Genomic DNA, 56,274 nt, shown 5'->3' with positions numbered 1-56,274 from the left:
CACGCACCAGGCTTTGGCTTCTGCCAACGTGTCGTCGAAATAGTCGCCGACGAGCCGGATCTCGATGCTGTCTCCACCGAAAACCCGCGTTTTCTGGATCTTCTGCTGCGGGGTCGTGACCGGCATGAAGATCACGCCGCGCAAACCGAAATGTCGGCAAACGAATGCGACGCCCTGTGCATGATTGCCCGCCGAGGCGCAGACGAAGAGCGATTGATCGGGCCGCTTGGCCAACACCTTTCGCATTGCGTTGAAGGCGCCGCGCAGCTTGTAGGAGCGCACGGGTGCGAGGTCCTCGCGCTTGAGATATATCTCAGCACCGAACCGATCCGAAAGGTGGTCGTTGCGCTGGAGGGGAGTGGCGGGGAAGAGGCTGCGCATCTCTTCTGTCGCGGCGCGGGCTTTTTCGGCAAAACTGGTCATGATTCGGGCGTTAGCAAGAATGGCGGCCCCATGCCACGGGAATCCGCCTTGCCCGGACCGGTCTTCCCGTCTACACGGCAGCGTCGAACGCAAGATACGAGGAAGCGAGAGATGGCCCAGCCGAAGAAAGTGGTGCTTGCCTATTCCGGGGGTCTCGATACGTCGATCATCCTGAAGTGGTTGCAGGTGGAATATGGTTGCGAGGTCGTGACCTTTACCGCCGACCTGGGACAGGGTGAAGAGCTCGAGCCCGCGCGCAAGAAGGCGGAGATGCTTGGCATCAACGCGGATAACATCTTCATCGAGGATCTGCGCGAGGAATTCGTGCGAGATTTCGTCTTCCCGATGTTCCGAGCCAATGCGCAATATGAAGGGCTCTACCTGCTCGGCACCGCCATCGCGCGTCCGCTGATTTCCAAGCGCCTGGTCGAGATTGCCGCCGAAACTGGCGCCGATGCGGTCTCCCATGGCGCCACCGGCAAGGGCAATGACCAGGTGCGGTTTGAGCTGTCGGCCTATGCGCTCAATCCCGAGATCGTAACCATTGCGCCTTGGCGCGAATGGGACCTCGGCTCGCGGACCAAACTGCTGGAATTCGCCGAAGCCCACCAGATCCCGATTGCCAAGGACAAGCGTGGCGAGGCGCCCTTTTCGGTCGACGCGAACCTGCTGCACACCTCTTCGGAGGGCAAGGTGCTGGAGGATCCGGCTGAGGAAGCGCCCGACTACGTTTACCAGCGGACGGTCCATCCCGAGGATGCGCCGAACGAGCCGGAATATGTCGAGATCGAGTTCGAGCGTGGCGATGCGGTTGGTATCAACGGCGAGCGCCTAAGCCCGGCGACTGTGCTGACGCAGCTCAACGAGCTGGGTCGAAAGCACGGCATTGGCCGGCTGGACCTTGTCGAGGGACGGTTTGTGGGCATGAAGTCGCGCGGCATCTACGAGACGCCGGGCGGCACGATCCTGCTTGATGCGCACCGCGCGATCGAGTCGATCACGATGGACCGCGTGGCGATCCATCTCAAAGACGAGCTGATGCCGAAATATGCCGAGATGATCTATAATGGCTTCTGGTTCAGCCCCGAGCGCGAAATGCTGCAGGCGATGATCGATCATAGCCAGGAACATGTAACGGGCACGGTTCGGATGAAGCTCTACAAGGGTCTGGCGCGCACCGTTGCCCGCTGGTCCGAGCATTCGATCTATTCGGAAGAGCAGGTGACCTTCGAAGAGGATATGGGCGCATACGACCAGTCCGACGCGCAGGGCTTCATCCAGCTCCAGGGCCTGCGGCTGCGGCTGCTGGCAAACCGGGACAAGAAGTTCCGCTAAAAGGTTCAGATACTGATTGAAAGGGACCGTATGCCGACGCGCATGCGGTCCCTTTCTATTGGATGCGTCGGCAGGGCCAAAAGGAAAGGCCGGGCAGGATTGAACCTGCCCGGCCTTTTTCTTTCAATTGTCGTAGCGCCGGTTACTCGGCCGGGACCTTCCAGGCCTCACGGTCGATATCGAGATCGGCATAGGCATCCGGGTCGAGCACGGGGCGGTCGATCCCCGCCTTGAGCTGCGCCCGGAAGTCGTTCAACAGCCGCATGGCGACCGGGAAGAGCATCATGATCGCCAGCAGGTTGACCAGCGCCAGAACACCCATCAGCGGGTCGGAGAAGAAGAAGACCGAAGTCGCCGCCGGTGCCGTTGCGCCGAGGAAGACGATGCCGATGATTGCGATACGCAGCGCCGGGATCGCCATCTGGTTTTTCGTCAGGAAGCTCAGTGCGTTCTCACCAAGATAGTAGTTGTAGATGATCGAGGAGAAGGAGAAGAGCAGGATCGCCGCCGAGAGGAAATACTGCGTCCAGGAACCGAGATGGGAGACCATCGATTGCTGCGTTAGCACAACGCCATCAATTCCTTCCGCGCCCGGCACATAGACATCGCCCAGCAGGATCACGAAAGCCGTGCAGGAGCAGATGATGATCGTGTCGATGAAGACCGAGAAGGACTGGGTGATACCCTGGCTGATCGGGTGACGCACTTCGGCCGTCGCCGCGACGTTCGGGGCCGAGCCAAGGCCGGCTTCGTTGGAGAAGAGGCCGCGCCGCAGGCCCTGCGCAAGGGCCGCGCCCATGCCGCCACCGACAGCCTCCCGGAAGCCGAAGGCATTCGCGACGATGTCATAGATCACGCCGGGTAGAGAGGTGATGTTGAGCAGGATGACGATCAGCGCCATGGAGAGATAGCCGATGGCCATGATCGGCACGACGACATCTGCCACCTTGGCGATGCGGTGGATACCGCCGAAGATGATGAGACCGGAAATCGCCGCGAGGCCTGCGCCGGTATAGAGGCGGTCGATGCCCATGCTGTCCTTGACGGCGCCGGCCACGGTATTGCCCTGGAAGGCGTTGAAACCGAAGGCGAAGGCGGCAATCAGGCAGATCGCGTAGACAACGGCGAGCCAGCGATACTCGTTGCCGAGCCCGTGAATGATCGAGCGGGCCGGGCCGCCACGATACTCGTTCTCGCCGGTCTTGCGTTTGAAAAGCTGCGCGATGGAGCATTCGACGAGGCTCGTCGCCATGCCGACCAACGCGATGGCCCACATCCAGAAGACGGCACCCGGGCCGCCCAGGGTGATCGCAACCGCGACGCCGGCGATATTGCCGCCGCCCACACGCCCGCCGACCGAGACCAGCAGTGCCTCGCGGGCGGAGATCTTGTTGGGGTCCGCGTCATCATTGCTCCGAAGCACGCGGAACATGCGTTTGAAGAACTGGAACTGGACGAAGCCGGTCGTGATTGTGATGAAGACGCCGAAGACGACCAGAATGGGGATGAGTGACCATCCCCAGGTCAGGTCGCCGATCTTTCCGAAGATCAGCTCAAGAAATTCCATGTTTCAAGTCCCTCTGTTTTTATGCGGTGCACCCCGCAATTGGTTGCGGACCCTAGGGAGGCAAAGGCAGTGTTTCATTTCGCTAGCTTGCATCTTCCTGACGCGGGTTGCTACAGAAGCAGCGTCAGGTAGAGAAAGGAACGCATGTGTCACGCGACCTGCCGCAAAACCTCCGGGCCCTTTGCTCTTATCACAAATCCATCGCGGACGTCTGCCGTCAGCTTGGGGTCAACCGGTCCCAGTTCAATCGCTACCTGAACGGCGAAACGTTTCCCTCGCTGCGGTTGATGCGGCGAATGTGCGATTTCTTCGGGATCGAGGAATCGGAACTCCTGCTTCCGCACGGGCAATTCATGGAACTGATCCGGCTCAAGCCGCATGAAAGCTCGGCGCGGGCGGAGAAGAACGTGGTCTCGGCCATTGGCGAGGATATCCGGCTTGCCTCCCGCAGGGAGTTGGACAGCTATGTCGGATTCTATTTCGGCTATTACCACTCCATGTCTCATCCGGGCATGGTGCTGCGCTCGCTGACCCGGCTTTACCGGACGCCGTTCGGGGTCAACGTCAAGAGCATCGAGATGGTCGGATCGCCCGGCGCGCGGCAGTTCACCTGCAAATACGAAGGCGCCTGTTTTGTCCTTGGTGACCGGATTTTCATGACCGTGATGGAGATGCTGACCCGCAATGAGGTCATGCAGATCATCCTGTATCCTTGCTACACGAGCCGTATCCGGTTCCTGACCGGAGTCATTTCTGGTGTTGCCGCCCGGGCGCCGCGCCCGCCCACGGCGACACAGATCGTCTTCCAGTATCTCGGAGACGGGCTCGACATTCGTAAAAGCCTCCGGTTGTCAGGGCTTTATGCGCCGGATGATCCGGAAATTCCGCAGGAGGTCCGCCGGATGCTGTCTGGCCCGAGCGCCTTTCTTGAAGCGCCGTTGCCCTGAGTTCCTATCCGTCCATCTCTCCGCATTGGCTTTTGGCGAGGTAGCGGCGGCGCGCCTCGAAATCGTCGAACTGACTGAGGCAAAGCTGCATCTTGGCGAAGGCCATTTCCGGCCCCATGACCCGTCCATCGATCACGCCGGTGTCGCGCATCACCTTGCCGGCCGCGTAGGTGCCCAGCCGCATCCCGCCTTCCGGACATTGACTGACCGCGACCACCGGCACCTTGCGCGCAAAGGCCCGGTCCAGCGCCGCGCGCAGCTCGGGTGTGTCCGGCGCTGTGCCGGAACCGAAGCAGCGCAGGACCAGCCCGTCGCAGATTTCAGCGGCATGGGCGACAAGCTCGGCGCAAGGGCCGGGCGTGACCGAGAGCATGCCAACTTTATGCTCCGCGACCTCGATCAGACCCGGCGCGGGCGCCATCAGCCGGGGCGGGGCTTGCGTTGGAACCGCCTCAAAGGCGTCAAAAGCCTGGGAATGCGACTTACGCACACGGGCGCCATGCATCAGTCTTCCGGCGAATTGCACCTGCACGCCGGGGGCAGCGCCCGCTGCCGCCCAGAGCGCATCGAAGAGATTGGCATCGCCATCATTGCCGGGGACGGTCAGCGGCAACATCGAACCGGTCACGATCACGGACCGGTCGAGCCCGGGCAGGGAAAGGCAGAGCGCGGCTGCGGTATAGGCCAGCGTGTCGGTGCCATGGGTGACGACGAATCCGTCGTATTCGTCATGCGCCGCGTGGATCGTGCGGGCGACGCGGGACCAGTCATGTGGGGTCGCCTGGGCGCTGTCGATCAGCGGGTCCAGCCGGCGGATATCGACCGGCCCGGCTGTCCGCCCAGCCGCAACCAGCGCCGCGACCGCGTCCTCGACCACGCCCGCGCGCGGAGCGAAGCCGTCTTTTGTCCGCTCCATGCCGATTGTGCCGCCAGTATGGATCAACAGGATCGCCATCTCTCGCCCTCGATTGTGCCGCGCCGACCGGCGACCTGCGCTGAAATCGCGACATGTGCCAGATGATGGAGGAGATATGTCGGTCGTGGATCGAGATCAACGTTGCGTCAGAAGCGGAGATCGGTCTGCGAAACGGCGGTGGCGATGCGCTGTGCGTTGGCGAGGTCGTTGCCACGCGCCCGGGCCTCGGCGTCTTCCGGGCTATGATCGAAACGAATCCAGCGTTGGACCAGCCGTTCCAACAGAACATCTTCCGGAACGTCCAGATAACAGGAGAAATCCCAAAGCCCGGCAAGTTGGTCCCAGGGCGCTTCGCTGAAACAGACGTAATTCCCTTCGACAACGGCGATCCGGTCCTCCGGTCCGATGACGACGGAACCGGCGACGGACTTGTCGATCTCGCGGTCGAAACTCGGCAGGATCACTTCCGCTTCCTGCTTCAATCGCGCCATCGCGTGGATGAAGCCGGCCGCGTCGAACGTCTCCGGAGAGCCTTTTCGGGCCCGAAGGCCACGCGCGTCGAGCACTTCATTGTCGAGGTGAAACCCGTCCATCGGCACGGCGACGGCCGCGAGCCCGCGGCTGTGGAGTTCGTCGACAAGCTCCCTGGCGGCACGGGATTTCCCGGAGGCGGGTGGCCCGGCCAGTGCGATCAATGCGCGAGCACCGGAAATGGGCAGGGCAGCGATGCGGTCCGCCAGTTCGATCAGGTTTTCGCGTTCCAATTTCCGTCCTCCGTCAGGCAGCAAGGTCTGGCGGCGGTTGCATCGCGCCGGTCATCATGGCGACAGCGTCGGACATGGAATGGTCTCCCGGCCGGACGACGCAGAGCCGCTTGCCGAGCCGATGGATGTGGATCCGGTCCGCCACTTCGAAAACATGTGGCATATTGTGCGAGATCAGCACAATTGGGATGCCACGGGCGCGCACGTCCTGGATCAGCTCCAGCACGCGGCGGCTTTCCTTCACGCCGAGTGCAGCCGTTGGCTCGTCGAGGATGATCACCCTGGAGCCAAAGGCGGCGGCGCGGGCCACTGCAATGCCCTGCCGCTGACCGCCCGAGAGCGTCTCCACGGCCTGGCGGATGTTCTGGATTGTCATCAGTCCGAGCTCGGTGAGCTTCTCCCGAGAGAATTTCTCCATCGCTGGCTTGTCGAGCTGCCGCAGGATTTTTCCCCGCCAGCCGGGTTTGCGCAGCTCGCGCCCCATGAACATATTGTCCGCAATGGAGAGTGCGGGCGACATGGCAAGCGTCTGGTAGACGGTCGCGATACCGGCCTCCTGTGCTTCCAGAGGCGTATTGAAATGCACCTGGTCGCCGTCCAGAAAAACCTCGCCATGATCGGGCTGGAGTGCGCCGGAGAGCGTCTTGATCATCACCGACTTTCCGGCGCCGTTGTCGCCGATCACGGCGAGCACTTCTCCGGGATAGAGTTCGAAGTCGCAGCCATCGAGCGCGGTGACCTTGCCGAATTTCTTGACCAGACCGCGGCCTTGCAAAACAGGTTGCTGGGTCATGCCGTTCCCTTTCTGATCCACTGGTCTATGGAGACGGCGAAGATGATGAGCGCGCCGATGAGCAGGTAGGTCCATTGCGGATCGGTGCCGATCATGCGCAAGCCAAGAGAGAAGACGCCGACGATCAGGCCACCGGCCAGCGCGCCGAGTATCGAGCCGCGCCCGCCGAACAGCGAGATGCCCCCGATGGCGACGGCGGTGATGGATTCGATATTTGCGTTCTGTCCGGAGGTGGGCGAGACCGAACCGATGCGGCCGATCAGTGCCCAGCCGGCAAAGGCGCAGATCAGGCCGGCGAGGCAGTAGACCTGGATCAGGACCGTCTTGACCTTGACGCCGGACAGTTCGGCGGCTTCCGGGTCGTCGCCCACGGCATAGACATGACGGCCCCAGGCGGTGGAGCGCAGCACATAGGCGAGCAGGAAGACGATGAGGAGCATCGCCACGGCGCCATAGGTGAAGACGGCGCCGCCGACCTTGAATTTCTCGCCGAAGAACTGGAGCGCGGGCGCCTGTTCGGCGATCTCCTGCGAGCGGATGGTTTCATTGGCCGAGTAGAGGAAATTCGCGGCGAGGAAGATCTGCCACGTTCCGAGCGTCACGATGAAGGGCGGCAGACGGAGATAGGCGACGAGCACGCCGTTGATGAAGCCCATGCCGGCGCCAGCGGCGAGACCGATGGCAATTGCCACCTCCGCCGGAAGCCCGTAGCGGAAGGTGAACTGGCCCATGATCACCGAAGAAAACACCATGATCGCGCCGACTGAGAGGTCGATACCAGCGGTCAGGATGACCAGCGTCTGGGCCGATGCGGTGATGCCGACGATCATCACCTGTTGCAGGATCAGTGTCAGAGCGAAGGGCGAGAAGAACTTGCCGCCGAGGATGATCCCAAAGACGATTACGGCCATGACCAACACGAAAATCGGCACGGCGGCGGGCGTCGAATGCAGCCAGCTCTGGATCTTGTTGGAAAAGGTATCGTCCTCGTCGAACTCGGCGACGGCCGTTTCGGCATCCTTCAGGACGTCTTCATAGGATTGCGGTGTAGGGGTGCGGGGGGTGGAATCTACGTCCGACATCGGGTCTCCCTCCAGATTTGCGCGTTTGGCCCGAGGCGGGCGCGTGGACGGGACAGGGCGGTGTGAAGGGCGGTGCTCCGCGCCGCCCTTCACATGTCAGGTCAGTCATGCCGGAGGGAGATCAGCCCCAGCAGAGGTCCATGCCCATCTTGGAGTCGATGCTTTCAACGCCGTCGACGGGTTCATCGGTGATCAGCTTGACGCCGGTGTCGAAGAAGGCTTTGCCTTCGGTCGGCTTCGGCGCTTCACCTGTCTCGGCCCAGGCCTTGATCGCCTCGATACCGAATTTCGCCATGTCGAGCGGGTATTGCTGGGCGGTGGCGCCGAGCGTGCCGTCGGCGATGTTCTTGACGCCCGGGCAGCCGCCGTCGACGGAGACGATCAGCACGTCGCTCTCGCGGCCGATGGCCTTGAGCGCTTCATAGGCGCCGGCAGCGGCAGGCTCGTTGATCGTGTAGACAACGTTGATGAAGGGCTCCTTGGCGAGCAGGTTTTCCATCGCCTTGCGGCCGCCTTCCTCGTTGCCCTGGGTTACGTCATGGCCGGCAATGCGCGGGTCGTCTTCGTCGCCCCATTTGTTCGGATCCTTGATGTCGATTCCGAAGCCCTGCATGAAGCCCTGGTCACGCTGCACGCCGACGGTCGGCTGGCTGACGGCGAGGTCGAGGAAGCCGATCTTGGCATCCTTGGCGGCATCACCCAATTTGCCTGCAGCCCACTGGCCAATCAGTTCACCGGCGAGGAAATTGTCGGTCGCAAAGGTCGCGTCAGCGGAGTCTGAGGGGTTCAGTTCGGTGTCGAGCGCAATCACGACGAGGCCGGCGTCGCGGGCTTGCTGAACCGAGGACACGATGGACGAGGTGTCGGACGCGGTGATCAGGATACCCTTGGCGCCATCAGCGATGCAGGTCTCGATAGCGGCAACTTGGCTCTCATGGTCGCCGTCGATCTTGCCGGCGTAGGACTTCAGCTTGATACCAAGCTCCTCGGCCCGGGCGGTCGCGCCTTCCTTCATCTTTACGAAGAACGGGTTGGTGTCGGTCTTGGTGATCAGGCAGGCGCTGATTCCTTCAGCCGATGCGGCGCCGGACAGGCCGACAAGGCCCAGAGCAGTTGCACCAAGCAGAGTTGCAGCAATGGATTTACGAGCTTTCACGGTTTTCCCTCCCGATTGAAATACGGGGCCTTCCCAGGCCACGAAGAAGCGGCACCGGCCTCCCACCGGAACCGCTCATGGCAGCTAAGGAACAGGGAATCGCCCCGGGCTGTCAAGATAAATAAATCAGACTTACTTATTATTGACAGGTGGCCCTGGTTTCTCCAATCTTCGGGCTGTTGGGAGGAAGGTTTTGTCGACATCCGAGCAGGAAAATAGGGGTCGTGCGGTGTCCTGGCCGGTGCGCGGCTCCAACCAGAGCGGCATGCGGGCGCATAATGAGCGGCTGGTCCTGTCGATGTTGCGTCAGCGTGGACCGATGCCGAAGGCGGAGATTGCGCGCGCGACCGGACTCTCGGCGCAAACGATCTCCGTCATCATGCGCGGACTGGAACGGGATGGGCTACTCCGGCGCGGAGATCCCATTCGCGGGCGGGTCGGACAGCCGTCGATTCCGATGGATCTTGCGCCCGATGGTGCGTTTTTCTTCGGCCTGAAGGTCGGACGACGGTCGGCCGATCTCATTCTGATCAATTTCGTCGGTGAGGTGCTTGGCCGGGTTCACAAGACGCATCCCTACCCGATGCCCGATGCAATCCTCGAATTCGCGGAAGGGGCGGTGTCCGATCTTCTGACCAAGCTTTCGGAGGAACAGGCCGCCCGGGTCGCCGGGCTCGGGATCGCGATTCCCTTCAGCCTCTGGGACTGGGGGGCGACTGTTGGCGCGCCTGCGGGCGAGATGGACCGGTGGAAAGACCGCGATATCAAGCGTGAGCTTGGGGAGCGGCTGTCCTTCCCTGTCTATCTGGAGAATGACGCCACGGCGGCCTGCGCTTCCGAACTGGTGCTCGGCACATCCGACCTTCCCGGCAGTTTCCTGCATTTCTATATTGGGTATTTCATTGGCGGCGGCCTTGTTCTCAACAACCAACTCTTCACCGGCGCGTCCGGAAATGCCGGTGCCATCGGACCCCTGCCGGTGCCGAGCGGCGAGAGCGGGACCCGACCGTTGATGGAGATCGCTTCGCTTTCCGTCCTTGAGCAGGCGCTTCAGTCGCGCGGCTTGCCGGCGCAGTCACTCTGGGCCGGATCGGAGGAATGGCAGGTCGATGAGACGGTCGCGACGGATTGGATTCTGTCGGCGGCCGTCGGGATCGCCTTTGCGTCAGCCGCAGCTTGCTCGCTCGTGGATATCGAGTCGGTGCTGATCGACGGCTGGATGCCAGCCAGCATTCGCCGACGGCTGGTCGAGGAGACTGAACGTGCCCTGCGCGGGTACAACCTGACGTCAGTCGATGTTCCCACGATCCGGGAGGGGTCAATCGGTCCGGACGCGCGCGCGCTCGGTGCTGCCAGCCTGCCGCTCTCCGAGCGCTATCTCGTTGATCTCAACGCCGTGCTCTTGTCCCGCTAGCTGCTGGACGGCGGTCCATAGGCGGAAGGGTTCCGCGCGAGTACATCTCCAAGAGAATGCGCATCCAGCGAGTCATAGAATGCCCGTCGTGCGCTATCGAGGATGCAAATCAACCCACAGGAGGGCGCAAGCACGCATTCGGAGCAATCGACCAGCGGCTGCTCGCCTTCGGTCCGGCGCAGGATATCGCCGAGCAGGATTTCCGCCGGTGCCCGCGCCAGCCTCAACCCGCCCGATCTGCCGCGCACCGACTCCAGGAAGCCAGCGCTCACGAGGTCCATGGCCAGCTTCATCACGTTGCTGCGCGGTATTTCATGCGCCTCCACGATCTCGGAAATCGGGACGAGCCGCTCGGTCTGGCTCGAAAGATAGAGACAGATCCGCAAGGCGTAGTCGGAATAGCGTGTAAGCTTCATGCGAGAGTTCCGGTCAGGTGCGCCCTACCTAGTCCGCGAGGGCCGCTTCGCTCAAGGGATTTCCGTGCGTTGCATGTGCAAGCCACCTTGCGCGCCCTCTCTCAGCCGCGCCAGCCATATTGCCATTTCGCCTCAAAGCGGTCTTGATACGGCGCAGCGAAGGGACGGGGCTGGGCTCCGAGGAAGGCGCAAAATGACAGTCAAGGAAACCGGGTATATCCTGTCTCCCGATCCGGAGGACGCCCGTCTGGCGACACGGATCGCCGGGGTGGACCACACGGGGAGCCCGGTCGAGCTCTCGGTGGTGACCGAACGCCCACTGACTATCTACCTGAATTCACAGGAAATCGTGACGGCGATGACCATTGGTGATCATCCGGGTCTCCTGGCCATCGGCTTTCTGCGGAACCAGGGAATGCTGGCCCGGGATGAACCGGTCGAGGCGGTGGAGTATGACGACGACCTCGACGTTGTCGTCGTCCGCACCTCACGCAAGACCGATTACGAGGAAAAGCTGCGCAAGAAGACCCGTACCAGCGGCTGTGCTGTCGGAACGGTCTTTGGCGACATGATGGAGGGGTTGGATGGCATCCGCCTGCCGGAGGCCGAATTGCGGACCTCCTGGCTTTACGCTTTGGCGCATCAGATCAATCGCACACCCAGCCTCTACCTCGCCGCCGGCGCGATCCACGGCACCGTGCTCTGCGAGCAGGACAGGCCGCTGGTTTATATGGAGGATGTCGGCCGGCACAATGCGGTCGACAAGGTGGCGGGCTGGATGTTCGTCAACAACGCCGCCGCTGCGGACAAGATCCTCTACACGACCGGGCGATTGACCTCCGAGATGGTGCTGAAGACCGCGCATATGGGCATCCCCGTGCTGGTCTCGCGCTCCGGGTTCACGGCCTGGGGCGTGGAACTGGCGCAGGAGCTGGGCATGACGTTGATCGGGCGGCTGCGCGGGCGGCGCTTTGCTTGCGTGAGCGGGTCGGAGCGATTGGTCTGGGATGCTGATGTCGATACGGTTTCCGAGGAATCCACGCGGCATCGGCGCAAGAGTAGCCAGCCTGATGGGTGATGGTTCTGTGCGACTCCCGGCGATCATCCTTGCCGGCGGGCAGGCGCGGCGCATGGGCGGCGGCGACAAGGGGCTGCTGGAGCTTGGCGGCGAAACGCTGCTCTCCCGTGTGCTCGCGCGTCTGGAGCCCCAGGTCGGCCCCATTGCGCTCAACGCCAATGGCGACCCGGCGCGGTTCGAGAGCTACGGCCTGCCCGTGATCGCCGACAGCCTGCCCGGTTTCGTCGGCCCGCTGGCTGGCGTTCTGGCCGGAATGGATTGGGCGGCGGAGCTTGGCGCAGGACAGGTGGTTAGCGTCGCAGCCGACACACCCTTCTTTCCGCGCGATTTTGTGTCTCGGTTGCAGGCGGGGGCAGGTGATGCTCCGGTGACGCTGGCGGCGACACCGCATCCGGAAAAGGGATCCATCCGACAGCCGACTTTCGGACTCTGGTCGGTCGATCTGCGCGACGATCTGCGCGCGGCGCTGGAGCAGGGTTTGCGCAAGGTTGTACTCTGGACCGATCGCCATGGTGCTTCGGAGGTTGTCTTCGAAAGCGAGGCGGGCGATCCCTTCTTCAACATCAACAGGCCGGAGGACCTCGTCGAGGCTCTGGAACGGGGGGCATGGACGTGAAGATCTTCGGAGTGACGGGTTGGAAGAATTCCGGCAAGACGGGGCTTATGGAGCGGCTGGTTGCCAATATCACCGCACGCGGCTTGCGCGTTTCGACGGTGAAGCACGCGCATCACGGATTTGATATCGACCAACCCGGTCGCGACAGCTTCCGCCATCGGGAAGCCGGGGCGGAGCAGGTCCTGTTGGTTTCGTCCAGCCGCTGGGCGCTGATGACAGAGCTGAGAGAGGTGCCGGAACCTACCCTGGAAGAGATGCTGGACCAGATCACGCCGGTCGATCTCGTGCTTGTGGAGGGGTTCAAGCGCGACCGTCACCCGAAGATCGAGGCACAGCGAATCGAGACCGGCCAGCCGTTGATCGCTCCGGAGGACGAGACCATTCGCGCAATCGCTACCAACCGGCCTGACATTGCGTCCGACGCCTTGTCCGGGCGCCCTGCCTTCGATCTCGACGCAACCGACGCCATTGCGGAGTTTATCCTCAAGGAAGTGGGCCTCGCATGATCGACCCGCCCATGTTGCGCAATGATTGCTTTGCCCTGCCGCCGGGAGTCGACTGGGTGCCGATGCAGGATGCGCTTGCGGCGCTTGCGGCGCGAATGCATTCGGTTGTCGGCTCCGAAACCATAGCGCTGGGCGCGGCGGCTGGACGTCGGCTGGCCGAGGACCTGCATGCTTTCCGCGCGAACCCGCCTGCGCCGAATTCCGCCGTGGATGGCTATGGCTTTGTTGGTCCGGTGCCGGAAGGCGTGACCGACATGCCTCTGGCCGAAGGGCGCGCGGCGGCTGGGGTGCCTTTCGAGGGGCACGTTCCGGAAGGGCACGCGATCCGGATCCTGACTGGAGCGATCCTGCCGGACGGTGTCGATACGGTCGTCTTGCAGGAGGATTGCACGGTTGAAGCAGGCAGGGTCGCGTTTCGCGGACCTCTCAAACGCGGCGCCAATGCGCGCAAGGCGGGAGAGGATGTTGCGGCGGGCGATGTGCTTTTGTCCGCGGGTCGACGCCTGAAACCGCAGGATATCGCCTTGCTGGCGGCGACGGGGCATGGAACGGTGCCGGTGTTCAGGCCCTTGCGGGTGGGCGTGCTGTCCAGCGGGGACGAGATCGTCCCGCCCGGCTCGGTTGCGCCGGAGGCGATGCGGCCGGGACAGATCTATGACGCCAACCGGGTTATGTTGCTCTCCCAACTCGCGCAATGGGGCTTCGAGGCCGTAGATCTCGGCTTGGCGCCGGACAGCCGCGACGGATTGCGCGCGCTGCTGGACGGCGCGCGCGGTCAGGTCGACGCGGTGCTCACGTCCGGCGGTGTGTCGACCGGCGACGAGGATCATGTCTCAGCGTTGCTGAGCCGCGAAGGGCAGATGGCGCATTGGCGTATCGCGATCAAGCCGGGGCGACCCTTGGCGCTTGGCACCTGGGGGAACCTGCCGGTCTTCGGCCTGCCAGGAAACCCGGTCGCGGCGCTGGTCTGCACGTTGCTTTTCGCGCGCCCGGCGCTGGAAGTGCTCGCAGGCGGCACCTGGTTCCGGCCGGAGGGTTACATGCTCCCGGCGGCTTTCTCCAAGCGCAAGAAACCGGGACGGGCGGAGTTTCTTCGCGCCCGGATGGCCGCTGACATGCGAGTAGAGTGCTTTGCGTCGGAAGGCTCCGGACGGATCTCCGGGCTCGGCTGGGCCAATGGGCTGGTCGAGTTGGATGAGCAAGAACGGCAGATCGAGCCGGGCGATTCGGTGCGATTCATCCCCTATGCCGCGTTTGACGGATAGGTAATGTCGGGCCCGAGATGCGGGTGGATCGCGAGAGAATCAGCGCAGGACTATTGGGGGGAGTAAGGTGAGAGGCTGGACAACGACCCAAGCGGGGCTCGTTACGGCTGCTTCCTTCCGGACCTGACCGGGTTGGCGAGGTGCCTGCCCGCGCCAACCTCTCAAGGCAGCATGTATGCGATCCCGGCGCGAGTTTCAAGCGGGTCCGCTGCAAGGCACACGCCCGTCTTGCCAACGCCGCCTCGACCTTGCCTCCGAGAGAGGATTTCCCGAACGCGGATGCTTCAACGCCAGTTCGAAACGCATTAGGAGGATGGAAAGCAAAGACGAGGGCGAGACATGACGCATCTGTGGATTCGGGCCGAGGAGCGGCCGAATGAAGAACGGGTCGGACTCCTTCCGGACGGCGTAGGCGCGCTTTTGAACAAGGGAATGCGCGTGACGGTCGAGGACAGCGCGGTGCGCGCACTGCGGCTGGACCCCTATGCGGAGGCAGGCGCGGAGATTGCCGAGGCGGGAAGCTGGCGCACAGCGCCGCAGGACGCCATCATCTTCGGTCTCAAGGAGTTGCCGCTGGACGGACTGCCCCTCAAGCACCGTCACATCATGTTTGGCCATGCTTACAAGGGTCAGTCAGACGGGCGCGAGTTGCTCAAGCAGTTCAGGGCCGGCGGCGGCGCGCTCTACGATCTGGAATATCTCGTTGACGAGACCGGCCGTCGCGTCGCCGCGTTTGGCTATTGGGCCGGCTATGCCGGGGCTGCCGTGTCCCTCAAGTGCTGGGCCGCGCAGCAACGCGGCGGGATCTGCGGTCCGGTGGGTGTCTACCCCGGCCAGCAAGCGCTGCTCGACGATCTCGGCGCCGAGCTGGCAGCCACGAACGAGACACCGCCCAATGCGCTGATCATCGGCGCCAAGGGCCGTGTTGGCACGGGGGCAGCGGATCTCTGTGCGGCAATGGGGGTCAAGACGACGCTTTGGGACATGGAAGAAACGGCCCATGGCGGCCCATTTCCGGAAGTGCTGGACCATGATCTCTTCCTCAATTGCATCCTCGCCCGCCCCGGCACGCCGGTTTTTGTCCCGGCCTCGGCGAAAACGGATACGCGCCGGCTTTCGGTGATCGGAGACATCGCCTGCGATCCGTCGAGCGACTTCTCTCCCATCAAGGTCTATGACCGCGTGACCGACTGGGCCGCGCCCGCGCTGCGCGTCCATGACGACCCGGTTCTCGACGTCACCGCCATCGACAACCTGCCATCCATGCTGCCCGCCGAAAGCTCCGAAGATTTCGCCAGCCAGCTCTTGCCCTCGCTCATGACCCTCGACACACTTGCGGACGGGGTCTGGGGACGTGCCAAGGCCGAATTCGACCGGCATGTCGCCGAAATCTGAGGGGTAGACGATGACGATCCACTGGTGTGGTACCGGCCTGAGTGCCATTCCCGGCCTGCGCCGGCTGCTTGAATACAACAATGAAGTCTGCATCTGGAACCGCACCGTCGCCAAGGCGCATGAGGCGGTCGGGGACCTGACCGACTGGATTGAGCCCTTCGACCTGCCGATGCTGCGTGAGGCGCTGGCGCCAGGCGATGTCGTCGTCTCGATGTTGCCGGGCGACTGGCATGTGCCGCTGGCCGAGATCTGCATCGCCGAGCGGGCGCATTTCGTCTCCTCTTCCTATATCTCGCCCGAGATGGCCGCGCTGGATGGCGCGGCGAAGGATGCCGGGGTCTGCCTTGTCAACGAGGTTGGGCTCGATCCGGGGATCGACCACTTGATGGCGCATTGGCTCGTGGCCGATATGCACAAGGGCGGCCATGTACAGCCCGGCGCCGAATACGAGTTCATCTCCTATTGCGGCGGCGTTCCCAAGGAGCCGAACGCCTTTCGCTACAAGTTCAGCTGGTCGCCGCTGGGTGTGCTCAAGGCGCTGCGCTCCCCCTCGCGGTCGATTCGCGACTATACGGTTCTCGACGTGGCACGGCCATGGGATGCGCTCACGCGCTATGACGCGCCGTTGCCGCAGCCGGAGAGTTTCGAGGTCTACCCCAACCGCGATTCCCTGCCTTTCATGGAAGAATATGGCTTCGAGGAAGGCTGGAAGGTCCGTCAATTCGTGCGCGGCACCTTGCGGCTGAATGGCTGGGCGGACGCCTGGTCGGACGTCTTTGCCGAGATCGAGACGCTGGACGGACCGTCTGGCGAGACGCGGCTCAAGGAGATGTCGGACCATTTCTGGGAAGAAAATGCCTATGCGCCGGATGAGCCGGACCGGGTTGTCCTCTGCGTCGGGTTGAAGGTCAGCCAGGACGGCCAGCCGGTCTATGACAAGACCTACCTGCTCGATGCCTGGGGCGACGCGCGGGGCTCCGCCATGGCGCGGCTGGTTTCGCAGCCGGTTTCGCTGGCGGTGGAATCGGCCAAAGCGCGGGAGATTGCACCGGGTGTCAGCGCGGCGCCCAAGGATCCTCGGCTGTTGGAACGCTGGCTTTCAGCGGTGGATGTTCAGGCGCAAAAAATGATGGTGGTCGATCACCTGACGTGACCGTGTCGATCAGGGTGAAGGGCGCCAGGGTCCGACATCGGAGCTGGGCCCTCACACCTTGCGGATCCCGCGGCAGATGATACGGAAATCCGTTTGAATCTGCCGCCAAGACCGGCGTCAGTTCCGATCGCGCAGATTGTCTTCTTCATGCGCAACGTCGAGGCCGACCGCGTCCATCCCATCTTCGAGGAAATCCGCCAATTCCGGCATGCCGCTGAGATAATCCTCGGTCGGCGCGGAGCGTTCGCGCCGCGCGGTGTCGAGCGCGTCGTCCAGTTCCTCGGCGGCGAAGCTTTCGCGGCCAATCCAGCACAGCGCGACCAGGCTGACCTGTTCGTCCACGTTCAGCCCGGAGATATAGTTGCGCAAATGCGGGCTTTCGGGGCCGAATTCACGCGTCAGTGCGATAACTCTCACCAATTTACCGGTGCTGATCTCGAGCATGGTCCTCCCCTTCCTTCTGTTTCCTCACACCATTTTTCACGCGCCCGGGCGGCAACTGCAAGAGAACCTTTCGGTGGGAACGCAAACATCGGCGGTTTTGGCGAAAAAAAACGACACCAGCGCCCGTTGTCAGGTTGACCGGATGCGAGGGTGCGTCTTTGGCGCGCTTGCACATCTTTTCTGTCGGAAGAGCAGGTTTTCCGAAGACGCATGGAAAAGATCGCAGCCGGGGTGATCCGGTTCGTCGCTTCCTCCGTATCTCTGTTATGTTGGAAGAACTGACCAGAACGGCCTCGGCCCCTTCCCCCCGTGTCGCGCTGCCTTATACTGGCGGCCGAGGCAATGGGTGGTGCGAGGGGAAGCGCATGACGGAGCTCGTAACTGAGCAGGTCGATTGGGCGGAGGCGGTAAGGCGTGTCGCCGAGTCCGGTGACCAGGCTGCGTTCGCGGCACTGTTCGGTCATTTCGCGCCCCGTGTGAAAGGGTTTCTCATCCGTTCCGGCCTGACGCCGGCAGCGGCTGAGGATTGCGCCCAGGACGTAATGGCGACGCTCTGGCGCAAGGCAGAGATGTTCGATCCTGACAAGGCGAGCGTGGCGACTTGGGTCTTCACGATCGCGCGGAACCGGAAGATTGACATGTTCCGTAAACAGGCCCGACCTGAACCGGAAGACCTGCCCTGGGGGCCAGAGCCCGAGCCCGAACAGGCAGAGAGCCTTGGACTGAAGCAGGACAGCGCGCGCCTTGGTGCGGCCCTGGCTGAGCTGCCAGAAGCGCAGCGGAAGCTGGTGGAGGCGGCTTATTTTGGCGACCTGAGCCATGGCGAGATTGCCGAGAAGACCGGCATTCCGCTCGGAACCATAAAATCAAGATTGAGGCTGGCGCTGGAAAAGCTGCGCCGGACGATGCAATGAGTGATGCGATGCGTGTGAAACATGAGATTGGGGACGAGTTCCTCGCCTCCTATGCGGGCGGCAACATGGCCGAGGCCTTCGAGCTGGTCATTGCCTGTCATCTCTCGCTCTGGGCACCGTCCCGGGCGCGCTATGCGACGATGGAAGCGATTGGCGGCGCCGTTCTTGAACGGGAATCGGAGGAGATGTCGGCCGGAAGCCTCGAGGCAACACTGGCCCGGATCGCCGGAGGCGCGCCCGTGGCGCCGGAAGCGCCGCGCTTGCCAGACTGTGCCGTGCTTCCCGCGCCGCTCCGCGACTACGTGGGCGGAGGACTGGACGCGGTGAAATGGCGCCCCGTCGGTATGGGGGTCCGTCAGGCGGTTCTGCCCATGGCGAAGGGGGCGACCGCTCGGTTGCTTTCGATCCCGGGCGGCTGTGAAATGCCCGACCACGGTCACCGTGGGTTGGAGATGACGCTTGTGCTTCAGGGCGCGTATCTCGACGGTGATGAGCGGTTCGGACGCGGCGATGTGGAAGTGGCCGATGAATCTCTGGACCATAAACCGGTCGCGGCGCCCGGCGAGGACTGCATATGCCTTGCCGCGACAGATGCGCCGCTGCGCTTCAACGCCTTCCTGCCGCGCCTTTTTCAGCCATTCCTGGGCATCTGAAGCCGGATCGCGCTGGATCTGTCAGCCGTCGTCGCGCCGATGAATCTGGAGTGATCCCGGTTCGGCAGCGGGCGGCTCGGGCAGCTCTGCGGGTTCATCGAACTCGAAGCTGTCGAGTCGACGCGCGCGCTTGCCGGCCTTCTCGGCACTGATCCGGATCTCGGCGATATCCTTGCCCGCCATGGAAAAGTGCTTGTCGAGATTGCCGACCCGGGTTTCCAGCCGCTCCACGTCACCATGCAGCAGACCCAGCTCGCGACGGATCGCTCCGGCCTGTTCGCGCATGCGGGCATCCTTCAGGATCGCCCGCATCGTGTTGAGCGTGGCCATGCAGGTCGTGGGCGAGACGATCCAGACCCGCGCCGCGAAGCCCTCCCGGACCAGTTCGGGGAAATTCGCGTGCAGCTCGGCATAGACCGCCTCGGAGGGAAGGAACATCAGCGCTCCGTCGGCAGTCTCCCCCTCGAGGATGTATTTCGTCGAGATTGCCTTGATATGCGCCTTGACCGCCACGCGCATCGCCTTTGCCGCCTCGTTCGCCTCCCACTGCGTGTTGGCGTTGCGCAGCCCCTCATAGGCTTCCAACGGGAATTTGCTGTCGATGACGATGGGCCCGGGCGGGTTGGGCAGGTGGATCAGGCAATCGGCCCGCTTGCCGTTGGACAACGTTGCCTGCCAGGCGAAACTGTCCGGCGGCAGGGCTTTGGTCAGGATCTCCTTGAGCTGGATCTCGCCGAAGGCGCCGCGGGTCTGCTTGTTGGAGAGAATGTCCTGCAGGGAGAGCACATCGCCGGAAAGCTTTTCGATATTGGCCTGTGCGCGGTCGATCGTCTCCAGTCGCTGTTGCAATTCGCCAAGTGAACGGGCCGTTCGGGAGGAGCTGCCTTGCAGGCTCTCGCCCATGCGCGTCGTGACTTCCGCGAGCCGCGCTTCCATGAGCTGGAGCACCTGCGCCTGGCTTTTTGCCTGAGCGTCGGAGACATGGGTCAGTCCGCCGGCGAGCTGTTGCTGCCCGTCCGAGAGGGTCTGCACCCGGCCGGAGAGCGCGTGCATCTGATGTAACATCGGGTCGGCCATGCGCGCGGCGGCGCCGGCGCGGCGAAGGGTGACGATGAGCAGGACGAGCACCAGCAGCAGGAACGCCGCGCCAAACAGCACCGCGACGGTGGTCGGGTCGTCAAGGGTGAGCGTCGTTTCGCCGATCTGGATCATGTCCGGCCAAAGAGCCTTTCGATATCGGTCAGCTTCAGCTCGACATAGGTCGGGCGGCCATGGTTGCACTGGCCGGAATGGGGCGTGGCCTCCATCTCGCGCAGCAGCGCGTTCATCTCTTCGGCGCGCATCTGGCGGCCCGAGCGGATCGAGCCATGACAGGCGCAGCGCGAGAGCACGGCGTCGATGCGCGCGCCGAGCGTGGTGCTGTCGCCGAGATCGGCGATCTCGTCGAGAATATCGGCCAGAAGCGCCTTGGCGTTGATTTCGCCGAGAATCGCCGGGGTTTCCCGTACCGCGACAGCGCCGCCGCCAAAGGGTTCTATGGTCAGCCCGAGCCTGCGGAGATCCTCGGCAACGGCCAGCAGCCGGGCGCAATCGCCTTCGCCAAGCTCGACGATCTCCGGGATCAGCAGCGCCTGTGCGGCAATGCCGTTCTCCGCCGCCTGGCGCTTGAGCCGCTCGTAGACGAGCCGTTCATGGGCGGCGTGTTGGTCGACGATGACGATGCCAGAAGCGGTCTGGGCGATGATGTAATTCTCATGGACCTGTGCCCGGGCGGCCCCCAGCGGAAGATCCTGAACGGGCGCTTCCACCGGCTCCGGCGTCGGTTCCATCCGGGCCGAGGGCGCTGCGGCTTCGGCGAAACCGGGCGTTTCGACGAGCGGGGCCTGCGCGTCATAGGCGGCACGCAACGCGCCCTGGCTGGGGCGGTCCATCTGGTAGATACGCGGCGTGGTGGGCTGTTCGGGGCGCAGCGCGCCGAGTGTGGCGCCGGCAACCGTGGTCGAGGCGCGGTGCCCGGCATTGGCCAGCGCATGGCGCAACCCGGAAACGATCAGCCCGCGCGCCGTGCCTGGCTCGCGAAAGCGGACCTCGGATTTCGCCGGGTGCACGTTGACGTCCACAAGCTGTGGGTCGCAATCGATGAAGAGCGCGGCGGCGGGGTGCCGGTCGCGGGAGAGGAAATCCATATAGGCGGCGCGCAGGGCGCCGATCAGCAGCTTGTCGCGGACCGGTCGGCCGTTGACGAAGAGATATTGCGCCACCGCCGAGCCGCGCGAATAGGTCGGCAATGCCGCGTAGCCGGTCAGCCGCAGCCCCTCGCGCTCGGTATCGACGAGGATGGCGTTCTCGGCGAACTCATTGCCCAGGATCCGGGCGAGCCGGCCACGCAAAGCCTCGAAAAGATCGCCCGTCTCGGCATCGGAGCGGAAGGTGATCCGCCCCTCGCCCTCGCCGGAGACATCACGCAGCGTGAAGGCGACCGCGGGTTCGGCCATGGCGAGGCGTTTGACGATATCGGTGATCGCCTGCGTTTCGGCGCGGTCCGTGCGCATGAATTTGAGCCGGGCTGGCGTGGCATAGAAGAGATCGCGCAGCTCGACCACCGTGCCGCGCGAGAGGGCGGCGGGGGTGACGGGCGCGATGTCGCCGCCGGTGACGGCGATTCGGCCGGCCTCCGCGCTGCCTTCGGCGCGGCTGGTGACCGTGAGCCGGCCGACAGCGCCAAGCGAGGCCAGCGCCTCGCCGCGAAAGCCGAAGGAACGGATGTCGAGCAGGTCCGATCCGTCGATCTTCGAGGTTGCGTGGCGGGCAAGCGCCAGCGGAAGGTCCCCCGCAGGGATGCCACAGCCATCGTCGATGACCCGGATCAGCCGCTTGCCACCATCGGCAAAAGCCACCTCGATCCGCCGCGCGCCCGCGTCCAGCGCGTTCTCCACCAGCTCCTTGACGGCCGATGCCGGGCGCTCGACCACTTCGCCCGCAGCGATGCGGTTGATGATGGTCTCGTCGAGCTGGCGGATGACCGGCAAAGCGCCGGCTTCGCCCATGTTGGGGTACAGTGCAGACATGCCACTAGTGGTAGCACGCTGATCCCGGCTTCGCCACAGGGGATCACAGCTCGCGCGACGCTTTGCCGGTTGATTTTCGGCCCCGTGGCTTGTCTATAGACTTGTCAATATTTGTTACCCCGAGACATCAAATGAGCCCGCAAGCGCCGCGCAGCACGGCTGCCGTCTTCAACCTCGCCTGGCCGCTGACGCTCAAGGCGATGATGCTGCATGGCATCGTGGTGATCGACGCCTGGCTGGTCTCCGCGCTTGGCGAGTCGGGGCTGGCTGCGATGGGGCTGGGCGGCTCCTTCGCGGCGCTGCTGCTTGGCGTGATCATAGCCTTTTCCAACGCCACGCAGATCCGTGTCGCGCAGGCTTTCGGCTCCGGGCGGGACGTGGCGCTGAAGACGGCTCTGCTTGCGGGTCTCTTCATCAACCTCATCGCGGCGGTGATCGGCATGGTGGTGATTGGTGCGATCGCCGGACCGGTGATCGATCTCTTCGCCCATACTGACTGGATCGCCGAACAGGCGCGCCTCTATCTCTTCGCCTTCCTCTTCGTCATCGTCTTCGAGGCCGTTGGACAGGGTTTCGGCAGCCAATTTAACGGTTGCGGCAAGACGATCATGCCCTTCCTGAGCTATTTGCTGGCGATCCCGATCAACGTTGCGGTGAGCTACTGCCTGATCCACGGGCTCTACGGCTTGCCGGAGCTGGGAGTTATGGGGGCGGCAGTGGGAAGCGCGGTGGCATCGCTGATCCGCATGGGCTTCCTCGGGATCAACCTCTGGCGGCTGAACGGGTTCTATCTTGGCACGGAAGGCTGGTTGCATGGGAGCTTCGCTGCCTCGCTCCGGCGCCATTTCGTCTTCGCGCTGCCAATTGCCGGCACCTTCATGAGCAATGCCTTCTCGAACTACGTCTGTACGTTGCTTTTCGCCAGGATGAGCGTGAACCAGTTCGCGGCAATGACGCTGATCCAGCCCTGGGTCCATGTCGCCGGGACCTTCGGTATCGGCTGGGCGATGGCGACGGGAATCAACGTCGCGCAACTCCTCGGTCAGGACCAGAAGGGGCCGGAGTTGGATATCTTCCTGCGTCGTGCGTGGCGCGGGGCACTGATCGCGGCGGCCATCGTGGCGTGTTTCTATCTCGTCATCTGCCTCAACGCCGAGCACTTTTACGGCACGCTGGAGCCGGAAACCACGGCGGCGCTGCTGAGCTTCCTTCCGATCTTGCTGTTCCTGCCCTTCCCCAAAGGGTCCAACGCGATGTGTGGTCACACGCTGCGTGCGGGCGGGGACACCGTTTATGTGATGAACATCTTTCTCGCCTCGCAATGGCTCTTCCGGGTGCCAATGACGGCGTTGTTCATTCTCTGGTTGGGCCTTCCGGTCACCTGGGTGTTCGCGCTCTTTCTCGGTGAAGAACTGGTCAAGTTCCCGCTCTTCCATCAGCGTTTCCTCAAGGGCGCATGGAAGCGGGGCCTCCAGGAAATGTAACGCGCTGCGTTCCATGCAGATTTTCCTTTCGACTCGGCCTTAAAAGGCGCATCTTCAACATTGGATATGCTGGACGTCTTGGGGCGTCGGCTTTCCGGGGTTGAAATATATTCCAGTTTTAGCATATGTTTTACAGTCCACCGATGAACCGGAGTATCGTCATGCTGAAAATCGTCCTGCCACTCCTGGCCCTGCTGCTGCCATGGAGCGCCCTCGCCGAGACCGGTCGCGTACAATCCGTCGAGTTGACGGAGTGGAAAGCAGTGTTCGGACGGATCGAGGCACGAGATCGCGTGCCCGCACGAGCGCGGCTCGGCGGAACGATGGTCACGGTGGAGGTGGCGGAAGGCTCCGAGGTGTCGGAAGGCCAGCAAGTGGCTTCGGTCCGGGACGAGAAGCTGGAGCTTCAACTTGGCGCTATCGACGCAACGCTCTCCTCGCTGCAATCGCAACTCGAAACCGCGCAGGCGGAGTTGAAACGGGGCGAGAGCCTGTTGGAGCGTGGCGTCACAACAGCGCAGCGGCTGGACCAGCTTCGCACCGAGGTGGCCGTGATCGAAGGCAGGATCGGCACGACGAAGGCCGAGCGCAACGTGCTGGAGCAGCGCGAAGCGGAAGGCGCGGTGCTTGCGCCGATCTCGGGGACAGTGCTGTCGGTTCCGGTGACGGAAGGTTCGGTTGTCATGGCCGGTGAGGTGATCGCTGAGATCGGTGGTGGCGGCTTCTTCCTGCGCATGGCGGTGCCGGAACGGCATGCAGGCTTCCTCGAAGAGGGAGACGAAATCCGGATCGGTGGCGCGGGCGCCGAAAGCGCCGGAAAGCTCGCCAAGGTCTACCCGCTGATCGAGAATGGCCGCGTGATTGCCGATGTCGAGATTGCCGACATGGCGACCGACTTCGTTGATGCGCGCGTGCTCGTCCGCCTTCCCATCGGTACCCGGCAGGCGCTGGTTGTCCCGGCCGATGCCGTGGAAACCCGGATGGGGCTGGATTTCGTCTCCATCGCCGGGACCGGTGGCGCACCGGTGCAGCGCGTGGTGGTGATTGGCGAGGCCAGCAGCGTCGAGGGCAGCGAGATGGTCGAGATCCTGTCGGGCCTGTCCGAAGGCGAGGAACTGGTGGCTGGCCATGAGTGATCCTGTCAAGGAGACCCCGCTTGGCATTGCCGGCGGGCTGACTCGTGCCTTCATCGGCTCGGCGCTGACGCCGCTGATGATCCTGGCCTCACTGGCCGTCGGTCTTGTCGCGCTGGTGAGCCTGCCGCGCGAGGAGGAGCCGCAGATTTCCGTGCCGATGGTGGATATCCATATCCAGGCGCCGGGCCTGCGCGCCGCGGATGCCGCCAAGCTGGTGACCGAGCCGATGGAGACCATCGTGCAGGGCATCAACGAGGTCGAGCATGTCTATTCCCAGACCAGCGACGACTACGCGCTGGTCATGGCCCGTTTCCTTGTTGGCACCCCGGCGGACACCGCGATCCTGCGCGTGCATGACAAGGTACGCGCCAATCTGGACCGGATTCCGGTCGGCATCGACGAGCCTCTGATCGTCGGGCGCGGCATCGACGATGTCGCGATCGTCTCGTTGACCCTCAGTCCGAAGCCCGAGACAGGCGTGAGCGCCAATGACCTGACACGGATCGCCCGCGAGCTTCAGGTCGAGCTGGCCAAGATCCCGGATGTGGGGCTGACTTATCTCGTCGGCGAGAGCCCGGAGGCGATCCGCATCGCGCCGGACCCGGAGCGGCTGGCGCTCTACGGCGTGACGCTTCAACAGCTTGCCGGCAAGGTCGAAGGGGCGAACCGCGCCTTCAACACCGGTTACGTCCGCGATGGCGGCGAACAGATCGCGCTGGTCGCGGGCGAGACGTTGAAGGCACCCGCCGATGTGGCCAACCTGCTGCTGACCACGCGTGACAACAGGCCGGTCTATGTCCGTGACGTGGCCGATGTGAGCTTCGTGCCCGACACCTCCGACAAGATCGTCGCCAATGTAACGCGCGGCGAGGATGGCGAGATCACGCGAACGCCGGCGGTGACTCTGGCGATTGCCAAGCGCGCGGGCTCAAACGCTGTCGTGGTGGCCGAGGAGATCCTGCACCGGGTCCATCTGCTCGAAGAGGACCTGATCCCGCACAGCGTCCAGATCGATGTGACCCGTGACTATGGCGAGACGGCGAACGAGAAGGCCAACGAGCTGTTGTTCCATCTCGGATTGGCGACGGTTTCCATCGTTGCGCTGGTGCTCTTTGCCATCGGCTGGCGGGAGAGCATCGTCGTCGCCGTGGTTATTCCAGTGACGATCCTGCTGACGCTCTTCGCGGCCTGGATCATGGGCTACACGCTCAACAGGGTCTCGCTCTTCGCGCTGATCTTCTCCATCGGCATCCTCGTCGACGACGCCATCGTGGTGATCGAGAACATTGCCCGCCACTGGGCGATGCCGGACAAGGAGAACCGCACGCAAAAGGCGATCCGCGCCGTGGCCGAGGTCGGCAACCCGACCATCGTCGCCACGCTTACAGTCGTCGCGGCCCTGCTGCCGATGCTCTTCGTCTCCGGGTTGATGGGCCCCTACATGTCCCCGATCCCGGCCAATGCCAGTGCCGCGATGATCTTCTCCTTCTTCGTCGCGGTGATCATCACGCCCTGGCTGATGGTCAAGATCGCCGGTAAGGCGCCGGCGCATGACCATTCCGGCGAAGGCCATCATGGTGGCGCGCTCGGTCGTCTCTATTCTGCCGTCGCCCGGCCGCTGCTGAAGACCAAATCCGGCAGCCTGCTTTTCCTGCTCGCCGCCGTGGTGATCTCCTTCGGCTCGCTCGGCCTGATCTACACGCAGGACGTGACGGTCAAGCTCTTGCCATTCGACAACAAGTCGGAGCTCTCCGTGGTGATCGACCTGCCTGAAGGCGCCTCCGTCGAGGTAACCGATGCGGTGGCGCAGGACGTGGCCCGCGAAGTGCTCCAACTCGAAGAAGTGCTGTCCGTTCAAACCCATGCCGGCGCCGCTGCGCCCTTCAACTTCAACGGGCTTGTGCGCCACTATTACCTGCGCACGCAGCCGAATCTGGGCGATGTGCAGATCAATCTCGACCACAAGGAACACCGCGAGCGTACCAGCCACGAGATCGCGCTGGAGATCCGCGAGCGGCTGAACGGGCTGGACCTGCCCGAAGGCACACGGTTGAAAACGGTCGAACCGCCCCCTGGCCCGCCGGTCATGGCGACGCTGTTGGCGGAGGTTTATGGCCCGGACCCGGAGACCCGCCGCGCCTCCGCCGAGAAGATCCGCGCCGCCTTCGAGGCGATTCCTTACGTTGTCGATGTCGATGACAGCTTCGGCGAGCAGCCTCGCCGCCTGCGGGCGACGATCTCTGCCGACCAGCTCGAGTTCTTCGGCGTCGAGGAGGCGGACGTCTTCACCACGCTGGCGCTGCTCAATCACGGCTCGACCGTCGGGTATTCGCATCGTGGCGAGGGTCGCCGCCCGATCCCGATCACCATCGAGCGCGACCGCTCCGACCGTGTTGTCGACGAACGCTTTCTCTCAACCCCAATCCCGGCCAATGTCCTGCCCGGAGCGCGGGGCGTGGTGGAGCTGGGCGACGTGGTGGAGATCACGGAAGAGCGCGCCTCCTTCCCGATCTTCCGGCATAATGGCCGCGCCGCCGAGATGGTCACGGCCGAGATGGCCGGGGATTTCGAGGCGCCGATCTATGGCATGATCGCCGTCGCGGACGCGCTGGACGGAATGGAATGGGAGGAGGGGACGAAGCCCGACATCCGCCTCAACGGCCAGCCGGAGGACGAATCCACCGTCACCCTACTCTGGGACGGCGAATGGGAGGTGACTTGGGTCACGTTCCGCGACATGGGCGCGGCCTTCGCGGTGGCGCTGCTGGCGATCTACATCCTTGTGGTGGCGCAGTTCGGTTCCTTCAAGCTGCCGCTGGTGATCCTGACCCCGATTCCGCTGACCTTTGTCGGCATCATGGGCGGGCATTGGCTCTTCGAAGCGCCATTCTCCGCGCCGTCGATGATCGGCTTCATCGCGCTGGCGGGGATCATCGTGCGAAACTCGATCCTGTTGGTGGATTTCATCCGCCATGCCGACCCGGAAAAGGACAAGATCGAGACCCTGATCGAGGCCGGTGCCATCCGCTTCAAGCCGATCCTTCTGACGGCAATTGCGGCGATGATCGGCGCGGCTGTGATCCTGGCCGATCCGATCTTCCAGGGGCTCGCCCTGTCACTGCTCTTTGGGTTGCTCAGCTCGACCCTGCTGACGGTGTTGGTGATCCCGGCGATCTACCGGGTGTTCCGGACCTGACGGGTCTGCGTTGAGAAAAAGAGCGAGGGGGCGCCGCCCCCCGCTCTTCCGGTCACTTGGACAATGCGAATCAAGACGTGCAACCAGAGCCGCGTCAAACGGCTCCTGGTGCACTTAATTCGTCGCTTCGAGCCCTTCCGGCTTGCCGACAACGACGAAATGCAGCCCGTCGAGATCGACCAGCTCACTGGCGACCCGCTGGATATCTTCCACAGTCACGGCATTGATCCGGTCGTTGCGGGTCCGGATATAATCCGGCGTCAACGCGTCCATCTGCATGCCGACGAGGATGTTGGCGATCCGCCCGTTGCCGTCGAAGCGCAAGGGATAGGCGCCGGTCAGGTAGGTTTGAGCGCGTTCGAGCTCTTCCGCGCTGACGCCGTCCTCGGCCAGCCGCAGCCATTCGTCCCGGATCACCGCCACCGTCTCGCCAGCCCGGGCATTCACCGTGGAGGTCATGCCCATGAACATCTCGGAGAGGTCCATCGGATAGAGATAGGCGCCGATGCCGTAGGTCAGGCCGCGCTTCTCGCGCACCTCTTCCATGAGGCGAGAAGAGAAGCCGCCGCCGCCGAGGATCTGGGCCATGACATAGGCCGGGAAGAAGTCCGGGTCGTGGCGTTCCAGACCGCGCTGGCCAAACAGGATGACCGATTGCGGCGTGTCGAAATCGACAAGGGTCAGACCACCATCGAGGCTGTAGTCGATCCGTTCCGCAAGAGGCGCGCCTGTTGCGGGCAACTCGCCCAGCAGCGTGTCGAGCAAGTCCGTGAGCTCTTCGGCTGTAATATCGCCAACGGCCGAGGCGAAGACGCGGTCCTGACCCAGAACCGCGCCATGCGCAGCGGTTAGGTCGTCCCGCGACAGCGCGGTGACGCTGTCCACGGTGCCGTCAGAGACGCTTCCATAGGGGTGGTCCCCGAAAGCCAGCTCGTGAAAGCGGCGGGAGGCCATGGCTTCGGGGTCTGTCGCGTCCGACATGATGCCTGCGAGAACCTGACTACGCACCCGCTCGATCGCATCTTCGTCGAACCGGGGCTCGATGAGGGCCTGGCGCAGCAGTTCCATGGCTTCGGCGCGGTTTTCCGTCAGCACCTTGACGGAGATTGCGACCGCATCATCATGGGCACGGAAGCGGAACTCGGCGGCAAGGCTTTCGGTGGCGATGGTGAAGGCTTGCGAGTCCATCTCGCCTGCGCCCTCTTCCAGCAGCGCTGTCATAAGGTTGATCGCGCCACGCTTGCCGGGCGCGTCGAGGCTGGTGCCGCCCCGAAACCGCAACTCCAACGCGACGAAGGGGATCGAATGCTCCTCGACCAGCCACGCCTTGAAGCCGCCAGGGCTCTCGACCTCCAGAATGTCGATTTCGGCCCGTGCCGGCAGGGTGGCGAAAAGGGTCAGGGTCACGGCAAGGACAAATCGGATCATTGGGCAGTCTCCGTCAGCATCGCCAGTTCTTCCTTCTCGAGATAGCCCGTCACGGCATTGGCACGATCGAAGAGCCGGGCTGCGGCGGCCTCGACATCTTCGGGGGTCACTTTTTGAAGGACCTCCGGCCAGGCCTGCACGTCCTCGACAGTCAGCCCCGAGGTCAGCGCCTCGCCATAGCTGCGCGCGAGACCTTGCAGGCTGTCCTTGCGATAGATCTCGTTCGCGCGAAGCTGCATCTTCAGCCGTTCGAAGGTGGCTTCATCGACGCCTTCTTCCAGAAAACGGGCGATGGCGCGATCCATGTCGGCCTCGCCCTCAGCCAGTGTGCGACCCTCGACCGGCATGACCAGCAGGGTGAAGGTGGTCGCGTCCAGCGATAGCCCGTCATAAAAAGCAGTGGTGTAGAGCGCTGATTTTTCGTCAAATTCCAGCATTTGTCCCATCAGGGAGCTGGCGCTTGATCCGCCCAGAAGCTCCGCGAGATAGACCAGCGCGGCCGCTTCCTGCTGTGCGCCGGAATTGCGCTCCGGGGCGAGATAGGTCCGCTTGACATACGGGTTGCCGACCCTCGGATCGGCGAAGCTCAGGCGACGCTCGGCCCGTTGCGGCGGTTCCTGCGGGCGGACGCGGTCGGGCAGGTCCGGATTGGCGGGGATTGCGCCGTAATGCGCCTCAGCCAGTGTGCGGATCTCTTCAGGCTCGACATCGCCAGCGACGATCAGGATCGCATTGTTGGGGGCGTAATACTCCGAGTAGAAATCCAGCGCATCCTCACGGCCCAGCCCTTCCATCTCGTGTTTCCAGCCGATGATGGGGATGCCGTACGGGTGATTGAAATACTGCGCCGCCCGCATCTGCTCTCCAAACAGCGCACCGGCGCTGTTCTCGACGCGCTGGTTACGTTCCTCGAGAATCACGTCGCGCTCGGGCAGAACTTCGGCATCGGTCAGTTGCAGACCGGTCATCCGATCCGCCTCCATCTCCATCATCAGGCCGAGTCGATCAGCGGCGACGCGTTGGAAATAGCCGGTGTAATCCTGGCTGGTGAAGGCATTGTCCGACCCGCCATTGAGTTCGACCGTGGAGGAGAACTCGCCCGGCTCAAGCGATTCTGTCCCCTTGAACATCAGGTGTTCGAGAAAATGGGCGATTCCGGATTTGCCGGCGGGCTCGTCCGCGGCCCCGACCCGGTACCAGACCATGTTCACGGCAACGGGAGCACGGTGATCCTCGATCACCACCACGTCCATGCCATTGTCCAGCGTGAAGCTCGTGACTTCTTCGGCGGTTGTCACGGTGGGCAAGGCCAGTCCGCAGGCCAGAAGAAGGGTCGGCGCGATGGCTCGATGCATATCAATCCTCATCAGATCAGATTGGGATGAAAGATACGGCCGTGGACGCGGCAATCAACCGCCTCCACGAGGATGTGACCGCGGTTGAGAGAATTCTTAGTTCGCTTCCGGGTCCGGCGGAGCGGCAGACGTGGCGCGGCCCTTGCTGCGGTACAGCCAAGTCGTGCTGTGCTGGTTCAGTTCTTCGCGCTCGTAGGCGTCATAATAGGTCGTGAGACCAAAGAGCCGCTCCATCAAGCGTCCCCGATTGCGCTTGCGGAATTCGAGATCAGCCACAGCCAGATCGGTACGGATCTGCGGATCGACGCCGTAACGCGTGGTTTGCCGGATCAGCGCTCCATCCGGGCCAAGCTTGCCATCCGTCTGGATGCGGGCCGGGTTGCCGCCGAGCGCCGCGACGGCTTCGGCTTGCGGATTGACATCGGTCCGGTTCGCCACGCCAGTGGTCGGCGCGGGCAATGCGTTCAGATCCTTGGGGATTTCGATCGGCTTGGTGGGCAGGATTGCAAACTCGTCCGGAGTGTTCTGGCCGCGTTGCGGTTGCATCAGTCCGGGCTCTCTTCGCTCGCAGCCGGCAACCGTCACGCAGAGCGCAAGCAGCACACCTGCCCGTGCCAGTACCGTCGCTCGCATCGCTGCCTCCGTCATCCGCTTTTCGCCTCTTTAGCCCAAGCAAGCGCCCGCGTCACGAGGGCTTTTCGCCCTCGGCGGAATCTCCCGTGAAAAGAATGAGCCCAAAGGCACCGAGGAAGATGAACACATCCGCCACGTTGAAAACATACGGATTCTGGAAGCCGCAGCAGGACATGTTGAGAAAGTCGCGCACGCCCGGATAGAGCAGCCGGTCGAAGGCATTGCCCAGCGCGCCGCCGATGATCAGACCGGCGGAGGCAAAGGACCTCCAGTTGTGGAAGTTCTTTTTCGCCCAGTAGAGCAGCATTGCGCAGAGAGCGACCGAGAGCACGATCAGAATCCAGCGCTGCCCTGCGGCGCTGTCGGCAAAGAGGCCGAAATTGACGCCCGTGTTCATGCCCTTGCGGAAGACGAGATAGGGCGGGGCAACGTCGATCTGGGCCAACGCCTCCGAGCTGAACAGCCCGAAGACGTGGAATTTTGACCACTGGTCGAAGAGGAAGGCGGCCAGAGCCGCGAGCCAGAGAGACCGCATCCGTTCAGTGCCGGAAGTGGCGCATGCCGGAGAAGACCATGGCGATACCGGCTTCGTCTGCCGCCGCGATCACTGTGTCGTCCCGCATCGAACCGCCCGGCTGGATCACTGCTGTTGCGCCGGCCTCGGCGGCTGTCAGCAGACCGTCCGGGAAGGGGAAGAAGGCGTCGGAGGCGACGACCGAGCCCTTGGTCAGCGGCGCGTCGAGACCGAGCTCGGCGGCCATGTCCTGCGATTTGCGCGCCGCGATGCGGGTCGAGTCGACCCGGCTCATCTGGCCTGCGCCGACGCCGACCGTCGCGCCGTCATTGACATAGACAATCGCGTTCGACTTCACGTGTTTTGCGACCTTCCAGGCGAAGAGCAGATCACGCAGCTCGTCTTCCGTCGGTGCCCGCTTGGTCACGACCTTGAGGTCCTCCAGCGAGACGTGGCCGGTATCCTTGTCCTGGACCAGGTAACCGCCGGAGACCTGACGGATCGTGGTTCCGACCGCGCGCGGATCGGGCAAGCCGCCGGTTTCGAGCAGGCGCAGGTTCTTCTTCTTGGCAAAGATCTCGGCGGCTTCCGGCAGAATCTGCGGGGCGATGACGACCTCGGTGAAGATCTCGGCGATCTCCTTGGCGGTTTCGGCGTCCAGCGGCTGGTTCAGTGCGATGATGCCGCCGAACGCGGAGGTGCGGTCGCAATCAAAGGCGCGGGAATAGGCCTCGGCCAGCGTCGCGCCACGCGCCACGCCGCAGGGATTGGCATGCTTGATGATCGCGCAGGCAGGCCCGTCCGCAGGTGCGAACTCGGAGACCAGTTCGAACGCGGCATCCGTGTCGTTGATATTGTTGTAGCTCAGCTCCTTGCCCTGAAGCTGTTTCGCCGTGGCGACACCGGGGCGGTCCGAGCCGTCCTTGTAGAAGGCCGCTTTCTGATGCGGGTTCTCACCGTAGCGCATGGTCTGGGCCAGCGTGCCGGCCACGGCGCGGCGCCGCGGGGTCTCGACGCCGATGGCGCCGGCCATCCAGGTCGAGACGGCGGCGTCATAGGCCGCGGTGCGCGCATAGGCGATCTGCGCCAGCTTCCTGCGAAATCTCGCGCAGGTCGCGCCACCATGCTGGTCCATATCGCCCACCAGCTTGGCGTAATCCTCGACATCGGTGACAACGGTTACGAAGGCGTGGTTCTTGGAAGCGGCGCGGATCATCGCCGGCCCGCCAATGTCGATATTCTCGATGCAGGTGTCGTAGTCGGCGCCTTTCGCGACCGTTTCCTCGAACGGGTAGAGATTGACCACCAGCAGGTCGATCTCGACGATCCCGTGCTCGGTCATGGCCGAGACATGTTCCTCGTTGTCCCTGAGCGCCAGCAGTCCACCATGCACTTTCGGGTGCAGGGTCTTGACGCGGCCATCCATCATCTCGGGAAAACCCGTCACCTCGGAGACGTCCTTCACCGCCAGCCCCGCTTCGCGCAGCGCCTTCGCCGTGCCGCCAGTCGAGAGCAGTTCCACACCACGCTCGGAAAGTGCCTTGCCGAGGTCGACCAGCCCGTCCTTGTCGGACACGGACAGAAGGGCTCGGCGGATGGGGCGGGTCTCGGACATGGCAGCTTTCCTCGGTTCAGTCAGTCAGGTGGTCGTCATCGTCGCGGACGACATCTCGGATCGCCTGCGGGGTATCCTGTGCTTTCGCCAAGGTCCAGTTTATCTGGCAAGCTCCGTCCAGAACCCGGCAGGAAAGCACGATCTGCCGGCTCGCGCGGGGCTTCAGTCGGCCCGGTTCAAGATAGACGCTCGGTTCCAGCGCGAGGTCGGCCGATCCGGCATAGCGGAAGACCCAGATCTCCCCGCTCTTCTGCGCCATCGAGATGGCAGCGCCGCCCATGTCGAGCGTCGCATCGACATCCGGATGCAGGTGAAAACGAATTGTGAAGCTCACGCCCTGCAGCTGCGCTTCGGTCATGTGTCGCTCGAATATGGCGCGGTCGGCCCGGCTGACGGCGCCCAGAGTGTCCTCGCCATCGAGCGTGCGCCCGTCGCGGGACAGCGAGAGCTGGCGGACATGGGTCAGCCCATGCGTGGCGACATATCCGTCATGGCCGGCGAGGACATGGAGCCGGTCGACCTTGGATTCCTGCTGGAAGCGAACCTCCTTTGGCAGGTCATGCAGGATCTCGCCCCGCTTTCCGCGCCCCAATCCGACCATGCCGAGCCGGGAGGAGGAGAAACCGTCGATTCCCAGTGTCGAATGGCTCGGCGTGGCCCGGCCCGCGCGCCGCCAAGTCTCGCCGAAGGTTGCGCCGGGGCCGCAATTGACGATCAGGGGGCGCCGACCCGAGGTCATTTCGAAGGAGAGCGTGGAGGCATGGGCGTTGACCGAGGCCGCGCCAACCGGAGGCAGGGCCGCGTCGAGGATCACGGAGGTCCGCCCCGCCGCGAGCCGTGCGAAGCCCATCGCGAGTCCCTCATGCAGCTCGGGACGGATGCCCGCAGTGGCCAGCGCATGATCGAGCCGCCCCTCCAACCCGCGCGCGCCGCCATGAAACCGAGCCAGCCCGCCATCGGCATGGCGCAATGCCCGAAGCGTGGGAGCTATCCGGCGGATGGCGTCTTCGAGCTCCTGTTCCGGCCGCTTTCCGGCCTCCATCATCGCCTGCGCCGCCCAGATCAGCAGGGTGAAGACTTCCAGCAACTCTTCCGGGTTGCGGGTCGGCAATCCGCCCTCGGCATCGATCCGAGCGTCGCATTCCCGAGACAACGCCTTGATCGCCGGACCGACATGCCTCTCCTGCCCGTTGAGCGACAGCCCGGCATAGATCAGCCCGGTCAGCGCCTCGAAGCGCGGAAGGCCGGGCCCGGCGACCTGCCAGCGGCGGGAGAGAAAGAGCGTCTGTCCGGCCAGCGCGCGAAAGAAGCGGCGCGATTGCTCCGGCGTGCTGCCATTGAGCAGGAAGATCGCGTGGTTGATCCAGCGGATCAGGCGGCGGCCGACAAGATCCGGTGTCCAGCCCGGCCCGGCACCACGCCCGAAGCGCTCGATCCAGTCCCAGGCCCAGCGTTGTGCGACCGTCCTTGCGGCGATATCGCCAACGGCGGCGAGATCATCGAGCCAGCGGAAGCCGTGCAACTCGACCTCGAAGCGGGGCGAAGGCATGTCGAGATCCCACATCGCGGTCTCGGGGGCCTCGATCAGGTGGCCGGCGAAGAGGAAATTGCCGGCAATGAGCTGCCGGCCGCGGGAGAAGCTGCCAATGGTGCGCGGTTCGGGCTGGTTGACGAACCCGGTTGCGGGGCGCGCACGGGCGGAACGGTGGGCGGCGATACGGTTCATCAGCCGGACGCGACGCTCTTGTAGACTGGGTTTTCCCTCAACATGTTCCATGACGACGGCTCCAGCCCCCTCGATCTTGTGCCGAACCGCGACACCAGTTCTCGCGGCGGAGAATAGGCCCGCGCTTCGCCGCTGTCAGGCCTTGCGCAGTGCGGCGATGAAGAATCCGTCCAGACCGCCGCGTTCCGGCCACATCTCCGGGGTGGTCCGCAGCGCGCCGGGTCCCGCGGTCCAATTCGGCTCTGCGCTGGACAGGTTTGCCACGGCCTCTTCGTCCAACCGCAGCTCCGGGTGTTTTTCAAGGGCCCGTTCGAGCTGTTTTTCGCCTTCCTCGGGCAGCAGCGAACAGGTGCAGAAGACCAGGCGTCCGCCGGGCGCGAGCATTTCGACGGCGCGGTCGAAGAGCTGTTCCTGTAGCGCGAAGAGCGTCTTGATGGAGGCGGCGTCCTTGGCGAAGGGCAGGTCCGGGTGGCGCCGGATGGTGCCGGTGGCCGAGCAGGGCGCGTCGAGCAGGATGGCGTCGAACGGGGCGTCGGGTTGCCAGTCCAGCGCGTCTGCGACGACGATTTCGGCCGAGAGCCCGGTCCGGGTGAGGTTCTCTTTCAGGCGTTCAAGCCGCGTTTCCGAGACATCCAACGCCGTGACCTCGGCGCCAGCGGCGGCGAGCTGCAATGTCTTGCCGCCGGGAGCGGCACAGAGATCGAGCACGCGCTCGCCGGTTTGCGGAGCGAGTATCCGGGCCGGCAGCGCGGCGGCGGCATCCTGCACCCACCAGTCGCCGGTTTCATAGCCGGGCAGGGCCGAGACCTGGCCCGCCCGGGTCAGGCGCAGCGAACCGGTGGTGAGTGCATCCCCTTCCGGCAGGAGGCTCGCATCGCCCTTCGGCGTCAGGTCGATTGGTGGGGTGGCTTCGAAGGCCGCCTCCATCCGTGCCACCCGCGCATTGCCATAGGTTCCGCCGAGCCGGCCACGCAACCAGTTGGGCAGTCGCTGCGGTTGGCCCTTGTCCCAGCTCTCCTGTCCGGTCTCGGCCACCCGGCGCAGCACGGCATTGACCATGGGCGCGGCATTGGGCTGTTCGCGCTTGGCGATGGTGACAGCGGCATTGACCACGCCATGCGCGGCCTCGCCCTCGGCCAGCATCTCGACAACGGCCAGCCGCAGGAGCGCCACGATCCCCGGACGGGGACTGCGCTTCAGGAAGGGTTTCATTGCCGCATCGGCGCGCCCCGCGAGCCGTAGCGTGGTCCGTGCCAGCCGCCCGGCCCGGGCCCGGATCTCCGGCGGAGCCTTGACGAAATGCGGGTGCTGTTCCATCTCCGCGAGCAGCATGTGCTCCTCCCAGACGCCCTGAAGCAGATCCAGCGCCAGCTGTCGCGGCCCGGTGCCGCTCGGTTGCCCTTGGCTCATGCGACGGCCCTTCCCATTGCTCTTTGATCCGCGCGGCGTATATCACGCATGCAGGATCGACAAGGACAAGCGCATGGACGACCAGACACAGCAAGAGCCGGACCAGCCCGAACTGGACCCCGAAGCCGCCGCGAAAGCCGAGGCCGAGCGCCGCAAATCGCTGCCGCCCGCCGCCCTTCGCGCGCTGGAAGAAGCCGAGGAGCGCCGTGCGCGGGCGGAAGCGGAGGCCGAGGCCATGCCGACCGAGCTCGGCGGGCGTATCAAGGGGCTTGAGCCGATCCGCTATGGCGACTGGGAGAAGAAGGGTCTGGCGATCGACTTCTAGAGCACGCCGGTTGCCAACCGTGTGAGGCGGCATCTTAGAAACACGCAAGATCGCTGCCTGAATTTGCGCAGAATGCTCTAGGTGGGCCGCTTGGCCCCCTCGGGCGGCAGCGTCGCGACGACCTGCGTTTCGCTACGGGTGAAGCCGCAGGACCGATAGACCCGACCCGCCGGCCCGTCGCTCAGCGCGATGATGACCGGCACCGCCTCGGGGTCGATGCTCCGCACCCAGTCCACCCCGGCCAGCACCATCGCCGCGCAGATCCCGCGCCGCCGATGGCTGGCCCGCGTCTCGACCGATTGGTAGCGCGCCACGCCGGAGGCCACGAAAACTCCGAGATCCCCCACCAGCAGGTCGCCGTCGAAAGCGCCGATCCACTGGCCCCATCCCTTTGCGATCTGTTTGCGACGCACACGGAACCGGTCGAGCAGATACGGCTCGTAGCCCTCAAGCACATGCCCTTCCTCGACCCCGATTGCGGTCTGTAGCGCAACGACCTGTTCCCATTCAGTCTCGGTATCGATCGGGCGAATCTCGATCCCCTCCGGGTGAGGATGGGCGCGCGGCGGCCCGTCCAGCGTCAGCGCGTCGATCTGTTCGATCTCGTAGCCCATCTCGGCGAGCCGCGCATGGCCGGGTTCTTCGGCCATCTCCGGCACATCCCAGGCAAGCGTCACATGGCGCGCCTGCGGAAAATCGGCCCGAAACTGCGCCTGCTGCGCCTCGGGATCGACCCTGTCGCTGCGGAACATCACCATGTTGCCCCACCAGAAATCGGGCTGGGAGGGGCTGCGCAGGACGATCCGGTCAGGATGCAGCTCGGTCTCGGCCTCCCCCGTCAGCACCAGCACGTCGCTGCGCAGGCCGAGCGAGCGGATCGCCGCGAGGGTCTCGGCGAAGTCGGTCACAGCCCCAGAACGTCCAGCATGGAGTAATGGCCCGGCTTCTTGTCCTGACCCCAGAGTGCCGCCTTCAGCGCGCCGCGGGCGAAGAGCGCCCGGTCGGAGGCGATATGGCGCAGCACGATCCGTTCGCCGGCGCCGGCAAAGATCACGTCATGTTCGCCGATGATATCGCCGCCCCGGATCGCCGAATAGCCGATGCTGCCGGGCGCCCGCGCGCCGGTGATCCCGTCCCGTGCGGCGACATAGCTTTCCTTGAAATCCAGTCCGCGCCCTTCGGCGGCAGCCTCTCCCAGCATCAGTGCGGTGCCAGAGGGTGCGTCCACCTTGTGGCGGTGATGCGCTTCGATCACTTCGATGTCGAAATCTTCGTCCAGCGCGGCAGCGACCTGCTTGGTGAGCTGCGTCAGCAGGTTCACCCCGAGGCTCATATTGCCGGCCCGCACGATCACGGCATGGCGCGCCGCCGCGTCCAGCTTTTCCAGGTCGGCATCGGTCATGCCGGTCGTCCCGATGACATGGACTGCCCGCGCCTGCGCCGCGATCACCGAAAGATCGACCGTGACCTGCGGCGTGGTGAAGTCGATCACGCCCTGCGCCCCGGCCATCGCCTCAAGCGGATCGTCGGTGACGTAGACGCCGGAGGGTTGTCCGCCCATCGCCGCGCCAAGATCCTGGCCGACCCAGTCATGGCCGGCGCGCTCCACGGCGCCGACAAGCCGCATCCCCGGATGCGCGCTCACCTCGCGAACGAGCATCTGCCCCATACGCCCCGACGCGCCCATCACCACGATTCCCGGTCTATCGCCCATCTGCCAGCCTCCTTGCTTTGCGCCTCCTTTAGCCGAGCACGCAGCGGCAGGCAAAGGCCTGCTTGCGCTGAAGGCCCTGCCGCCCTAGGTGAGAAGGCATGGCTAAGAACAAATTCCATAACGGGCCCGGCCCCTCGCAACGCCAGCTCCGCGTTGGTGAACTGATTCGCCGGCGCCTGGCAGATGTGCTCAACCATGGTGATGTGCACGATCCGGATCTCAACCGGATGTCGATCACCGTTGCGGAAGTGCGGACCTCGCCGGATCTGAGATTCGCGACCGCCTTCGTGATGCCGCTCGGCGGCGACCACGCTCAGGAAGCGATGGAGGCGTTGATTCGCAACCGTTATGAGCTGCGCAAGATCGTCGCCAAAGGGTTGACGCTGAAATACGCGCCTCAGCTGCGTTTCGAACTCGACGACACATTCGACCGGATGGACGAGACCCGGCGGCTCTTCTCCGACGAACGGGTGCAGCGCGATGTCGAGGCCGGTCATGAGGATGATGATGCGGTCTGAGCGCGTGACTTCGCTCCGGACCCTGCTCGGCGCCGCAACGCTTGCCCTTCTCGCTCTTCCGGCGCAGGCCGCGCCCGACTGCGGCAAGCTTGTCCATGACGGCAACAGCTACACGGTCTGCACCCTGCGGGCCGATCGCGACGAGATCCGCCTCTTTCACAGTGACGCGCAGGGCCGTCTTCTCGGCAGTTTCTCCGCCATCGATTCGGCGCTGGAGCCGGAAGGCAAGCAGCTCACCTTCGCCATGAATGCCGGCATGTATCACGATGACCGCAGCCCGGTCGGCCTCTATCTGGACCAGGGGGTCCAGTCCGGTCCGCTGGTCACGCGCGACGGGCCGGGGAATTTCGGCCTGCTGCCCAACGGTATCTTCTGTCTCAAGGAGCATGCCGCGGCGGTGATCGAAAGCCGTAGCTACGCCGCCGACGCGCCCCGTTGCACCTATGCGACGCAATCCGGCCCGATGCTGGTTATCGACGGCAAGCTGCATCCGCGGTTCCTCGAAAACGGCAGCAGCCGGTATATTCGCAACGGCGTGGGCGTGGCGGCGGACGGGGTCACCGTGTATTTCGCCATCTCCGACAACCGGGTGAATTTCCACAGCTTCGGCCGGCTCTTTCGCGACGAACTGAAGACCCCGAACGCGCTCTATTTCGACGGCAAGGTCTCGCGTCTGCATGCTCCATCCATTGGACGTTCCGATAGCGGCTTCCCGCTGGGACCGATTGTCGGTGCGGTTGGTCCTGACGACTAAGCCCCCATGCGCAAGGCCTGTTTGCGAACCACCAGTGCGGCGACCAGCCCGGCGCTGGACGTGGCCAGCATCAGCCCGAGCAGGATCGCCGGCGGGTTGGGACCGGTCACGGCAAAGCCGGTGAAGGTGGTCGCAACAGCTCCGTAAGCGACAACCAGCGCGCCTGAGAGTCCTGCCGCCGTCCCCGACAGTTCCGGCCGGATCGACATCGCTCCGGCGCTGGCCGAGGGGACGCTGAGCCCGTTGCCGGTGCCGACGCAGAGCGTGGCGGCGATGAAACTGGCAAGCCCGCCCTGTCCTGAGAGTTCGAGCAGCAGTCCGATGGTCAGCCCGATACAGGCCACCAGCCGCCCGGCCAGCAATGTCGGGATCAGCCCGGCCCGTGCGCTGTAACGTCCGGAGAGGAAGCTGCCGAACATGAAGCCGCAGGTCGTCGTGGCGATGACGTAGCCGAGCTGTGACGGGCTCAGGCCGAAGCCGGTCTGGGCCACGTAAGGCGCGCCGGCGAGGAAGGTGTAGAAGGCGCCGGTGGTGAAGGCCATGCAGAGCGCATTGGCCCTGAAGACCCCCGAGCGGAGCAAGGCGCCGGAGCCGGAGAGCATCGTTTCCGGTTGCCCGGTCTGTGCGGGTCGGGTTTCGCCGAAATCCTGCCAGCAGATCGCCAGCGTGCCCGCGCCCAAAAGCGCCAGGATCACGAAGCCGGCGCGCCAGCCGAGCGTGGCCTCCAGCACCCCGCCGACGATTGGCCCGAGCATCGGTGCCAGCGCCATGGCCATGTTGATCTTGCCGATCATCCCGGCGGCATTCGCGTCCGAGCGGGTGTCCCGCACGACGGCAAGGGCGACGACATAGCCACCAATCGCCGCCCCCTGGAGCGCGCGGAAGGCGGCGAGGGCGGGGAAGCTGGGTGCAAACGCGGCGCCGGCCGAGGCGAGGGTGAAGAGAGCGATCACGCCGAGCAGGACGGGGCGGCGGCCATGGCGGTCAGCGAGCGGCCCGATCAGGGGCTGCATCAGGGCCGTGACGGCGAGGTAGCCGGAGACCAGCAGGCTGGCGCTGGTATAGCTGGTCTCGAAATCCGTCGCGATCCCTGGCAAGGAGGGCAGAATCATGTTGAGGCTCAGCACGGAGATGGCTGTCAGCAGGACCAGCGTGGCAAAATGGGGCGGGCTGCGCATGGCCTCTCCTTGGACTCGCCGGACCCTAAGGGCGGTCTTTGGGCGGGTCAACGGTGGCTCAGACCGGGTGGGTCGCTCGGGTCGGTGTTGTGCATTGATGGCGGCCACCAACGCTCTTCATCCTATTTGACGAGACAGCGATCCCATTTTGGGTCGCGTTTCGGCCGAACATGCCGCGCCGCGAAGCGGCGCCACCGCCGCACGAGCTATGCTCGGCGGCACGCTCCCCGCGCCACCCAAGCACGTTCCCTGAGGTCGGAACGTGGTCATCGGGAGGGTCCTTCATCATGGTTTCACGATGTGGGATCTCCTGTTCATGGGGCAGCCCGGACGGTTTCTTGTCCCAAGGGCAGCTCTGTTCAGCCTCAATCGATCTCACGCAAAACTCCCTTGGCAGAACCAGCCCGCCGACAGTGCTCCGCCATGGGCGTAGAAAAGCCAGAGCCGGTCGCCGTTTTCCGTCTCCACGCACCAGTAATCCCGCGTGCCGGAGCGCCACTCGGGCTCTTCCAACCACCATTCCGGCGCGATTCTCTCCGGTCCCCGCGCCCCGGCTATGCTGAAATCCCGCCGTCGCCAGCGGAACCCTTTCGGTGGGCGGACCGGCATCGCGGGCGGCTCGGAAGGTTGGATCGGTTCGGGGCGAAAGAGAAGCAACGGGCGTGGCAGGGGTGGCTGGGTCGGCCAGTCCCGCGCCGGCTCGGACCAGGCGGCGGCCAGCACCTTGGTGGTCTTCTCCGGGATATGGCTGTCGGCCGGGTGCAGCCGGGTGATCGCCTCCAGTCCGACCCGCGCGCCGAGTCGCCCGATCAGGTCGTCCAGCGCAGCGCTTGCGCCGTTGCGCCCGCGTCGCGCCTCGCCATCGGCCGCCGCACCAAGGTGGCCGCGATGCTGCGTGGCGTGGACCGGTTCGGTCACATGCGCTTCCAGCCGCAGCATGTCGATGCCGGGGCCCGCCTCGATCTCCTGCAGTTTCATCGCCAGCAGCGGGCGCAGTCGCTCCGGGTCGGACGAGGGCCGGGCGAGCCCGACCTCCACCGGCTGCATCGTGTGATCGCAGCGGAAGGCCTGGAAGCGGACCCGGCGGGCGCCGCGCCCACGCGCGCGCAGCCGTTCGGACAATTCTGGCAGCAACCGGTCCAGCCCGGCGCGGACATCCTCCTCCAGCCCGATCGGTTCGGGCAGGGTCAGACGGACGGCGAAACGGTCCGGCGGACGGGCGGGAGAGACCGGCTCCGGCACCAGCCCGAAGGCCTGATCGAGCCGCAGCACCAACTCCTTGCCGAAGCGCCGCGCCAACCCGGCGCGCGGCTGACCGGCCAACTCGTCGATCCGGCGCAGCCCGAGCCGGGCGAGTTGGGCGGAGGTCTCTTCGGGCAGGCGCAGCGCGGCCACTGGCAGGGCGGCGAGCGCGGTGCGGGTCTGGCCCGGCGGTGCGATCCGGGTACTACCAGCCGTCTCCGTCGCCAGCCGTGGCGCCGCTCCGCCCCGTTCCCAGTGCCGCCGCTTGACTGCGCGCGCCCGCGTCGCCCGTGCCTCCTGGTCGATGGCATCGCCGGAGCGCCCGCTCGCCGCACTGCGTCCGGAATAACGCGCCACGGCCCAGGCCGCGCCCACCGTATCGGCGATGCCGCCACGCGCCGTGAGACCGAGATCGGTGCAGTCCGCCTCGGCCTGCGCGAGCAGTGCTGCCTCGCCGCCGAAGAGATGGGCGCAGCCGGTGATGTCGAGCAGCAGCGCGTTGGTGCCGCCTTCCGAGACCCAGGGCGAGTATTTTCCGGCCCAACGGCGCAGGAGTGTCAGGAAGGCGGCCTCTGCCTGCGGGTTGGCGAGGCGGGTGACCAGATCGGGGCAGAGGGCCTGCGCGTCGCGGAGCGCTTGGCCGGGTGTGAGGCCGGCCTGCGAGGCCTCGGCCGAGAGGGCGTGCAGGATCTGGGTATTGCCCACGTCGCGCACCACCGCGAACGGGCCGGTCAGCGCGGCACCTTCGCGGCGCAGGATGCGCTCGGCGGCGAGGCGGGGGAACCACAGGGAGAGGATCCGGCGCGTGGAGGCAGGGAGAGAATCGGATGGCATGGGATTTTGTTCACTTTATGTTCTCATTTTACCGTCATGGCGCCGAGAGTCGAGTCGTCTGGATGGGGCTGTCTCGCGCTCGCCGCCGAATTCGGAAACCGGGCGCTGCGGGTTAATCCGCTTAACCGCACCCCGCTGAACTCGGAACACTGCATCGCTGGGCGAACGGAAGGCGCTTTGCGCCATCAAAATGGCAAAAGGGGAAGCGGCAGTCCGCAGAATGCGAAGGGACAGTTTGAAAACCTCAACGTCCTGTTTGAATTGGAAGGCTTCGAAATACCCCGCAAGAAACACCCATTCCGGATCTGTGGGGGCAGTTGGCGGCTATGATCCGGTCGAGATCTGCCGCGGCCCGTCGCAAGGATTTCCGCTCAAGTCCTCGCGCCCTACCGGCAGGAAGAACAGACAGAGCTTGCGATAGGAGTTGCGTTCGGCCCCTGGTATCGCTTGCGGAAGCAATCCCCTGCGCACGCCCGGACGTGCATGGTCAGACGATAGGCGTCGACATGCATGTCTTTCATCTACGCGGCAGATGCTGACGGAGCCGCGGGAACGAACCGTATCGGCCTCCGACACCATGGCCTTTCGCTCGACGAGGCAAGTCTTGTCGGGAACTGGACCTCTGGCCGAATTCAATGCCATCCTGGTGCAGGTAGAGCTTATCGGCTCTCAGATCAGGGCCGATTTCAGGTTGTTCAAGCATCTCTTCCAGCATGAAGGCGCGTGCGCCTGCCCGGATCAGGCAGGTTCGGTCCGTACCGCCTTTCCTTCAAGAATCCCGAGCGTTGCCGCGACAACCGCATCCGGCGTGATTCCGAAATGTTCGAAGAGCTCATTTTCCGGCGCCGAGGCCCCGAAGCTCGACATGCCAACAAAGACGCCATCTTCGCCGATGAAGCGTTCCCATCCGAGCCGGACCGCCGCTTCCACGGCAACCCGGGCTGTGCCGCGTCCGATTACGCGGGCCTTGTAGGCCGGGTCCTGCCCCTCGAAGAGTTCCCAGCAGGGAACGGAGACGACAGTCGTCGGAATCCCCTGCGATTCCAATATTCTCCGCGCGGCCAGCGCGATCTGCACTTCCGAGCCGGTGGCAAAGAGCGTCGCCTGTCTGTCTCCTGAGGCCTCCGCGATCACATAGGCGCCGCGCGCCGAAAGGTTCTCCGCATCCGCGCGTGCGCGCAGGGTCGGGATAGCCTGGCGGGCATTGATCAGCGCGGTGGGACCGGACCGGTTTTCCAGCGCCAGTTCCCAGCATTCCGCCGCCTCGACCCCGTCGCAGGGCCGGAAGACGTTGAGATTGGGCATGGCGCGCAGGCTGGCGAGATATTCCACCGGTTGGTGGGTCGGCCCGTTGCGGCCGATGCCGATGCTGTCATGGCTGAAGCCGAAGATCACCGGCAGCTCCATCATCGACGCCATCCGCAAGGCGTGGCGCTCGTAATCCGAGAAGACGAGGAAGGTGATCCCGAAGGGCACCACGCCGCGATGCGCCGCCATGCCGTTCATCATTGCGCCCATGGCGAATTCGCGCACGCCGTAATGGACGTAGCGCCCGCGCCGGTTCTCCGCCGTGAAGGGCTGGAGGCGGCGCTTGTGCTTGGTCGCGGCCTCCAGATCCGGCGCGCCGGAGATCAGTTCGGGAATGGCATCGCTTATCGCGTCGAGGATCTCGCCGGAGGTGGCGACACCGGGCTGGGTTGGTCGTTCGGTGGCATACTGCGCCTTGCGGGCGGCCAGCACATCGCGCCAGCCATCGGGTAGCGCGCCGCGCATCAGCCGTTCGTATTCGGCTTTCAACGCCGGACCGGCGGTCGTGAGACGGTCCTGCCAGGCCAGACGCTCGGCCCGCCCGCGGGCGCCGCCTTCGCGCCAGGGGGCCAGCAGCTCGGCAGGAATCTCGAAGGGCGCGTGCTTCCAGTTCAGCTGGTCGCGCGCCTCGACACCGTCCTCGGGGATCACCGGGCCGCCATGGGCGACACGCAACCCGGCAAGCCGGGGCGCACCTTTGCCGATGGTCGTGTGGCAGGTGACGAAGGACGGGCGCGGATCGGCCTTGGCGAGCCGGATCGCGGCGTCGATGGCCGCCGGGTCGTGCCCGTCACATTCGATGCAATGCCAGCCGGCGACGCGGAACCGCGCGGCCTGGTTCTCGGTGATCGCCTGATCCGTGGCGCCGTCATCGGTGATGCGGTTGCTGTCGAAGAGGAAGATCAGGTGACCGAGCCTCAGATGTCCGGCCAGCTCCGCGACCTCCTGGCTGATGCCTTCCATCAGGCAGCCATCGCCCACAAGCGCGTAGGTGTAGTGGTTGCAGATCTCCGGGCCGAAACGGGCCCGCAGCGATTCCTCGGCCAGCGCCATGCCCGCCGCGTTGGCGATGCCCTGCCCGAGCGGGCCGGTCGTGGTCTCGATCCCGGCTTCGGGGTCGAGCTCCGGATGTCCCGGGCAATGCGAATGCAGCTGTCGGAAGTTCCGGATCTCCTCCATCGAGATCTTCTGGAAGCCGGCCAGGTGGTTGGCGGCATAGATCAGCATGGAGCCATGGCCGTTGGACTGGACGAACCGGTCCCGATCCGGCCAGGTCGGATCGGAGGCGTCGAACTTCATATGCCGGTTATAGAGCGTGGTGACGATATCGGCCGCGCCAAGCGGTGTGCCCGGGTGCCCGTCGCCAGCATGTATGATGGCGTCGAGCGCAAGGAACCGGACGGCGTCCGCCATACGGGAAAGGTCTGCCATGGTGAGGGTCCTCAGAGCAGGTCGTTGAGCATACGCATCGTGGAGGTCGGATTGCGGCTCTTGTAGCGCGCGGCCATGTCGTCCTTGTCGATGCGGGTGGAGATTTCCTTGAGCTTGTTGGCAATCGCCGCCGCGTCGGTGAAGACCTGGCTGGCGTCATGCTCCTTGCAGACGATGTCGAAGGCGATCCAGTCGTCGTAGCCCAGACGCTCCAGCGTGTAGAACAGCTCGATGAATTCCCAGGTGTGCCAGGTGCCCGGCGTCAAGTCCCAGTCGCCGCGGGTGTCGTTGTCGTTGATATGGACGTAGAAGAGCCGGTTGCACTTGTGCAGCAGCGCGGCGGCGGCGGCCGGGTTCTCGCCAGCGAGGAAGCAGTGGCCGGCATCCAGCGTGGCGCCGAGATTGTCCGCACCGACGATATTGGCGAAGGCGATCAGCTCGCCGGCATTGCCGATCTGGCAGCGCACGCGCGGCTCGTTCACCTTGTATTCGATGCAGACTTTCAGGTCGCGGTTATGGGCGCAGATCTTCTCGAAACACTCGGCCGAATAGTCCAGCGCGGCAATCGGGTCGAGCTCGAACGGGTAGTCGAAGCCCTCGTTCAGCGGGCAGGTGTGGAAGCGCGGCGCGCCGAGTTCGGCCGCCAGATCCATCGCGCGCTTGGCATCGTCCACGGCGGCCTGACGGTCGGCCGGGTCCTCGGCGGTCCATGCACCGCGCAGCCAGCGGTCGTTGCGCACGCTGGCATAGTTGATCGCAGAAACGGCGAGATTGTTGCGCTTGAGGGCTTCCTTGGTCGCGGAGACGTCCGAGGTGTCGGCCGGGCAGCGTATCTCCACCGCGCCAATGCCTTCCGCCGCGCCGGCGCGGTCGAGATGGGTCGGGGTGTCGGCGGCATCCTGGTAGACCATGAAGCGGTTCTTGGTCTGGCCGAGGAAGAGCGTGATGATCGAGAGCTTCAACATGGCGGGGTCCTTGGTTTCGTTGTCTTGTTCAGAATTCGCCGCGAACGACATGTCGCGGGGTGCCTTCCACGAAGGCTTCGATGAGGTCGATGAGTTGGTCGGCGAGGGCTTGCTGCGCTTCCAGGCTCGCCCAGGCGACATGCGGGGTGACGATCACGTCCGGGCGTTGCGCGAGCCGCATGAAGGTGCTGTCCGCTGCGGGCGGCTCGGGCAGGGTCACGTCCAGTCCCGCGCCGCTCACCAGTCCGGCATCCAGCGCGCGCTCGAGGTCTTCCTCGACGATGAGAGGGCCACGCGCGGTGTTGATGATCAGCGGGCACTGTTTCATGGCTTCGAATTCGGGCCAGCCGAGCAGGCCTTCTGTGGCCGGGATCAGCGGGCAGTGCAGGGTCAGGATTTCGGCCCGTTCCAGCACCTCGTCCCAGGGCGTGTAGAGTGGCCCCAGCCCGGTCGAGCCCTTGTGGGCTGCGAAGAGCACTTCCATGCCGAAGGCGCGGGCAAGACGGGCGACGTCTTGTCCCAGCGCGCCTTCACCGACAATGCCGAGGGTCGCGCCCGCGAGGTCTCGGATCGGGTGGTCGTGGAAGCAGAACTGGTCCGCCGCCTGCCAGCGCCCGCCGCGCACATCCTCGCGATAGGCGCAGATGGCGCGGCGCAGGGAGAGGATCAGCGCGAAGACATGCTCTGGCACGGTGGTGCCGGCATAGCCGCGGATATTGGTGACGGTGATGCCGCGCTCGGCGCAGGCGGACGTGTCCACGCAGTCGGTCCCGGTCGCGGCGACAGCGACGAGGCGCAGGTCCGGCAATTGCTCCAGAATCGTCCGATCCAGCCGGACCTTGTTGACGACGGCGATTTCGGCCCCCCTCAGCCGTTCCACGACGTGCTCGGGTGCCGTGTGCGTGTGATCCTCCCAGCGATGCGGAAAGCCCGGCGGGCGCAGCCGAACACTTCCGGCGAGCGTTTCCGAGTCCAGAAAGACGATTCTGCGCTCTGACATTCCGTACTCCGCTGCGCAAAAGAAGGATCGTTCGTGTATACTACAACGCATACATAATTTACGGCAATGCGGCATCTGTGCTTTTTTCAGGACCGTCGGGCGGGTCCATGATATCGCTTTGGCCGGATTGGGGGACGGGGCTGGCGATGTTTGACGAGACCGACCTTGAACGATTCGTCGAGGCACAGGAAGAGAGCTGGACCGGGGCGATGTCGGAAATCGATGCCGGGCTCAAGCAGGGGCACTGGATATGGTACATCTATCCGCAACTGCGCGGGCTTGGGTTCAGCCATCGGGCGCACTATTTCGGCATTGCCGATGCGGAGGAGGCGCGCCGCTATCTCGCCCATCCGCTGCTCGGCGCCCGGCTGCTTGAAAGCTGCGCGCGGCTGATGCCGCATGCGGGGGAAAGCCCGGAGCGGCTCCTTGGCGATGTGGATGCCTGCAAGCTGCAATCCTGTGCCACGCTCTTCGCTGCGGTTGCGTCCGACCCGGCCCCGTTCGAAGCCGTGTTGGACGCCTTTTTCGACGGCGAGCGCTGTGAAAGCACGTTGGAGATGCTGGCGGATGGGTCGGCGTAGCGATCACATCCTCGTCGAGAGTCAGGCGCCCGGGTCCAGCCAGTCCGGGCGGCCAGGCAGCGACAAGCTTGCCGTGGTGGCGGGTGTTTCCGAGATCACCTTGCCTGCCCGGATCACGGCGAGGCGGGTGGCGCGCAGTCGGATCGCCTCAATCGGATCGGGCGCCTGCAGGATGACGAAATCCGCCTTGCACCCCCTGGCGAGCCCGTAGCCCTCCAACCCCATGATCTCGGCGGAATTGACCGTCACCGCATCGAAACACCAGCGCATGTCGTCGCGGCTGGAAAGCTGGCCGACATGAAGGCCCATCGCGGCGACGTCGAGCATGTCGGCGCGACCGAGCGAATACCATGGATCCTTCACGCAATCCGAACCGAAACCGACCCTCATGCCCGCGTCGCGCAGCTCGCGGACACGGGTCTGGCCACGGCGCTTGGGATAGCTGTCGTGGCGCCCCTGAAGCATGATGTTGATCAGAGGGTTGGGGATGATGCGCATCTCGGCTTCAGCCATCAGGGCGATGAGCTTGGAGACGTAATAATTGTCCATGGAATGCATCGAGGTCAGGTGCGAGCCGGCGACGCGGCCCTGTAGCCCGAGGCGTTGGGTCTCGTAGGCCAGCGTTTCCACGTGGCGCGAGTGGGGGTCGTCGCTCTCGTCGCAATGCATGTCGACCATCAACCCGCGCTCGGCCGCGATCTCGCAGAGCTGCCGGACGGAGTCTGCGCCGTCGGCCATGGTGCGCTCGAAATGCGGGATCCCGCCGACCACGTCGACACCCATGTCGAGCGCGCGGATGGTGTTGGCCATCGCCGTCGGATCGCGGAGGACGCCGTCCTGCGGGAAGGCGACGAGTTGAAGGTCGATATAGTCCTTCACCGTCTCGCGCACTTCGAGCAGAGCCTGTACGCCGGTGAGGCGGTCATCGCAGGTATCGACATGGGATCGGATCGCGCCGAGACCCATGGAGACGGCGATGTCGCAATAGGCGAGCGCGCGTTGGACGATGTCGTCGACGGACTGGATCTGCTTCAGCTCGCCCCAAAGCGCGATGCCTTCGAGCAGCGTGCCCGAGACATTCATCCGCGGGGTGCCGAGGGAGAGGGTCGCATCCATGTGGAAATGCGGGTCGACGAAGGGCGGCGTGACGAGGCGGCCGGTGGCGTCGATGGTCTTCGTGGCCTCGGCGGGGATGTTGGGCTCGATGGCGGTGATGAGGCCGTTCGCGCAGGCGATATCGGCGATGGCGCCGTCGGGCAGGGTGGCGTTTTTGACGAGAAGGTCGAGCATGATTGGCTCCTTCAGAAGAACGGAAGTGCGGAGGGCGGCACCCGACCCTTGGCAGGTGCATGCACCGTTTGATGGGAGGCCGGGCAGCAACAGATCGAGCGGAGCGCCATTGCTAACGTTGCCCTTTGAACCACGGCTTCAGAAGCGCACGCGGATAGTCCGCCTTCCGTGCCGCAATGATCAAGGCAATAATCGACAGCACATAGGGCACCATCAGGAAAACCTGCCCCGGCACGATTGCCCCGGCCATGGTCTGCAACCGCACCTGCAGCGCGTCGAACATGCCGAAGAGCAACGCCCCGAGCAGTGCCTTGCCCGGTTGCCAGCTCGCGAAGATCACCAGCGCGATGCAGATCCAGCCGCGCCCATTGACCATCCCGAAGAAGAAGGCGTCGAAGGCGGACATGGTCAGAAATGCTCCACCAAGCGCCATCAACGCCGAGCCCGCGACCACGGCACCAATGCGCAGGCGCATGACGGAGAGACCTTGCGCGTTCACCGCGTCCGGATTGTCGCCTACCGCCTTGATCGCCACGCCGAGCGCGGTGCGGTCCATCAGGTACCAGACCAGCCCGACCAACAACAGAGCCAGCCATGTCAGCGCTGTCTGCTGGAAGAGGACGGGGCCGAGGAAGGGGAGGTCCGAGAGCACGGGGATGTCGAGCGCGCGGAAGGGTTCGATGCGCGGCGGGGTCGCGACCTGCGGGAAGATCGTCCGATAGGAGAAGGACATGAGCGCGGTGGCGAACATGGTAATGCCAAGGCCCGAGACATGCTGGGAGAGACCAAGCGGTACGGTCAGCATCGCGTGAAACAGGCCGAAGAGTGCCCCGGAGAGCGCGGCGGCGATGACGCCGAGCCAGAGCGAACCGGTCCCGTAGGCCACCAGCCAGCCCATCATCGCGCCAACGACGAAGATCCCCTCGATGCCGAGATTGAGCACGCCGGAGCGCTCGCAGAGCAGCGCGCCGAGCACACCGAAGATCAGCGGCGTGGCGATCCGGAGCGATGCGGCCCAGAAGCTGTCGGTGAGGAAGATGTGGATGAGGTCCATCATGCCGCGTCCTCCGTTCGAACGCGCCGGATCCGGAAGCGGGCAAAGAAGCCGCCGAGCAATACGCAGATGAGGGACATGGAGACCGTGAGATCGGCGAGGAAGGAGGAGACGCCCATGGCCCGGCTCATCGAGTCGGTGCCAACAAAGACCGAGGCGATGAAGAGCGCGGCGGCGACTACGCCGAGCGGCGAGAGCCCAGCGAGCATGGCGACGACGATGCCGGTATAGCCGAAGCCGGGCGAAAGGTCCGTCGTGAGATAGCCTCTGAGACCGGCCACTTCGGAGACGCCGGCAATCCCGGCCAGCGCGCCGGACGCAAAGGCGACCGAGAGGAAAATCCGCGTCACCGGCATGCCCGCATGGCGCGCGGCAGCGGCATTTTCGCCGACAGCACGGATACGCAGCCCCCAGACGGTCATGGCCATGATGACATGGGCGATGATGGCCGTGCCGATGGCGAGCAGGAAACCGGCGTGGAGCCGCATTTTGGCAATGAGTTGCGGCAACACCGCCTCATCGACAATCGGTTCCGATTGCGGCCAGCCGAGGCTCATCGGGTCTTTCAGCGGCCCTTCCAGCATCATCTGAACGAAGATCAGGATGATGAAGTTCAGCAGCAGCGAGGTCACGACCTCATCCGCCCCGAAGCGCGTCTTCAGCAGCGCCGGACCAAGCATACCAAGGCCACCTGCGACAGCACCGGCCAGCAGCACAATGGGCACGAGCAGGATAGGCGGGCCGTCGATCATCCCGGTTCCGACCCACACCGCGGCCATGGCGCCGAGATAGAGCTGCCCCTCGCCGCCGATATTCCACAGCTTGGCGCGGAAGGCGACGGCGGCGGCCAGCCCGGTGAAGATCAGCGGCGTGGCGCGCGTCAGCATCTCCGTGAAGGAGAAGAGAGAGCCAAAGACGCCGGTAAACATCTGGCCATAGGCCGCAAAGATGGGCGCCCCGGCGAAGGCGAGCGGGATTGCCGCCAGTAGTAGCGACCCGATGGCGGCCAGCAGCGGAACACCCGTTGTCAGGCGTCGGGAAGGCTGTTCCCTGGGAACGATCTCGATCATGCGGCATGTCCCGCCATCAGCTGGCCGATGGACGCACGGTCCCGGCTTTCGGTTTCGGTCAGTTCGCCGGCATGCATGACCAGCACGCGGTCGGCGAGAGAAAGGACCTCGTCGAGATCCTCGGAAATCAGGATCACGCCCGCACCCTTGTCCCGCGCAGAGATGAGCCTGCGCGAGACCTCGGCGGCAGCGCGGAAATCCAAGCCACGCGTAGGCTGATTGGCGAGAATCACGTTCGGCTGCGTCTCCAGGACGCGCGCGAGGATCAGCTTCTGGATATTGCCGCCCGAGAGCAACGCCGAGCGGGCATGGATGCCCGGGCCGCGCACGTCATAGGCCGCGCTGAGCTCTTCGGCATTCTTCGCCATGGAGGCGCGGCGCAGGAAGCCCGCGCGCTGCACATCCGCATCCCCAAGCCGTTCGATCACCAGGTTTTCGGCCACGCTGAGCGCGTCGATGATCCCATCATGATGCCGGTCCTCCGGGATCCGCCCGATCCCGTGGGAGAGCGCGGCGCGTGGGGTCAGCGCGGCGATGCGTTCGCCGCCAACCTCGATCGCACCCGCATCCGGCGCCAGCAGCCCGGACAGCACCCGCGCCAATGCGCTCTGCCCGTTGCCGGAGACGCCTGCGATGCCGACAATCTCGCCGGCTCTCAGATCCAGATGAAGGTCTCGCAGCCCGCGCGTCTCGCGGGTGGGATGGATCGACACGCCGTCGAGCTTCAGCACGCTGTCGCGCGGCGTGCCGGGCGTGCGTTCCGGCATGTCGTGCTCCTCGCCGATCATCATGCGGATGATCGAGGCGGTATCGGCATCATTCGTCGCCATCTCGCCGGTCTTCTTTCCGTGGCGCAAAACGGCGATGCGATCCGAGAAGGCCAGCACTTCGCGCAGCTTGTGCGAGATGAAGATGACCGACAGGCCCTGCTCCACCATCGAGCGTACGGAGGCAAAGAGCATGTCGGCTTCCTGCGGGGTGAGCACGGCGGTGGGTTCGTCCAGAACCAGGATACGGACATCTCGATAGAGCGCTTTGAGGATCTCGACCCGCTGGCGCTCGCCCACGGAAAGCTCCCGCACCTTGCGGTCGAGCGGCGCGTCCAGCCCGGAATGGATCATCAGGGCTTCGAGCTTGGCACGGGCGGCGCGGCGATTGCGGTTCAGGTGTAGCAACCGTTCGGTGCCAAGCAGGATGTTGTCGATGACAGAGAGGTTCTCGGCCAGGGTGAAATGCTGGTGCACCATGCCGATCCGCGCCTCGATGGCGGCTTGCGGCTGGCCGGGCGGCAGGATGATCTCCGTTCCATCCTCGTGCCAGACATGCACGCTTCCCGCATCGGCCGTGTATTGGCCGAAGAGCATATTCATCAGCGTCGTCTTGCCGGCGCCGTTTTCGCCGAGAAGGGCCAGAACCTCGCCGCGGGCAAGCTCGAGATCGATATGATCGGCAGCGAGTACCGAGCCGAAGCGCTTGGTCATGCCGCGCAGGGAAAGGACGGGAGGGCTATCGGGCATCGCGCACCATTCGGTCTGTGTGCGGAGGGGCGCGGCCGACCCTGGGAGGGCGTGCGGAACCGTCGTCTCGGGCCGGCCGCCGCCAAACCGTCACACGCCTGTTCTTCTTGCAACGTCGGAAAGCGCCCTCCCGGGGGAGGGTCGGGCGCGGCCCGGCGTTACCGCCGGACCAATGGCTTGAGCGGAGAACGCCCGGGTTTCTCCGCTCCTTGAGCTTACATGTCCGAAACAGGAGCCTCGTCATTCACCGTCACGGTGAAATCGCCCGACAGGATCGCGGCTTCCTTGGCCTTCACGGCTTCCAGAATCTCGGCCGGGATCAGAGCGTCATCGGTCACGATCGAGCCGCCGCCATGCTCCATGAAGGAATAGACGCCGTAATCGGCGCCCTCATAGGAGCCGTCGGCGACCTTGGCGATCGCGGTGTCGATGGTCGCTTCCATGTGCCAGATGGCGGAGGCGAGGATGGTTTCGGGGTAGTCGCCGGATGTGTCGATCACGTTGCCGATGGCTTTCACGCCGCGTTCGACGGCCGCATCAGAGACGCCGAAGCGCTCGGCATACATCACGTCCGCGCCTGCATCCATCATCGCGAAGGCGCTCTCCTTGGCCTTCGGCGGATCATACCAGCTGTCGATGAAGTTCACGAGGAACTTGACCTCGGGGTTCACCTCGCGCGCGCCTTCCATGAAGGCGTTCATCAGCCGGTTCACCTCCGGGATGGCGTAGCCGCCGACCATGCCGATCACGTTTGATTCGGAGGCAGCGCCGGCGATCATGCCGGTGAGGTAAGACGGCTCGTGGATGTAGTTGTCGAAGACCGAGAAATTCGGTTCCTGCGGCTGGAATGAAGACCCCATCAGGAAGCCGGTCTCGGGATAGTCGGCTGCAACCTTGCGCGCAGCGCGCTCCAGGCCGAACACCTCGCCGACGATCAGCTGGTGGCCGGCCTCGGCATATTCGCGCATCACGCGCTCATAGTCGGTGTTCGAGACGTTCTCCGAGAAGACATACTCGATATCGCCGCGCTCGGCTGCGGTGTTGAGGGCCATGTGAATGCGGCTGATCCATTGCTGCTCGACCGGCAGCGTGAAGATCGCGGCCACCTTGACCGCGTCTGCGGCGAAGGCCGCGCCGCTCGTGGCCAGCACTGTCAGCGCCGTGGCGCCGGCCAGCACCGCCCGCCGTCCGATCCGGGACGTGATTTTGATCATATGAACCTCCATGTTCGCCGGGATATCCGCGTTATGCCGCTTGTGGTCGCGATGAGACAGGCAGTCGCGCACCCTGGCAATCCTGCGCGTGACTTATCCTCAGGCAATTGCCTTCGAACAGGGCAGAGCGCCCAGTTGCGACATTATTATGCGGCTGACGCCCAAGGAAGAGGCAATTCCTGCGCGGGCAGACCGTCCCTGTGCAAAATCTGCACGGATCGCGCGATTTGCCTGCACGTCCGCCTGCGCGCAATAGGCCTATGCAACACGCCTTCCGCCCCCTTGCCTGGAGTCTTTTCGCTGCCGCCTCGCTCATCCTCGCCTGGGAACCGGCGCGATGGCTGGTGCGAAGCTGGCAGGATCCGGCCTATGATTCCATCGGCTATATCTATGCTGGCGCTGTCGCGGCATTGGCCCTGCGCGCGGTTCTGAGCGGCCAGCGGCGGGGGATTCCGTCCGAAAGGCTCGGCCTCTTCCTTGTGCTGGCGGCCGGGCTGCGCCTGGCGGCGCAGCTTCTGGCGATCAACCTTGTCGGGGGGATTGCCCTTGCGGCCGATCTCTACGCGCTTGCCAAGCTCGCGGGGCTGGAGCGCCGGCCCGTGCCGATCGCACCATTCTGGCTGTCGGTCTTGTTCCTCTTTTCGCTGCCAGTGGAGGCGGTGGTCGAGCGGCTGCTGGGCTTTCCGCTGCAGATGCTGTCCGCACAGCTCTCCTGCGCGCTGCTGGGGCTGGTCTTCGAGGAAACGGCTTGTGCCGGGATCCGGATCACGCTTGCCGGGCAGGATGTGCTGGTCGACCTGCCCTGCGCGGGCGCTTCGGGGCTGCTGCTCCTGCTTGGGTTCTTCGTTGCAATGAACGTCGTGATGCGCCCGCGCTGGTCCGTGACGCTGGTTTGGCTGGCGGTGACGCTGACGCTCGCGCTGCTGGGAAACAGCCTGCGGATCGCCCTGCTGGCGGCGGGTCTCGCGCATGGCATCGACACGATGGCAGAACCGCTGCATTCGCTGACCGGGCTTGTGACACTTGCTTTGTCCGCGGTGCCGCTGGCGCTTTGGTATCGGCCTGCGCCGGCGCGGCCTCCAGCGCAGCTCAGCGCCTTGCGCCCAATCTCCGCGCCGGTGCTTCTTGGCGCGGGCGTCGCCTGCTTCGTCGCCGCGCTCTGGATCGTCGCCCAACCTGCCCGGCCTGTCGATATTTCGCGCCCGGTGGCCCCGGCTGCCCTTCCCGCGCAGCTCGCCGGCCAGCTGCGCGCCGATATTCCGCTTTCTCCGCTGGAGAACCGGTATTTCCGCGCCTATGGCGGCGACGCGCAGAAAGCCCAATACGGCCCGCTCGGCCTGACCCGAATCCGGACCACCTCGCCGCTGCGGCACCTGCACAGCCCCGATGCCTGTCTGCGAGGCCTAGGGTTCGATGTCACCTTCCTTGGCACCCGCCATGACGGCGCTCCCGCAGCGATCTACCGTGCCACCGGGCCGGACGGGCGCAACTGGCAGGTTGCCGTCACCTTCATCGCGCCGGATGGGCGGATGGTGCCCAGTATCGGCGAGGCGGTCTGGCTCTGGCTGAACGGTCAGGACGGCCACTGGACCGCGCTGCAACGGATCACCCCGCTCGGGCTGCCCACACAGCACGCACAGGCACTGGAGGCCGCAGCCTTCGCCGCGCTGGACCTTTCCCCTTCCTATCCCCAAGACATTGAGGAGCCATCGTCATGGGACATACCCGTTTTCGTATCTTCCTGTTGCTGATGTTCGTCTTTGGCGCTCCTGCGCTCGCTGCGCCGGAGGCGCCCGCCGGACAGGTTCTGGGCGAGGTCGACGGGCAGGAGCTTGCCCTGCCCATGCTGCGCAGCGACTATCAGATCGACATTGCCG

Annotated in this window: 50 protein-coding genes and 1 other RNA gene (2 of these 51 running past the window's edge); 20 read left to right on the top strand and 31 right to left on the bottom strand. The window is 64.7% G+C overall.

The window, feature by feature from the left end:
• Positions 1 to 423, bottom strand: partial view of a threonine ammonia-lyase IlvA gene (gene ilvA / locus R3X27_RS00990; RefSeq protein WP_317706943.1) — the start only. The gene continues 822 nt to the left of window position 1, outside the view; 423 of the gene's 1,245 nt are visible here — the first part of the coding sequence; it begins with the start codon at positions 421 to 423; its stop codon lies off the left edge, out of view.
• Between the two features lie 111 nt (positions 424 to 534).
• On the opposite strand from ilvA, the gene R3X27_RS00985 reads away from it, so the two are divergent.
• Entirely contained in the window at positions 535 to 1,758 is a 1,224-nt protein-coding gene (locus R3X27_RS00985; protein ID WP_317706942.1) for an argininosuccinate synthase, read from the top strand.
• Positions 1,759 to 1,900: 142 nt separating this feature from the next.
• On the opposite strand, the gene R3X27_RS00980 is transcribed toward R3X27_RS00985, so the two are convergent.
• Entirely contained in the window at positions 1,901 to 3,325 is a 1,425-nt protein-coding gene (locus R3X27_RS00980) for an alanine/glycine:cation symporter family protein (protein ID WP_317706941.1), read from the bottom strand.
• Positions 3,326 to 3,471: 146 nt separating this feature from the next.
• Between R3X27_RS00980 and R3X27_RS00975 the strand changes: the two genes are divergently transcribed.
• A complete protein-coding gene (locus tag R3X27_RS00975; RefSeq protein WP_411572442.1) occupies positions 3,472 to 4,272 on the top strand; it encodes a helix-turn-helix transcriptional regulator in 801 nt (266 codons plus the stop codon).
• A gap of 4 nt (positions 4,273 to 4,276) precedes the next feature.
• Here R3X27_RS00975 and R3X27_RS00970 read toward each other — a convergent pair whose 3' ends face one another.
• The 5 genes from R3X27_RS00970 to R3X27_RS00950 all read right to left on the bottom strand — a co-directional run bounded on the left by R3X27_RS00970 (position 4,277) and on the right by R3X27_RS00950 (position 8,983).
• A complete protein-coding gene (locus R3X27_RS00970; protein WP_317706939.1) occupies positions 4,277 to 5,227 on the bottom strand; it encodes an asparaginase in 951 nt (316 codons plus the stop codon).
• Positions 5,228 to 5,334: 107 nt separating this feature from the next.
• Positions 5,335 to 5,952, bottom strand: coding sequence for a hypothetical protein (locus R3X27_RS00965; RefSeq protein WP_317706938.1), 618 nt, complete (start codon positions 5,950 to 5,952; stop codon positions 5,335 to 5,337).
• A 13-nt stretch (positions 5,953 to 5,965) separates the two neighbouring features.
• Positions 5,966 to 6,745 carry an ATP-binding cassette domain-containing protein gene (locus R3X27_RS00960; RefSeq protein ID WP_317706937.1) on the bottom strand — a complete coding sequence of 260 codons (780 nt, stop codon included), beginning with the start codon at positions 6,743 to 6,745 and terminating at the stop codon, positions 5,966 to 5,968.
• Complete coding sequence (locus tag R3X27_RS00955) at positions 6,742 to 7,827, bottom strand: ABC transporter permease (RefSeq protein WP_317706936.1); 1,086 nt, start codon at positions 7,825 to 7,827, stop codon at positions 6,742 to 6,744. The genes R3X27_RS00960 and R3X27_RS00955 overlap by 4 nt, the downstream gene beginning before the upstream one ends.
• A gap of 121 nt (positions 7,828 to 7,948) precedes the next feature.
• Complete coding sequence (locus R3X27_RS00950; RefSeq protein ID WP_317706935.1) at positions 7,949 to 8,983, bottom strand: sugar ABC transporter substrate-binding protein; 1,035 nt, start codon at positions 8,981 to 8,983, stop codon at positions 7,949 to 7,951.
• A 265-nt stretch (positions 8,984 to 9,248) separates the two neighbouring features.
• On the opposite strand from R3X27_RS00950, the gene R3X27_RS00945 reads away from it, so the two are divergent.
• Positions 9,249 to 10,397, top strand: a complete 1,149-nt coding sequence (locus tag R3X27_RS00945; RefSeq protein WP_411572451.1) for an ROK family protein — start codon at positions 9,249 to 9,251, stop codon at positions 10,395 to 10,397.
• On the opposite strand, the gene R3X27_RS00940 is transcribed toward R3X27_RS00945, so the two are convergent.
• Entirely contained in the window at positions 10,394 to 10,813 is a 420-nt protein-coding gene (locus tag R3X27_RS00940; protein ID WP_317706933.1) for an Rrf2 family transcriptional regulator, read from the bottom strand. The genes R3X27_RS00945 and R3X27_RS00940 overlap by 4 nt on opposite strands.
• 193 nt (positions 10,814 to 11,006) lie before the next feature.
• Between R3X27_RS00940 and R3X27_RS00935 the strand changes: the two genes are divergently transcribed.
• The 4 genes from R3X27_RS00935 to glp are packed head-to-tail and all read left to right on the top strand — an operon-like array spanning position 11,007 to position 14,278.
• Positions 11,007 to 11,891, top strand: coding sequence for a formate dehydrogenase accessory sulfurtransferase FdhD (locus tag R3X27_RS00935; protein ID WP_317706932.1), 885 nt, complete (start codon positions 11,007 to 11,009; stop codon positions 11,889 to 11,891).
• Complete coding sequence (gene mobA, locus R3X27_RS00930) at positions 11,884 to 12,507, top strand: molybdenum cofactor guanylyltransferase MobA (protein WP_317706931.1); 624 nt, start codon at positions 11,884 to 11,886, stop codon at positions 12,505 to 12,507. Before R3X27_RS00935 ends, mobA begins: the two co-directional genes overlap by 8 nt.
• Positions 12,504 to 13,013 carry a molybdopterin-guanine dinucleotide biosynthesis protein B gene (gene mobB / locus R3X27_RS00925; RefSeq protein ID WP_317707171.1) on the top strand — a complete coding sequence of 170 codons (510 nt, stop codon included), beginning with the start codon at positions 12,504 to 12,506 and terminating at the stop codon, positions 13,011 to 13,013. Before mobA ends, mobB begins: the two co-directional genes overlap by 4 nt.
• The gene (gene glp, locus R3X27_RS00920; RefSeq protein ID WP_317706930.1) at positions 13,010 to 14,278 is read left to right on the top strand and encodes a gephyrin-like molybdotransferase Glp; all 1,269 of its coding nucleotides are present in this window, start codon (positions 13,010 to 13,012) and stop codon (positions 14,276 to 14,278) included. The genes mobB and glp overlap by 4 nt, the downstream gene beginning before the upstream one ends.
• Before the next feature lie 65 nt (positions 14,279 to 14,343).
• Here the strand turns inward: glp and ffs are convergent.
• Positions 14,344 to 14,442: signal recognition particle sRNA small type (ffs, locus tag R3X27_RS00915), an RNA gene on the bottom strand.
• A 175-nt stretch (positions 14,443 to 14,617) separates the two neighbouring features.
• Between ffs and R3X27_RS00910 the strand changes: the two genes are divergently transcribed.
• Positions 14,618 to 15,673 (top strand): saccharopine dehydrogenase, encoded by a 1,056-nt coding sequence (locus tag R3X27_RS00910; RefSeq protein ID WP_317706929.1) that lies wholly within the window; start codon positions 14,618 to 14,620, stop codon positions 15,671 to 15,673.
• A 10-nt stretch (positions 15,674 to 15,683) separates the two neighbouring features.
• Positions 15,684 to 16,826, top strand: a complete 1,143-nt coding sequence (locus R3X27_RS00905; RefSeq protein ID WP_317706928.1) for a saccharopine dehydrogenase C-terminal domain-containing protein — start codon at positions 15,684 to 15,686, stop codon at positions 16,824 to 16,826.
• Between the two features lie 117 nt (positions 16,827 to 16,943).
• On the opposite strand, the gene R3X27_RS00900 is transcribed toward R3X27_RS00905, so the two are convergent.
• A complete protein-coding gene (locus tag R3X27_RS00900) occupies positions 16,944 to 17,270 on the bottom strand; it encodes a DUF3775 domain-containing protein (RefSeq protein WP_317706927.1) in 327 nt (108 codons plus the stop codon).
• Between the two features lie 365 nt (positions 17,271 to 17,635).
• On the opposite strand from R3X27_RS00900, the gene R3X27_RS00895 reads away from it, so the two are divergent.
• Together R3X27_RS00895 and R3X27_RS00890 are read left to right on the top strand one after the other, a co-directional pair.
• Entirely contained in the window at positions 17,636 to 18,184 is a 549-nt protein-coding gene (locus R3X27_RS00895) for a sigma-70 family RNA polymerase sigma factor (protein WP_317706926.1), read from the top strand.
• Entirely contained in the window at positions 18,181 to 18,837 is a 657-nt protein-coding gene (locus R3X27_RS00890; RefSeq protein WP_317706925.1) for a ChrR family anti-sigma-E factor, read from the top strand. The genes R3X27_RS00895 and R3X27_RS00890 overlap by 4 nt, the downstream gene beginning before the upstream one ends.
• 21 nt (positions 18,838 to 18,858) lie before the next feature.
• On the opposite strand, the gene R3X27_RS00885 is transcribed toward R3X27_RS00890, so the two are convergent.
• Both R3X27_RS00885 and mutL read right to left on the bottom strand, forming a co-directional pair.
• Positions 18,859 to 20,049, bottom strand: a complete 1,191-nt coding sequence (locus R3X27_RS00885; protein WP_317706924.1) for a DNA recombination protein RmuC — start codon at positions 20,047 to 20,049, stop codon at positions 18,859 to 18,861.
• Positions 20,046 to 21,905, bottom strand: a complete 1,860-nt coding sequence (gene mutL / locus R3X27_RS00880; protein WP_317706923.1) for a DNA mismatch repair endonuclease MutL — start codon at positions 21,903 to 21,905, stop codon at positions 20,046 to 20,048. Before mutL ends, R3X27_RS00885 begins: the two co-directional genes overlap by 4 nt.
• A 131-nt stretch (positions 21,906 to 22,036) precedes the next feature.
• Here mutL and R3X27_RS00875 point away from each other — a divergent pair, with 131 nt between their 5' ends.
• The 3 genes from R3X27_RS00875 (at position 22,037) to R3X27_RS00865 (ending at position 27,721) form a co-directional block, all read left to right on the top strand.
• Positions 22,037 to 23,389, top strand: a complete 1,353-nt coding sequence (locus R3X27_RS00875) for an MATE family efflux transporter (RefSeq protein ID WP_317706922.1) — start codon at positions 22,037 to 22,039, stop codon at positions 23,387 to 23,389.
• Between the two features lie 161 nt (positions 23,390 to 23,550).
• Positions 23,551 to 24,525 (top strand): efflux RND transporter periplasmic adaptor subunit, encoded by a 975-nt coding sequence (locus tag R3X27_RS00870; RefSeq protein WP_317706921.1) that lies wholly within the window; start codon positions 23,551 to 23,553, stop codon positions 24,523 to 24,525.
• Positions 24,518 to 27,721 (top strand): efflux RND transporter permease subunit, encoded by a 3,204-nt coding sequence (locus tag R3X27_RS00865; RefSeq protein WP_317706920.1) that lies wholly within the window; start codon positions 24,518 to 24,520, stop codon positions 27,719 to 27,721. Before R3X27_RS00870 ends, R3X27_RS00865 begins: the two co-directional genes overlap by 8 nt.
• A gap of 114 nt (positions 27,722 to 27,835) precedes the next feature.
• On the opposite strand, the gene R3X27_RS00860 is transcribed toward R3X27_RS00865, so the two are convergent.
• From R3X27_RS00860 to R3X27_RS00830, 7 genes are all read right to left on the bottom strand, one after another.
• The gene (locus tag R3X27_RS00860; protein ID WP_317706919.1) at positions 27,836 to 29,149 is read right to left on the bottom strand and encodes a pitrilysin family protein; all 1,314 of its coding nucleotides are present in this window, start codon (positions 29,147 to 29,149) and stop codon (positions 27,836 to 27,838) included.
• Complete coding sequence (locus R3X27_RS00855) at positions 29,146 to 30,504, bottom strand: pitrilysin family protein (protein ID WP_317706918.1); 1,359 nt, start codon at positions 30,502 to 30,504, stop codon at positions 29,146 to 29,148. The genes R3X27_RS00860 and R3X27_RS00855 overlap by 4 nt, the downstream gene beginning before the upstream one ends.
• Before the next feature lie 96 nt (positions 30,505 to 30,600).
• A complete protein-coding gene (locus R3X27_RS00850) occupies positions 30,601 to 31,137 on the bottom strand; it encodes a DUF3035 domain-containing protein (RefSeq protein WP_317706917.1) in 537 nt (178 codons plus the stop codon).
• A 52-nt stretch (positions 31,138 to 31,189) separates the two neighbouring features.
• Positions 31,190 to 31,672 (bottom strand): signal peptidase II, encoded by a 483-nt coding sequence (gene lspA / locus R3X27_RS00845; RefSeq protein ID WP_317706916.1) that lies wholly within the window; start codon positions 31,670 to 31,672, stop codon positions 31,190 to 31,192.
• Between the two features lie 4 nt (positions 31,673 to 31,676).
• Positions 31,677 to 33,266, bottom strand: coding sequence for a bifunctional phosphoribosylaminoimidazolecarboxamide formyltransferase/IMP cyclohydrolase (purH, locus tag R3X27_RS00840; protein WP_317706915.1), 1,590 nt, complete (start codon positions 33,264 to 33,266; stop codon positions 31,677 to 31,679).
• A 16-nt stretch (positions 33,267 to 33,282) separates the two neighbouring features.
• Entirely contained in the window at positions 33,283 to 35,043 is a 1,761-nt protein-coding gene (locus R3X27_RS00835) for a heparinase II/III family protein (protein WP_317706914.1), read from the bottom strand.
• A gap of 84 nt (positions 35,044 to 35,127) precedes the next feature.
• Positions 35,128 to 36,402 carry an RsmB/NOP family class I SAM-dependent RNA methyltransferase gene (locus R3X27_RS00830; RefSeq protein ID WP_317706913.1) on the bottom strand — a complete coding sequence of 425 codons (1,275 nt, stop codon included), beginning with the start codon at positions 36,400 to 36,402 and terminating at the stop codon, positions 35,128 to 35,130.
• 73 nt (positions 36,403 to 36,475) lie between these two features.
• Here R3X27_RS00830 and R3X27_RS00825 point away from each other — a divergent pair, with 73 nt between their 5' ends.
• A complete protein-coding gene (locus R3X27_RS00825; RefSeq protein ID WP_317706912.1) occupies positions 36,476 to 36,727 on the top strand; it encodes a DUF1674 domain-containing protein in 252 nt (83 codons plus the stop codon).
• 77 nt (positions 36,728 to 36,804) lie between these two features.
• Here the strand turns inward: R3X27_RS00825 and R3X27_RS00820 are convergent, their stop codons facing one another.
• Both R3X27_RS00820 and dapB read right to left on the bottom strand, forming a co-directional pair.
• Complete coding sequence (locus R3X27_RS00820; protein ID WP_317706911.1) at positions 36,805 to 37,635, bottom strand: hypothetical protein; 831 nt, start codon at positions 37,633 to 37,635, stop codon at positions 36,805 to 36,807.
• A complete protein-coding gene (gene dapB, locus R3X27_RS00815; protein WP_317706910.1) occupies positions 37,632 to 38,441 on the bottom strand; it encodes a 4-hydroxy-tetrahydrodipicolinate reductase in 810 nt (269 codons plus the stop codon). Before dapB ends, R3X27_RS00820 begins: the two co-directional genes overlap by 4 nt.
• 98 nt (positions 38,442 to 38,539) lie before the next feature.
• On the opposite strand from dapB, the gene rbfA reads away from it, so the two are divergent.
• Positions 38,540 to 38,959, top strand: coding sequence for a 30S ribosome-binding factor RbfA (rbfA, locus tag R3X27_RS00810; RefSeq protein WP_317706909.1), 420 nt, complete (start codon positions 38,540 to 38,542; stop codon positions 38,957 to 38,959).
• Positions 38,943 to 39,713, top strand: a complete 771-nt coding sequence (locus tag R3X27_RS00805; protein WP_317706908.1) for a phosphodiester glycosidase family protein — start codon at positions 38,943 to 38,945, stop codon at positions 39,711 to 39,713. Before rbfA ends, R3X27_RS00805 begins: the two co-directional genes overlap by 17 nt.
• On the opposite strand, the gene R3X27_RS00800 is transcribed toward R3X27_RS00805, so the two are convergent.
• From R3X27_RS00800 to R3X27_RS00780, 5 genes are all read right to left on the bottom strand, one after another.
• Positions 39,710 to 40,891, bottom strand: coding sequence for a multidrug effflux MFS transporter (locus R3X27_RS00800; RefSeq protein WP_317706907.1), 1,182 nt, complete (start codon positions 40,889 to 40,891; stop codon positions 39,710 to 39,712). The two genes, R3X27_RS00805 and R3X27_RS00800, sit on opposite strands and share 4 nt — an antisense overlap.
• A 375-nt stretch (positions 40,892 to 41,266) precedes the next feature.
• On the bottom strand, positions 41,267 to 42,967 hold the full coding sequence (locus R3X27_RS00795) for a DNA polymerase Y family protein (RefSeq protein WP_317706906.1): 1,701 nt from the start codon (positions 42,965 to 42,967) through the stop codon (positions 41,267 to 41,269).
• A 738-nt stretch (positions 42,968 to 43,705) separates the two neighbouring features.
• On the bottom strand, positions 43,706 to 45,706 hold the full coding sequence (tkt, locus tag R3X27_RS00790; RefSeq protein WP_317706905.1) for a transketolase: 2,001 nt from the start codon (positions 45,704 to 45,706) through the stop codon (positions 43,706 to 43,708).
• An 11-nt stretch (positions 45,707 to 45,717) separates the two neighbouring features.
• Positions 45,718 to 46,671 carry a sugar phosphate isomerase/epimerase family protein gene (locus tag R3X27_RS00785; protein WP_317706904.1) on the bottom strand — a complete coding sequence of 318 codons (954 nt, stop codon included), beginning with the start codon at positions 46,669 to 46,671 and terminating at the stop codon, positions 45,718 to 45,720.
• A 28-nt stretch (positions 46,672 to 46,699) separates the two neighbouring features.
• Positions 46,700 to 47,671, bottom strand: a complete 972-nt coding sequence (locus R3X27_RS00780; RefSeq protein WP_317706903.1) for a D-2-hydroxyacid dehydrogenase — start codon at positions 47,669 to 47,671, stop codon at positions 46,700 to 46,702.
• 107 nt (positions 47,672 to 47,778) lie between these two features.
• Here R3X27_RS00780 and R3X27_RS00775 point away from each other — a divergent pair, with 107 nt between their 5' ends.
• Positions 47,779 to 48,252, top strand: a complete 474-nt coding sequence (locus R3X27_RS00775) for a DUF1810 domain-containing protein (RefSeq protein WP_317706902.1) — start codon at positions 47,779 to 47,781, stop codon at positions 48,250 to 48,252.
• A 21-nt stretch (positions 48,253 to 48,273) separates the two neighbouring features.
• Here R3X27_RS00775 and R3X27_RS00770 read toward each other — a convergent pair whose 3' ends face one another.
• The 5 genes from R3X27_RS00770 to R3X27_RS00750 form a co-directional block, all read right to left on the bottom strand.
• Complete coding sequence (locus tag R3X27_RS00770) at positions 48,274 to 49,542, bottom strand: amidohydrolase family protein (RefSeq protein WP_317706901.1); 1,269 nt, start codon at positions 49,540 to 49,542, stop codon at positions 48,274 to 48,276.
• A 112-nt stretch (positions 49,543 to 49,654) separates the two neighbouring features.
• Positions 49,655 to 50,596, bottom strand: coding sequence for an ABC transporter permease (locus R3X27_RS00765; protein ID WP_317707170.1), 942 nt, complete (start codon positions 50,594 to 50,596; stop codon positions 49,655 to 49,657).
• Complete coding sequence (locus tag R3X27_RS00760; RefSeq protein ID WP_411572450.1) at positions 50,596 to 51,663, bottom strand: ABC transporter permease; 1,068 nt, start codon at positions 51,661 to 51,663, stop codon at positions 50,596 to 50,598. The genes R3X27_RS00765 and R3X27_RS00760 overlap by 1 nt, the downstream gene beginning before the upstream one ends.
• Positions 51,663 to 53,183 (bottom strand): ABC transporter ATP-binding protein, encoded by a 1,521-nt coding sequence (locus tag R3X27_RS00755; protein ID WP_317706899.1) that lies wholly within the window; start codon positions 53,181 to 53,183, stop codon positions 51,663 to 51,665. Before R3X27_RS00755 ends, R3X27_RS00760 begins: the two co-directional genes overlap by 1 nt.
• Positions 53,184 to 53,398: 215 nt before the next feature.
• Positions 53,399 to 54,397, bottom strand: a complete 999-nt coding sequence (locus R3X27_RS00750) for a BMP family protein (protein ID WP_317706898.1) — start codon at positions 54,395 to 54,397, stop codon at positions 53,399 to 53,401.
• Positions 54,398 to 54,657: 260 nt separating this feature from the next.
• Between R3X27_RS00750 and xrtT the strand changes: the two genes are divergently transcribed.
• Complete coding sequence (gene xrtT, locus R3X27_RS00745) at positions 54,658 to 56,148, top strand: exosortase T (RefSeq protein ID WP_317706897.1); 1,491 nt, start codon at positions 54,658 to 54,660, stop codon at positions 56,146 to 56,148.
• Positions 56,112 to 56,274, top strand: partial view of a VIT and VWA domain-containing protein gene (locus tag R3X27_RS00740; RefSeq protein WP_317706896.1) — the beginning only. The gene runs 1,850 nt beyond the window's last position; 163 of the gene's 2,013 nt are visible here — the first part of the coding sequence; it begins with the start codon at positions 56,112 to 56,114; its stop codon lies off the right edge, out of view. Before xrtT ends, R3X27_RS00740 begins: the two co-directional genes overlap by 37 nt.

The sequence above is a fragment of the Tropicimonas sp. TH_r6 genome (assembly GCF_033101155.1).
GTDB lineage: Bacteria > Pseudomonadota > Alphaproteobacteria > Rhodobacterales > Rhodobacteraceae > Tropicimonas.
The sequence above is the reverse complement of the archived record's forward strand: the minus strand, read 5'-3'. Positions and strand labels throughout refer to the sequence as shown.

Excerpts from the sequence above, each read along its gene's own strand:
- R3X27_RS00765 (WP_317707170.1), bottom strand. The coding sequence starts at position 50,596 with ATGGACCTCATCCACATCTTCCTCACCGACAGCTTCTGGGCCGCATCG.
- R3X27_RS00825 (WP_317706912.1), top strand. The coding sequence starts at position 36,476 with ATGGACGACCAGACACAGCAAGAGCCGGACCAGCCCGAACTGGACCCC.
- R3X27_RS00755 (WP_317706899.1), bottom strand. The coding sequence starts at position 53,183 with ATGCCCGATAGCCCTCCCGTCCTTTCCCTGCGCGGCATGACCAAGCGC.
- R3X27_RS00795 (WP_317706906.1), bottom strand. The coding sequence starts at position 42,967 with ATGCCATCCGATTCTCTCCCTGCCTCCACGCGCCGGATCCTCTCCCTG.
- R3X27_RS00935 (WP_317706932.1), top strand. The coding sequence starts at position 11,007 with ATGACAGTCAAGGAAACCGGGTATATCCTGTCTCCCGATCCGGAGGAC.
- R3X27_RS00870 (WP_317706921.1), top strand. The coding sequence starts at position 23,551 with ATGCTGAAAATCGTCCTGCCACTCCTGGCCCTGCTGCTGCCATGGAGC.
- R3X27_RS00830 (WP_317706913.1), bottom strand. The coding sequence starts at position 36,402 with ATGAGCCAAGGGCAACCGAGCGGCACCGGGCCGCGACAGCTGGCGCTG.
- R3X27_RS00910 (WP_317706929.1), top strand. The coding sequence starts at position 14,618 with ATGACGCATCTGTGGATTCGGGCCGAGGAGCGGCCGAATGAAGAACGG.
- R3X27_RS00800 (WP_317706907.1), bottom strand. The coding sequence starts at position 40,891 with ATGCGCAGCCCGCCCCATTTTGCCACGCTGGTCCTGCTGACAGCCATC.
- R3X27_RS00960 (WP_317706937.1), bottom strand. The coding sequence starts at position 6,745 with ATGACCCAGCAACCTGTTTTGCAAGGCCGCGGTCTGGTCAAGAAATTC.
- rbfA (WP_317706909.1), top strand. The coding sequence starts at position 38,540 with ATGGCTAAGAACAAATTCCATAACGGGCCCGGCCCCTCGCAACGCCAG.
- purH (WP_317706915.1), bottom strand. The coding sequence starts at position 33,266 with ATGTCCGAGACCCGCCCCATCCGCCGAGCCCTTCTGTCCGTGTCCGAC.
- R3X27_RS00970 (WP_317706939.1), bottom strand. The coding sequence starts at position 5,227 with ATGGCGATCCTGTTGATCCATACTGGCGGCACAATCGGCATGGAGCGG.
- R3X27_RS00780 (WP_317706903.1), bottom strand. The coding sequence starts at position 47,671 with ATGTCAGAGCGCAGAATCGTCTTTCTGGACTCGGAAACGCTCGCCGGA.
- glp (WP_317706930.1), top strand. The coding sequence starts at position 13,010 with ATGATCGACCCGCCCATGTTGCGCAATGATTGCTTTGCCCTGCCGCCG.
- R3X27_RS00855 (WP_317706918.1), bottom strand. The coding sequence starts at position 30,504 with ATGCATCGAGCCATCGCGCCGACCCTTCTTCTGGCCTGCGGACTGGCC.
- R3X27_RS00900 (WP_317706927.1), bottom strand. The coding sequence starts at position 17,270 with ATGCTCGAGATCAGCACCGGTAAATTGGTGAGAGTTATCGCACTGACG.
- R3X27_RS00980 (WP_317706941.1), bottom strand. The coding sequence starts at position 3,325 with ATGGAATTTCTTGAGCTGATCTTCGGAAAGATCGGCGACCTGACCTGG.
- mutL (WP_317706923.1), bottom strand. The coding sequence starts at position 21,905 with ATGTCTGCACTGTACCCCAACATGGGCGAAGCCGGCGCTTTGCCGGTC.
- mobA (WP_317706931.1), top strand. The coding sequence starts at position 11,884 with ATGGGTGATGGTTCTGTGCGACTCCCGGCGATCATCCTTGCCGGCGGG.
- R3X27_RS00885 (WP_317706924.1), bottom strand. The coding sequence starts at position 20,049 with ATGATCCAGATCGGCGAAACGACGCTCACCCTTGACGACCCGACCACC.
- R3X27_RS00805 (WP_317706908.1), top strand. The coding sequence starts at position 38,943 with ATGATGATGCGGTCTGAGCGCGTGACTTCGCTCCGGACCCTGCTCGGC.
- dapB (WP_317706910.1), bottom strand. The coding sequence starts at position 38,441 with ATGGGCGATAGACCGGGAATCGTGGTGATGGGCGCGTCGGGGCGTATG.
- lspA (WP_317706916.1), bottom strand. The coding sequence starts at position 31,672 with ATGCGGTCTCTCTGGCTCGCGGCTCTGGCCGCCTTCCTCTTCGACCAG.
- R3X27_RS00955 (WP_317706936.1), bottom strand. The coding sequence starts at position 7,827 with ATGTCGGACGTAGATTCCACCCCCCGCACCCCTACACCGCAATCCTAT.
- R3X27_RS00895 (WP_317706926.1), top strand. The coding sequence starts at position 17,636 with ATGACGGAGCTCGTAACTGAGCAGGTCGATTGGGCGGAGGCGGTAAGG.
- R3X27_RS00770 (WP_317706901.1), bottom strand. The coding sequence starts at position 49,542 with ATGCTCGACCTTCTCGTCAAAAACGCCACCCTGCCCGACGGCGCCATC.
- R3X27_RS00750 (WP_317706898.1), bottom strand. The coding sequence starts at position 54,397 with ATGATCAAAATCACGTCCCGGATCGGACGGCGGGCGGTGCTGGCCGGC.
- R3X27_RS00875 (WP_317706922.1), top strand. The coding sequence starts at position 22,037 with ATGAGCCCGCAAGCGCCGCGCAGCACGGCTGCCGTCTTCAACCTCGCC.
- R3X27_RS00835 (WP_317706914.1), bottom strand. The coding sequence starts at position 35,043 with ATGGAACATGTTGAGGGAAAACCCAGTCTACAAGAGCGTCGCGTCCGG.
- tkt (WP_317706905.1), bottom strand. The coding sequence starts at position 45,706 with ATGGCAGACCTTTCCCGTATGGCGGACGCCGTCCGGTTCCTTGCGCTC.
- R3X27_RS00985 (WP_317706942.1), top strand. The coding sequence starts at position 535 with ATGGCCCAGCCGAAGAAAGTGGTGCTTGCCTATTCCGGGGGTCTCGAT.
- R3X27_RS00940 (WP_317706933.1), bottom strand. The coding sequence starts at position 10,813 with ATGAAGCTTACACGCTATTCCGACTACGCCTTGCGGATCTGTCTCTAT.
- R3X27_RS00775 (WP_317706902.1), top strand. The coding sequence starts at position 47,779 with ATGATATCGCTTTGGCCGGATTGGGGGACGGGGCTGGCGATGTTTGAC.
- xrtT (WP_317706897.1), top strand. The coding sequence starts at position 54,658 with ATGCAACACGCCTTCCGCCCCCTTGCCTGGAGTCTTTTCGCTGCCGCC.
- R3X27_RS00890 (WP_317706925.1), top strand. The coding sequence starts at position 18,181 with ATGAGTGATGCGATGCGTGTGAAACATGAGATTGGGGACGAGTTCCTC.
- R3X27_RS00785 (WP_317706904.1), bottom strand. The coding sequence starts at position 46,671 with ATGTTGAAGCTCTCGATCATCACGCTCTTCCTCGGCCAGACCAAGAAC.
- R3X27_RS00860 (WP_317706919.1), bottom strand. The coding sequence starts at position 29,149 with ATGATCCGATTTGTCCTTGCCGTGACCCTGACCCTTTTCGCCACCCTG.
- R3X27_RS00905 (WP_317706928.1), top strand. The coding sequence starts at position 15,684 with ATGACGATCCACTGGTGTGGTACCGGCCTGAGTGCCATTCCCGGCCTG.
- R3X27_RS00850 (WP_317706917.1), bottom strand. The coding sequence starts at position 31,137 with ATGCGAGCGACGGTACTGGCACGGGCAGGTGTGCTGCTTGCGCTCTGC.
- R3X27_RS00945 (WP_411572451.1), top strand. The coding sequence starts at position 9,249 with ATGCGGGCGCATAATGAGCGGCTGGTCCTGTCGATGTTGCGTCAGCGT.
- R3X27_RS00865 (WP_317706920.1), top strand. The coding sequence starts at position 24,518 with ATGAGTGATCCTGTCAAGGAGACCCCGCTTGGCATTGCCGGCGGGCTG.